54 protein-coding genes are annotated in these 56179 nt (G+C 62.7%); 37 read left to right on the plus strand and 17 right to left on the minus strand.

Features of this window, described 5'->3' with window-relative positions:
• Window positions 1-131: 131 nt before the first annotated feature.
• On the minus strand, window positions 132-950 hold the full coding sequence (gene suhB, locus J4P02_RS29285) for an inositol-phosphate phosphatase (RefSeq protein WP_046820399.1): 819 nt from the start codon (window positions 948-950) through the stop codon (window positions 132-134).
• A gap of 223 nt (window positions 951-1173) precedes the next feature.
• Between suhB and trmJ the strand changes: the two genes are divergently transcribed.
• From trmJ to J4P02_RS29395, 22 genes are all read left to right on the plus strand, one after another.
• Window positions 1174-1935, plus strand: a complete 762-nt coding sequence (trmJ, locus tag J4P02_RS29290) for a tRNA (cytosine(32)/uridine(32)-2'-O)-methyltransferase TrmJ (RefSeq protein ID WP_426196994.1) — start codon at window positions 1174-1176, stop codon at window positions 1933-1935.
• Entirely contained in the window at window positions 1935-2711 is a 777-nt protein-coding gene (gene cysE / locus J4P02_RS29295) for a serine O-acetyltransferase (RefSeq protein WP_426196996.1), read from the plus strand. Before trmJ ends, cysE begins: the two co-directional genes overlap by 1 nt.
• 224 nt (window positions 2712-2935) lie before the next feature.
• Window positions 2936-3427, plus strand: coding sequence for a Fe-S cluster assembly transcriptional regulator IscR (iscR, locus tag J4P02_RS29300; protein WP_011063217.1), 492 nt, complete (start codon window positions 2936-2938; stop codon window positions 3425-3427).
• Between the two features lie 50 nt (window positions 3428-3477).
• Window positions 3478-4692: an IscS subfamily cysteine desulfurase gene (locus tag J4P02_RS29305; protein ID WP_426196998.1), complete on the plus strand. Its 1215-nt coding sequence runs from the start codon at window positions 3478-3480 to the stop codon at window positions 4690-4692.
• Window positions 4693-4786: 94 nt separating this feature from the next.
• Window positions 4787-5173 (plus strand): Fe-S cluster assembly scaffold IscU, encoded by a 387-nt coding sequence (gene iscU, locus J4P02_RS29310; protein ID WP_007929523.1) that lies wholly within the window; start codon window positions 4787-4789, stop codon window positions 5171-5173.
• A gap of 42 nt (window positions 5174-5215) precedes the next feature.
• Window positions 5216-5539, plus strand: coding sequence for an iron-sulfur cluster assembly protein IscA (gene iscA, locus J4P02_RS29315; protein WP_426197000.1), 324 nt, complete (start codon window positions 5216-5218; stop codon window positions 5537-5539).
• 8 nt (window positions 5540-5547) lie between these two features.
• The gene (hscB, locus tag J4P02_RS29320; RefSeq protein WP_426197002.1) at window positions 5548-6069 is read left to right on the plus strand and encodes a co-chaperone HscB; all 522 of its coding nucleotides are present in this window, start codon (window positions 5548-5550) and stop codon (window positions 6067-6069) included.
• Window positions 6070-6120: 51 nt separating this feature from the next.
• A complete protein-coding gene (hscA, locus tag J4P02_RS29325; RefSeq protein ID WP_426197004.1) occupies window positions 6121-7983 on the plus strand; it encodes a Fe-S protein assembly chaperone HscA in 1863 nt (620 codons plus the stop codon).
• A 3-nt stretch (window positions 7984-7986) separates the two neighbouring features.
• On the plus strand, window positions 7987-8328 hold the full coding sequence (fdx, locus tag J4P02_RS29330; protein WP_011063213.1) for an ISC system 2Fe-2S type ferredoxin: 342 nt from the start codon (window positions 7987-7989) through the stop codon (window positions 8326-8328).
• A 14-nt stretch (window positions 8329-8342) separates the two neighbouring features.
• On the plus strand, window positions 8343-8543 hold the full coding sequence (gene iscX / locus J4P02_RS29335; RefSeq protein ID WP_047289129.1) for a Fe-S cluster assembly protein IscX: 201 nt from the start codon (window positions 8343-8345) through the stop codon (window positions 8541-8543).
• 94 nt (window positions 8544-8637) lie between these two features.
• Window positions 8638-9063 carry a nucleoside-diphosphate kinase gene (gene ndk / locus J4P02_RS29340; protein WP_007916882.1) on the plus strand — a complete coding sequence of 142 codons (426 nt, stop codon included), beginning with the start codon at window positions 8638-8640 and terminating at the stop codon, window positions 9061-9063.
• Between the two features lie 28 nt (window positions 9064-9091).
• Window positions 9092-10240: a 23S rRNA (adenine(2503)-C(2))-methyltransferase RlmN gene (rlmN, locus tag J4P02_RS29345; RefSeq protein ID WP_426197008.1), complete on the plus strand. Its 1149-nt coding sequence runs from the start codon at window positions 9092-9094 to the stop codon at window positions 10238-10240.
• Window positions 10241-10252: 12 nt separating this feature from the next.
• Entirely contained in the window at window positions 10253-11011 is a 759-nt protein-coding gene (gene pilW / locus J4P02_RS29350) for a type IV pilus biogenesis/stability protein PilW (RefSeq protein ID WP_426197010.1), read from the plus strand.
• Window positions 11011-12036, plus strand: a complete 1026-nt coding sequence (locus J4P02_RS29355) for a helix-turn-helix domain-containing protein (RefSeq protein ID WP_426197012.1) — start codon at window positions 11011-11013, stop codon at window positions 12034-12036. Before pilW ends, J4P02_RS29355 begins: the two co-directional genes overlap by 1 nt.
• 3 nt (window positions 12037-12039) lie before the next feature.
• Window positions 12040-13149, plus strand: coding sequence for a flavodoxin-dependent (E)-4-hydroxy-3-methylbut-2-enyl-diphosphate synthase (gene ispG / locus J4P02_RS29360; protein ID WP_025129560.1), 1110 nt, complete (start codon window positions 12040-12042; stop codon window positions 13147-13149).
• A 23-nt stretch (window positions 13150-13172) separates the two neighbouring features.
• Entirely contained in the window at window positions 13173-14462 is a 1290-nt protein-coding gene (gene hisS / locus J4P02_RS29365) for a histidine--tRNA ligase (RefSeq protein ID WP_426197014.1), read from the plus strand.
• Between the two features lie 40 nt (window positions 14463-14502).
• Complete coding sequence (locus J4P02_RS29370; RefSeq protein WP_426197016.1) at window positions 14503-15144, plus strand: YfgM family protein; 642 nt, start codon at window positions 14503-14505, stop codon at window positions 15142-15144.
• Entirely contained in the window at window positions 15137-16288 is a 1152-nt protein-coding gene (gene bamB, locus J4P02_RS29375; RefSeq protein WP_426197018.1) for an outer membrane protein assembly factor BamB, read from the plus strand. Before J4P02_RS29370 ends, bamB begins: the two co-directional genes overlap by 8 nt.
• A gap of 198 nt (window positions 16289-16486) precedes the next feature.
• Complete coding sequence (gene der / locus J4P02_RS29380; protein ID WP_426197021.1) at window positions 16487-17959, plus strand: ribosome biogenesis GTPase Der; 1473 nt, start codon at window positions 16487-16489, stop codon at window positions 17957-17959.
• Window positions 17960-18148: 189 nt separating this feature from the next.
• Entirely contained in the window at window positions 18149-19297 is a 1149-nt protein-coding gene (locus tag J4P02_RS29385) for a pyridoxal phosphate-dependent aminotransferase (RefSeq protein WP_426197023.1), read from the plus strand.
• Window positions 19285-20076 (plus strand): amidohydrolase, encoded by a 792-nt coding sequence (locus J4P02_RS29390; RefSeq protein WP_426197025.1) that lies wholly within the window; start codon window positions 19285-19287, stop codon window positions 20074-20076. The genes J4P02_RS29385 and J4P02_RS29390 overlap by 13 nt, the downstream gene beginning before the upstream one ends.
• A gap of 83 nt (window positions 20077-20159) precedes the next feature.
• On the plus strand, window positions 20160-20570 hold the full coding sequence (locus J4P02_RS29395; RefSeq protein ID WP_426197027.1) for a hypothetical protein: 411 nt from the start codon (window positions 20160-20162) through the stop codon (window positions 20568-20570).
• A gap of 133 nt (window positions 20571-20703) precedes the next feature.
• Here the strand turns inward: J4P02_RS29395 and leuA are convergent, their stop codons facing one another.
• The 4 genes from leuA to J4P02_RS29415 all read right to left on the minus strand — a co-directional run bounded on the left by leuA (window position 20704) and on the right by J4P02_RS29415 (window position 25890).
• Window positions 20704-22383 (minus strand): 2-isopropylmalate synthase, encoded by a 1680-nt coding sequence (leuA, locus tag J4P02_RS29400; RefSeq protein ID WP_426197029.1) that lies wholly within the window; start codon window positions 22381-22383, stop codon window positions 20704-20706.
• 355 nt (window positions 22384-22738) lie between these two features.
• The gene (locus J4P02_RS29405; RefSeq protein ID WP_426197031.1) at window positions 22739-23560 is read right to left on the minus strand and encodes a peptidoglycan DD-metalloendopeptidase family protein; all 822 of its coding nucleotides are present in this window, start codon (window positions 23558-23560) and stop codon (window positions 22739-22741) included.
• 3 nt (window positions 23561-23563) lie between these two features.
• Entirely contained in the window at window positions 23564-24943 is a 1380-nt protein-coding gene (gene xseA / locus J4P02_RS29410; protein ID WP_426197033.1) for an exodeoxyribonuclease VII large subunit, read from the minus strand.
• Window positions 24940-25890: a LysR family transcriptional regulator gene (locus J4P02_RS29415; protein WP_426197035.1), complete on the minus strand. Its 951-nt coding sequence runs from the start codon at window positions 25888-25890 to the stop codon at window positions 24940-24942. Before J4P02_RS29415 ends, xseA begins: the two co-directional genes overlap by 4 nt.
• 100 nt (window positions 25891-25990) lie before the next feature.
• On the opposite strand from J4P02_RS29415, the gene J4P02_RS29420 reads away from it, so the two are divergent.
• From J4P02_RS29420 to J4P02_RS29445, 6 genes are all read left to right on the plus strand, one after another.
• Entirely contained in the window at window positions 25991-26761 is a 771-nt protein-coding gene (locus J4P02_RS29420; RefSeq protein WP_426197037.1) for a sulfite exporter TauE/SafE family protein, read from the plus strand.
• 132 nt (window positions 26762-26893) lie between these two features.
• Window positions 26894-27442: a sugar ABC transporter ATPase gene (locus J4P02_RS29425; protein WP_426197039.1), complete on the plus strand. Its 549-nt coding sequence runs from the start codon at window positions 26894-26896 to the stop codon at window positions 27440-27442.
• 116 nt (window positions 27443-27558) lie between these two features.
• Entirely contained in the window at window positions 27559-29028 is a 1470-nt protein-coding gene (gene guaB / locus J4P02_RS29430) for an IMP dehydrogenase (RefSeq protein WP_426197042.1), read from the plus strand.
• 104 nt (window positions 29029-29132) lie between these two features.
• Window positions 29133-30710, plus strand: coding sequence for a glutamine-hydrolyzing GMP synthase (gene guaA / locus J4P02_RS29435; RefSeq protein WP_426197044.1), 1578 nt, complete (start codon window positions 29133-29135; stop codon window positions 30708-30710).
• Between the two features lie 323 nt (window positions 30711-31033).
• On the plus strand, window positions 31034-31312 hold the full coding sequence (locus J4P02_RS29440; RefSeq protein ID WP_426197046.1) for a hypothetical protein: 279 nt from the start codon (window positions 31034-31036) through the stop codon (window positions 31310-31312).
• A gap of 5 nt (window positions 31313-31317) precedes the next feature.
• Complete coding sequence (locus tag J4P02_RS29445) at window positions 31318-31839, plus strand: DNA-binding protein (protein WP_426197048.1); 522 nt, start codon at window positions 31318-31320, stop codon at window positions 31837-31839.
• Window positions 31840-31851: 12 nt separating this feature from the next.
• On the opposite strand, the gene treR is transcribed toward J4P02_RS29445, so the two are convergent.
• On the minus strand, window positions 31852-32556 hold the full coding sequence (gene treR / locus J4P02_RS29450) for a trehalose operon repressor (protein ID WP_426197050.1): 705 nt from the start codon (window positions 32554-32556) through the stop codon (window positions 31852-31854).
• Window positions 32557-32785: 229 nt separating this feature from the next.
• On the opposite strand from treR, the gene treP reads away from it, so the two are divergent.
• The 7 genes from treP (at window position 32786) to tadA (ending at window position 42147) form a co-directional block, all read left to right on the plus strand.
• The gene (gene treP / locus J4P02_RS29455; RefSeq protein ID WP_426197052.1) at window positions 32786-34228 is read left to right on the plus strand and encodes a PTS system trehalose-specific EIIBC component; all 1443 of its coding nucleotides are present in this window, start codon (window positions 32786-32788) and stop codon (window positions 34226-34228) included.
• Between the two features lie 115 nt (window positions 34229-34343).
• Complete coding sequence (treC, locus tag J4P02_RS29460; protein WP_426197054.1) at window positions 34344-35999, plus strand: alpha,alpha-phosphotrehalase; 1656 nt, start codon at window positions 34344-34346, stop codon at window positions 35997-35999.
• 58 nt (window positions 36000-36057) lie between these two features.
• The gene (locus J4P02_RS29465) at window positions 36058-37281 is read left to right on the plus strand and encodes a maltoporin (RefSeq protein WP_426197056.1); all 1224 of its coding nucleotides are present in this window, start codon (window positions 36058-36060) and stop codon (window positions 37279-37281) included.
• 60 nt (window positions 37282-37341) lie between these two features.
• On the plus strand, window positions 37342-39873 hold the full coding sequence (gene ptsP / locus J4P02_RS29470; protein ID WP_426197058.1) for a phosphoenolpyruvate--protein phosphotransferase: 2532 nt from the start codon (window positions 37342-37344) through the stop codon (window positions 39871-39873).
• Between the two features lie 2 nt (window positions 39874-39875).
• A complete protein-coding gene (locus tag J4P02_RS29475) occupies window positions 39876-40166 on the plus strand; it encodes a PTS transporter subunit EIIB (RefSeq protein WP_426197060.1) in 291 nt (96 codons plus the stop codon).
• Between the two features lie 119 nt (window positions 40167-40285).
• Window positions 40286-41662: a multicopper oxidase family protein gene (locus tag J4P02_RS29480; RefSeq protein ID WP_426197062.1), complete on the plus strand. Its 1377-nt coding sequence runs from the start codon at window positions 40286-40288 to the stop codon at window positions 41660-41662.
• Complete coding sequence (tadA, locus tag J4P02_RS29485; protein WP_426197064.1) at window positions 41662-42147, plus strand: tRNA adenosine(34) deaminase TadA; 486 nt, start codon at window positions 41662-41664, stop codon at window positions 42145-42147. Before J4P02_RS29480 ends, tadA begins: the two co-directional genes overlap by 1 nt.
• 148 nt (window positions 42148-42295) lie before the next feature.
• On the opposite strand, the gene cmoB is transcribed toward tadA, so the two are convergent.
• The 5 genes from cmoB to lon form a co-directional block, all read right to left on the minus strand.
• Window positions 42296-43252, minus strand: a complete 957-nt coding sequence (cmoB, locus tag J4P02_RS29490; RefSeq protein WP_426197066.1) for a tRNA 5-methoxyuridine(34)/uridine 5-oxyacetic acid(34) synthase CmoB — start codon at window positions 43250-43252, stop codon at window positions 42296-42298.
• Window positions 43249-43992 (minus strand): carboxy-S-adenosyl-L-methionine synthase CmoA, encoded by a 744-nt coding sequence (cmoA, locus tag J4P02_RS29495; protein ID WP_426197068.1) that lies wholly within the window; start codon window positions 43990-43992, stop codon window positions 43249-43251. Before cmoA ends, cmoB begins: the two co-directional genes overlap by 4 nt.
• A 123-nt stretch (window positions 43993-44115) precedes the next feature.
• Complete coding sequence (locus J4P02_RS29500; RefSeq protein WP_426197070.1) at window positions 44116-44751, minus strand: lysoplasmalogenase; 636 nt, start codon at window positions 44749-44751, stop codon at window positions 44116-44118.
• A 1-nt stretch (window position 44752) separates the two neighbouring features.
• The gene (locus J4P02_RS29505; protein WP_426197072.1) at window positions 44753-45145 is read right to left on the minus strand and encodes a protease inhibitor I42 family protein; all 393 of its coding nucleotides are present in this window, start codon (window positions 45143-45145) and stop codon (window positions 44753-44755) included.
• Between the two features lie 160 nt (window positions 45146-45305).
• Entirely contained in the window at window positions 45306-47726 is a 2421-nt protein-coding gene (gene lon, locus J4P02_RS29510; RefSeq protein WP_426197074.1) for an endopeptidase La, read from the minus strand.
• A gap of 448 nt (window positions 47727-48174) precedes the next feature.
• On the opposite strand from lon, the gene J4P02_RS29515 reads away from it, so the two are divergent.
• Window positions 48175-50517 carry a putative bifunctional diguanylate cyclase/phosphodiesterase gene (locus J4P02_RS29515; RefSeq protein ID WP_426197077.1) on the plus strand — a complete coding sequence of 781 codons (2343 nt, stop codon included), beginning with the start codon at window positions 48175-48177 and terminating at the stop codon, window positions 50515-50517.
• 48 nt (window positions 50518-50565) lie between these two features.
• Here the strand turns inward: J4P02_RS29515 and J4P02_RS29520 are convergent, their stop codons facing one another.
• Entirely contained in the window at window positions 50566-50997 is a 432-nt protein-coding gene (locus J4P02_RS29520) for a HEAT repeat domain-containing protein (RefSeq protein ID WP_426197079.1), read from the minus strand.
• A gap of 184 nt (window positions 50998-51181) precedes the next feature.
• Complete coding sequence (locus J4P02_RS29525) at window positions 51182-51799, minus strand: LuxR C-terminal-related transcriptional regulator (protein WP_426197081.1); 618 nt, start codon at window positions 51797-51799, stop codon at window positions 51182-51184.
• Between the two features lie 145 nt (window positions 51800-51944).
• Here J4P02_RS29525 and J4P02_RS29530 point away from each other — a divergent pair, with 145 nt between their 5' ends.
• Window positions 51945-53603: an ATP-binding response regulator gene (locus J4P02_RS29530; protein WP_426197083.1), complete on the plus strand. Its 1659-nt coding sequence runs from the start codon at window positions 51945-51947 to the stop codon at window positions 53601-53603.
• On the opposite strand, the gene J4P02_RS29535 is transcribed toward J4P02_RS29530, so the two are convergent.
• From J4P02_RS29535 to J4P02_RS29550, 4 genes are all read right to left on the minus strand, one after another.
• Window positions 53581-54228, minus strand: a complete 648-nt coding sequence (locus tag J4P02_RS29535) for a carboxypeptidase-like regulatory domain-containing protein (protein ID WP_426197085.1) — start codon at window positions 54226-54228, stop codon at window positions 53581-53583. The two genes, J4P02_RS29530 and J4P02_RS29535, sit on opposite strands and share 23 nt — an antisense overlap.
• A 104-nt stretch (window positions 54229-54332) precedes the next feature.
• Window positions 54333-54626 carry a hypothetical protein gene (locus J4P02_RS29540; protein WP_426197087.1) on the minus strand — a complete coding sequence of 98 codons (294 nt, stop codon included), beginning with the start codon at window positions 54624-54626 and terminating at the stop codon, window positions 54333-54335.
• 230 nt (window positions 54627-54856) lie between these two features.
• A complete protein-coding gene (locus J4P02_RS29545) occupies window positions 54857-55177 on the minus strand; it encodes a hypothetical protein (RefSeq protein ID WP_426197089.1) in 321 nt (106 codons plus the stop codon).
• Window positions 55178-55961: 784 nt separating this feature from the next.
• The coding region (locus tag J4P02_RS29550) for a hypothetical protein (protein WP_426197091.1) at window positions 55962-56179 on the minus strand (218 nt) is incomplete at its 5' end.

A 56179-nucleotide genomic window follows, 5' to 3' on the forward strand; every position in this document is an offset into this window, starting at 1 on the left:
GCAAATCTACAACACGGAGCGGCCTCACATGGCCCTGAAAAACAAAACGCCCGATGCGGTGCATCGGGCGTTTTGAGGCCTACTGGCCTACCTGTATAGGTGTAAACCTATTTCAGGACTAGACACTGGGCTTAGCGCTTCAGCGAGGCCGGCAGGTGCGGCTGGATGGCGGTCAGTACCGCCTTGAAGCATTTGGTGTTGCCGGCAACCACGTGGCCTTTTTCCAGGAAGTCGTGACCGCCGGTGAAGTCGCTCACCAGGCCGCCAGCTTCCTGGATCAGCAGGGCGCCTGCTGCCATGTCCCACTCGGACAGGCCCGACTCCCAGAAGGCATCGAAACGGCCGGCGGCAACGTAGGCCAGGTCCAGGCTCGCACTGCCAGCGCGACGGATGCCGGCAGTCTGGCCAACCAGGGCGCGGAACATGCCCAGGTAGTTGTCCAGATTGTCCATCTGGTCGTCACGGAACGGGAAGCCGGTGCCCAGCAGGGCGCCGTCCAGGCTGGTGCGACCGCTGACTCGCAGGCGGCGACCATTCAGCTGGGCGCCACGGCCACGGCTGGCGGTGAATTCTTCCTGGCGAACCGGGTCCAGGACTACGGCGTGCTCCAGGCGGCCGCGGTATTTGCAGGCGATGCTTACGGCAAAGTGCGGAATGCCACGCAGGAAGTTGGTAGTGCCGTCCAGTGGGTCGATGATCCACAGGTACTCTTCACCTTCGATGCCATTGCCGGCATGCAGGCCGGTTTCTTCACCGAGGATGGAATGGTTTGGGTAGGCTTTGCGCAGCGCATCGATGATCTTCTGCTCGGCGGCACGATCAACTTCGGATACGTAGTCTTTGGCGTCTTTTTCGTCGACCTTGATGGTATCCAGGCGCTCGATGGAGCGGAAAATCAATTCACTGGCGCTGCGGGCGGCGCGCAGCGCGATATTCAGCATTGGCTGCATGGATAGGTCACCTAAGGTTGTTAAAGAAAGCCGAGCATTCTAGCAGAAAACTTTTGCAGATGAAGGTCAGTGTTCGCTTTGATTGCATCGATCCGCCGTGCGGCCTTCTTCGAACACAGGAGGCGGGAAGGAGTCAGTTGCCACTTTTGGTTATTTTTAAGGCGAGGGTGCCGCCTGTTCTGTAAGATTTGTGCCCCTTCTTGTTTATCCGAGAGCGCATCCCTTGCTGCAGAACATTCGTGTCGTCCTGGTCAATACCAGTCATCCCGGCAATATCGGCGGGGCTGCGCGCGCCATGAAGAACATGGGTTTGTCACGGCTGGTGCTGGTTGAGCCGCGAGTGTTTCCATCTCCTGAGGCCGATGCGCGGGCTTCCGGTGCCACCGATATCCTGGAAAGTGCCCAGGTGGTCGCCACCCTCGAAGAGGCGCTGGTCGGTTGCACCCTGGTGTTCGGTACCAGTGCTCGTGAGCGGAGTATTCCCTGGCCTTTGCTCGATCCTCGTGAATCTGGGCTCAAGGTCGTGGAAGAGGCGGGGCAGGGGGCGCAAATTGCCCTGGTGTTTGGCCGTGAAGATTCCGGCCTGACCAATGACGAGCTGCAGCGATGTCATTTCCATGTGCATATCCCGTCGGATCCGGCGTTCAGCTCGCTGAACCTGGCGACGGCGGTGCAGGTTCTGAGCTACGAGGTGCGCATGTCCTGGCTGGCGTTGCAAGGCAAGGCGCAGCCGGATGAAGTGGTGGCGCGGGCTGAAGAGCTGGCAACCATGGATGAGCTGGAGCGGTTCTACGAGCATTTGCAGCAGACGCTGGTGGCCATCGACTTCCTCGATCCGCAGAAGCCGCGGCACTTGATGGCGCGTCTGCGCCGGTTGTACGGTCGTAGCTCGGTGAGCCGGGCGGAAATGAATATATTGCGTGGCATTCTTACGGAGACCCAGAAAGCGGCCCGTGGGGAGCTGCAGAAGCGGAAGGATCAGTGATGTTCGAGCGTCTGCGTGAAGATATCCAGAGCGTATTCCATCGTGACCCGGCGGCGCGCAACGCCTTCGAGGTGCTGACGTGCTACCCGGGCATGCATGCGATCTGGATTCATCGTCTATCCGGCGCGCTGTGGGGCATGGGCTGGAAATGGTTGGCGCGACTGGTGTCGAACTTCGGTCGCTGGTTGACTGGAATCGAGATTCATCCGGGGGCCAAGGTTGGGCGCCGCTTCTTTATCGATCACGGCATGGGCATCGTGATTGGCGAGACCGCCGAGATCGGCGATGACGTGACGCTTTACCAGGGGGTGACCCTGGGCGGTACCAGCTGGAACAAGGGCAAGCGTCACCCGACCCTGGAAGATGGCGTGGTGGTGGGGGCTGGCGCCAAGGTGCTGGGACCTTTCACTGTGGGGGCGGGGGCCAAGGTAGGTTCCAATGCCGTGGTGACCAAGGCAGTGCCGGCCGGTGCAACCGTGGTCGGTATTCCGGGGCGGATCATTATGAAGTCCAGCGACGAGCAACAAGCCAAGCGCAAGGCCATGGCGGAAAAGCTCGGTTTCGATGCCTATGGCGTCGGTGAGGACATGCCGGACCCGGTGGCTCGGGCCATTGGTCAACTGCTGGATCACCTGCAGGCAGTCGATGGACGTCTTGAGGATATGTGTGGTGCGCTTAAGGACCTGGGCAGTGACTATTGCGCCAAGGACCTGCCTGAACTGCGCGAGGAAGACTTTGCCGAAGTCAAGGGTAGGGACGATAGTCGGGTTGGCTGAGGCCTTGGTGCCGGCCTCCTTGGATGTCAGCTCGCCGGTAAGTGCCTAAATACGACCCGTGGGTCAGTTGTTGCCGTTCTGCTGTGCCATTACGTCGCAGACTTTGCTATGATTCGCGCGCTCTTTTGCGGGTAAATCCGACTAAAGTAGTTGGTCTTATAGTTGACCTGATTACTCGGGTATTGCATACTCGCCTCCATTCCGAAACTCCGTGGTACTTGTCCATGCGACTGACTACTAAAGGCCGATACGCGGTGACCGCCATGCTCGATCTGGCGTTGCACGCGCAACATGGCCCGGTCTCCCTGGCCGATATCTCCGAGCGTCAAGGCATCTCCCTGTCCTATCTCGAACAGCTGTTCGCCAAATTGCGCCGCAGCAATCTGGTGTCCAGTGTCCGGGGCCCCGGTGGCGGCTATCAGCTGTCTCGCGATATGCAGGGGATCCAGGTGGCTCAGGTGATCGATGCGGTGAACGAATCGGTCGATGCCACCAAATGCCAGGGTCTGGGCGATTGCCATGCCGGCGACACCTGCCTGACCCATCACCTGTGGTGCGACTTGAGCCTGCAGATCCACGAATTTCTAAGCGGTATCAGCTTGGCTGACCTTGTCACTCGCCGTGAGGTGCAAGAAGTAGCCCAGCGTCAGGACCAGCGCCGCTGTAATGGCAAGGCGCCGCGCCTGGACAAGATTGAAGCGTCCGCCGTCGAATGACAGCCAGAGAGCTAGCGGCACGCCAGCCAGCCTGATTTAGGAGAGAGTTCATGAAATTGCCGATTTACCTTGATTACTCCGCGACCACACCGGTCGATCCGCGTGTTGCGCAGAAGATGAGTGAATGCCTGCTGGTTGACGGGAACTTCGGTAACCCGGCCTCCCGCTCCCACGTGTTCGGCTGGAAGGCCGAAGAGTCGGTGGAAAATGCCCGTCGCCAAGTGGCTGACCTTGTCAATGCCGACCCGCGTGAAATCGTCTGGACTTCCGGTGCCACCGAGTCCGACAACTTGGCAATCAAGGGTGTCGCGCATTTCTATCACACCAAGGGCAAGCACCTGATCACCTCGAAGATCGAGCACAAGGCGGTGCTGGATACCATGCGCCAACTCGAGCGCGAAGGCTTCGAAGTGACTTATATCGAGCCAGGTGAAGACGGCCTGATCACGCCGGCCATGGTCGAAGCCGCCCTGCGCGACGACACCATCCTGGTGTCGATCATGCACGTGAACAACGAGATCGGTACTGTCAACGATATCGCCGCCATCGGTGAACTGACCCGTTCCAAGGGCATCTTGTTCCACGTTGACGCGGCTCAGTCCACCGGCAAGGTCGAAGTCGACCTGCAGGCCCTGAAAGTCGATCTGATGTCCTTCTCCGCCCACAAGACCTATGGCCCTAAAGGCATCGGCGCGCTGTATGTCAGCCGCAAGCCGCGGGTACGCCTGGAAGCCACCATGCACGGCGGCGGTCACGAGCGCGGCATGCGTTCGGGCACCCTGGCCACTCACCAGATCGTCGGCATGGGCGAGGCTTTCCGTGTGGCCAAGGAAGACATGGCTGCTGAAAACCTGCGCATCAAGGCCCTGAGCGATCGCTTCTACAAGCAGGTCGAGCACCTGGAAGAGCTGTACATCAACGGCAGCATGACCGCTCGTGTACCGCACAACCTGAACCTGAGCTTCAACTACGTTGAAGGCGAGTCGCTGATCATGGCCCTCAAGGACCTGGCAGTGTCTTCCGGTTCGGCTTGTACTTCGGCCTCCCTCGAGCCTTCCTACGTGCTGCGCGCCCTGGGTCGCAACGACGAGCTGGCCCACAGCTCGATCCGCTTCACCTTCGGTCGTTTCACCACTGAAGAAGAAATCGATTACGCGGCGCAGAAAGTCTGCGAAGCCGTCACCAAGCTGCGCGCTCTTTCGCCGCTGTGGGACATGTACAAAGATGGCGTCGATATCTCGAAGATCGAGTGGGCGGCACACTGAATTTAAGTCGCCGCACAGGGTTCTGCAGAACGCAGCGATAACGGCGATGTGCAGAACCCAAGAGCGACTCTCTGATGAGTGAGGATTAAGAATCATGGCTTACAGCGAAAAGGTCATCGACCACTACGAGAACCCGCGTAACGTCGGCAAGATGAACGCGGAAGATCCGGATGTCGGCACTGGCATGGTCGGCGCTCCGGCGTGCGGCGACGTGATGCGTCTGCAGATCAAGGTCAACGAGCAGGGCATCATCGAAGACGCCAAGTTCAAGACCTATGGCTGCGGTTCCGCCATTGCTTCCAGCTCCCTGGCCACTGAGTGGATGAAGGGCAAGACCCTGGACGAAGCCGAAACCATCAAGAACACCCAGCTGGCTGAAGAGCTGGCTCTGCCTCCAGTGAAGATTCACTGCTCGGTACTCGCCGAAGACGCCATCAAGGCTGCTGTTCGCGACTACAAGCAGAAGAAAGGCCTGATCTGATCGATCGGCTTTCACCGAATGGGCGACAAGTAAGGAGTCACGATGGCTATCAGCATGACAGAAGCGGCTGCTCAACACGTGCGACGCTCCCTCAACGGGCGCGGCAAGGGTGATGGGATTCGCCTGGGTGTTCGCACCACGGGCTGTTCCGGCCTTGCCTATGTGCTGGAGTTCGTCGATGAGATCGGCGCGGACGATCAGGTGTTCGAGAGTCACGGCGAGAAGGTGATCATCGACCCGAAAAGTCTGTCCTATCTGGACGGCACCGAGCTTGATTTCGTCAAGGAAGGGTTGAACGAAGGCTTCAAGTTCAACAATCCCAACGTGCGCGGTGAATGTGGCTGCGGCGAAAGCTTCAACGTCTGAGGCGGCTCGTGGGTACTCCTTGTCATTTCGCTTTATTCGAGCTGCAACCGAGTTTTCGCCTGGATCTCGAGCAGTTGGCCGTGCGCTACCGCGAGCTGGCGCGCGGGGTTCATCCCGATCGCTTTGCCGATGCCAGCGAGCGTGAGCAGCGTCTGGCGCTCGAGCGTTCGGCAAGCCTCAACGAGGCTTACCAGACCCTCAAGAGCCCGCCCCGACGCGCCCGTTACCTGCTGGCCCTGAACGGCGGCGAGCTGCCGCTGGAAGTCACGGTGCACGATCCGCAGTTTCTTCTGCAGCAGATGCAGTGGCGCGAAGAGCTCGAGGACTTGCAGGACAGCGCCGACCTGGCTGGAGTAGCGGCGTTCAAGCGTAGGCTCAAAGTGGCCCAGGACGAGCTCAACGAAAGCTTCGCAGCCTGTTGGGATGATGCCGCGCAGCGCGAGCAGGCCGAGCGCCTGATGCGACGCATGCAATTCCTCGACAAGCTCACCTACGAAGTGCGCCAGTTAGAAGAGCGCCTCGACGATTAACCCAGTGCCGCTCCGGTCGCACGCCTGATATACAGATAAGTCCAGATAAGCATGGCCCTACTGCAGATCGCCGAACCCGGCCAAAGTCCTCAACCGCACCAGCGTCGCCTGGCTGTGGGGATCGACTTGGGCACTACCAATTCGCTGGTCGCTGCCTTGCGCAGTGGCCTTTCCGAACCTTTGGCCGATGCGCAGGGGCAGGTGATTCTACCGTCCGCCGTGCGTTATCACGCCGATCGCGTCGAGGTGGGCGAGTCTGCTCGCCAGGCCGCGTCCGCCGACCCTCTGAACACTGTGCTTTCGGTCAAGCGCCTGATGGGGCGGGGCCTGGCTGACGTCAAGCAGTTGGGCGAGCAGTTGCCCTATCGCTTTGTCGGTGGCGAGTCGCACATGCCGTTCATCGACACCGTCCAGGGGCCGAAAAGCCCGGTAGAAGTGTCCGCCGAAGTGCTCAAGGTGCTGCGTCAGCGCGCTGAAGCGACGCTGGGCGGCGAGCTGGTCGGTGCCGTCATTACTGTTCCCGCCTATTTCGATGATGCCCAGCGTCAAGCCACCAAGGATGCGGCCAAGCTGGCCGGCCTGAATGTGCTGCGCCTGCTTAACGAACCTACCGCGGCGGCCGTGGCCTATGGCCTGGACCAGCACGCCGAGGGCGTGGTGGCCATCTATGACCTGGGTGGCGGTACGTTCGATATTTCCATCCTGCGCCTGACCGGCGGTGTCTTTGAAGTACTGGCCACCGGCGGCGACACCGCCCTGGGGGGCGACGACTTCGACCATGCCATTGCCGGCTGGATCATCGAGGGCGCAGGCTTGTCCGCCGACCTGGATCCCGGTGTCCAGCGCAATCTGTTGCAAACCGCCTGCGCGGCCAAGGAAGCCCTGACCAGTGCCGCTTCGGTAGAAGTGGTGTATGGCGACTGGCGCGCAGTGCTGACCCGCGAAGCCTTCGACACACTGATCGAGCCTATGGTGGCGCGCAGCCTCAAGGCCTGCCGCCGCGCAGTGCGCGACTCCAATGTCGAGTTGGAAGAAGTGCAGGCGGTGGTGATGGTGGGCGGTTCGACCCGCGTGCCGCGAGTGCGCGAGGCGGTGGCCGAGATGTTCGGTCGCCAGCCCCTGACCGAAATCGACCCGGATCAGGTGGTGGCCATCGGTGCCGCGATCCAGGCCGATACCCTGGCCGGCAACAAGCGCGAAGGCGGCGAGTTGCTGTTGCTGGACGTGATTCCGCTGTCCCTGGGGCTGGAAACCATGGGCGGGCTGATGGAAAAGGTGATTCCGCGCAACACCACCATTCCCGTTGCTCGAGCCCAGGATTTCACCACCTACAAGGATGGCCAGACGGCCATGATGATTCATGTGCTGCAGGGCGAGCGCGAGCTGATCAGCGACTGCCGCTCCCTGGCACGCTTCGAATTACGCGGCATTCCGCCGATGGTCGCTGGTGCGGCGAAGATTCGCGTGACCTTCCAGGTCGATGCCGACGGCTTGCTCAGTGTTTCCGCTCGGGAACTGGGCTCGGGTGTCGAAGCCAGTATCCAGGTCAAGCCGTCCTACGGCCTGACCGACGGCGAAATCGCCCGGATGCTCAAGGATTCCTTCCAGTACGCCGGCGACGACAAGGTGGCCCGTGTACTGCGTGAACAGCAGGTTGATGCCCAGCGCCTGATCGAGGCCGTGCAGGGTGCCCTGGACGCCGACGGCGAGCGTCTGCTGGATGCCGAAGAACGCATGGTCATCGAACTGCAGATGCAGGAACTGAGTGAATTGATGCGTGGCACCGATGGTCATGCCATCGAGCAGCAGACCAAGCGTCTGTCGCAAGTGACCGATGCCTTTGCTGCCCGCCGCCTGGATTCGACGGTGAAAGCCGCGCTGGCGGGGCGCAACCTGAATGAAATCGAGGAATAACTGATGCCGCAGATCATTTTTCTGCCACACGCCGTGTTCTGCCCGGACGGCCTGGTTGTAGAAGTCGAGCCCGGGGTCTCGGTGCTCGAGGTTGCCCATGACAACCACATCGAGATCGAGAGCGCCTGTGGCGGTGTCTGCGCTTGCACCACCTGTCACTGCATCATTCGCGAAGGCTTCGATTCGCTGAATGAAGCCGACGAGCTGGAAGAGGACCTGCTGGACAAGGCTTGGGGCCTGGAAGCGCAGTCGCGCCTGTCGTGCCAGGCGATCGTCGGCGATGAAGACCTGACCGTGGAAATTCCCAAGTATTCGCTCAACCATGCTGCCGAAGCGCCGCACTGATTCAAGGATCTGTCATGAGCCTCAAGTGGGTTGATGTGCTGGAAATCGCGATCCAACTGGCTGAGTCGAAGCCGGATGTCGATCCGCGTTATGTAAACTTTGTCGATCTGCACCAATGGGTTCTGGCACTGCCGGAGTTCAGCGACGATCCGGCTCGCGGAGGCGAGAAGGTTCTTGAAGCAATTCAGGCCGCCTGGATCGACGAAACTGACTGAATCCGCGGGCTACGCAGTTAGGCAATCCCTATAAACCCGCGTATAATTCGCGGGTTTAATTTTTCGCTTTAATCACTGTTTCTGGAGTTACACCATGGCTGTTCAACGTACTTTCTCCATCATCAAGCCTGACGCTGTTGCAAAAAACGTTATCGGCGAGATCACCACTCGTTTCGAAAAAGCTGGCCTGCGCGTTGTAGCTTCGAAGCTCAAGCAACTGTCCAAAGCCGAAGCTGAAGGCTTCTACGCTGAGCACAGCGCTCGTGGTTTCTTCGGCGACCTGGTTGCTTTCATGATCTCCGGTCCAGTTGTGGTTCAGGTTCTGGAAGGCGAAAACGCTATCGCTCTGAACCGCGAGCTGATGGGCGCTACCAACCCTAAAGAAGCTGCTGCCGGCACCATCCGTGCTGACTTCGCTGACTCCATCGACGCCAACGCTGTACACGGTTCGGACTCCGAAGCCGCTGCTGCTCGCGAAATCTCGTACTTCTTCGCCGCTACTGAAGTAACCACTCGCTAAGCATTGGCTTGTGAGTGAAGGTGAATCCATGACTACATCGACTGCAAAAACTAACCTGTTGGGTCTGACTCAACCGGAAATGGAGAAATTCTTCGACTCAATCGGGGAGAAGCGTTTCCGTGCCGGTCAGGTAATGAAATGGATTCACCACTTTGGCGTCGATGATTTCGACGCCATGACGAATGTCGGCAAGGCCTTGCGCGAAAAGCTCAAGGCCGTTGCCGAGATTCGCGGTCCGGAAGTGGTCAGCGAGGACATCTCCAGCGACGGCACCCGTAAATGGGTGGTGCGCGTGGCGTCCGGCAGCTGCGTCGAGACCGTGTACATTCCCCAGGGCAAACGCGGCACTCTGTGCGTTTCGTCCCAGGCAGGCTGTGCCCTGGATTGCAGTTTCTGCTCCACCGGCAAGCAAGGCTTCAACAGCAACCTCACCGCCGCCGAAGTCATCGGCCAGGTGTGGATTGCCAACAAATCCTTTGGCAGCGTCCCGGCGACCGTCGACCGTGCCATCACCAACGTGGTGATGATGGGCATGGGTGAGCCGCTGCTGAACTTCGACAACGTCATCGCTGCCATGCACCTGATGATGGACGACCTGGGCTACGGCATTTCCAAGCGCCGGGTGACCCTGTCGACCTCCGGCGTGGTGCCGATGATCGATGAGCTGGCCAAGCACATCGACGTTTCCCTGGCGTTGTCGCTGCACGCACCCAACGATGCGCTGCGCAACCAGCTGGTGCCGATCAACAAGAAGTACCCGCTGAAGATGCTTCTCGAGTCGTGCCAGCGCTACATGTCGTCCCTGGGCGAGAAGCGTGTGCTGACCATCGAGTACACCTTGCTCAAGGACGTCAACGACAAGCTCGAGCACGCCGTCGAGATGATCGAGCTGCTCAAGGACGTGCCGTGCAAGATCAACCTGATCCCATTCAACCCGTTCCCCCATTCCGGGTACGAGCGTCCGAGCAACAACGCCATCCGGCGTTTCCAGGATCAACTGCACCATGCCGGCTTCAATGTCACCGTGCGCACCACTCGCGGCGAAGACATCGATGCCGCCTGCGGTCAGTTGGTCGGCCAGGTGCTGGACCGCACCCGGCGCAGCGAACGCTATATCGCCGTGCGTGAGTTGAGCGCCGACGCCGATATGCCGCAAAGCGCTGCGACCCGCACCTGAGAGAGGATCTCCATGGCCCTGCGCTTTGCGCTGCTCCTGCTGCTTGCCAGTCTTTGCGCTGGCTGTGTTGTGTCGGGTGAGACCAGCCCGCTGAACACCGGCAAGGGCCGTGATGAAGCGCGCGAGGCCTATGTGCAGCTGGGCCTGGGCTACCTGCAGCAGGGCATGTACGAGCAGGCCAAGGTGCCGCTGAAGAAGGCCCTGGAGCTGGTTCCGGCCGATGCCGATGGCAACGCTGCCCTGGCGTTGGTGTTCCAGGCCGAGAAAGAGTCTGCGCTGGCTGAACAGCACTTTCGCCAGGCCCTGGCGGCCCGTCCGGACAGTGCGCGAATCCTCAACAACTACGGCAGCTTCCTGTTCGCAGAAAAACGTTACCAGGAGGCCTATCAGCGCTTCGAGCAAGCTGCGGCTGATACCCTGTACCCGGAACGTTCCCGGGTTTTCGAGAATCTGGGGGTGACCGCTTCCAAGCTGGGCCAGCGCGAGCTGGCCCAGTTGCAACTGGAAAAAGCCCTGCGCCTGAATCACCAACAGCCTCGTGCGTTGCTGGAAATGGCTGAGTTGTCTTACGAAGACAGGCATTATGTGCCCGCGCGTGACTATTACGAGCGTTTTAGCCTGCTCGGCGAGCAAAATGCACGTAGTCTATTGCTCGGCGTTCGCCTGGCAACGGTGTTCGAAGATCGCGACAAGGCCGCCAGTTACGGTCTGCAATTAAAACGACTTTATCCCGGTACGCCGGAATATCAGCAATACCTGTCGGAGCAATGATGAAAGCGGCGCATCCCGAAGTTCAAGCAGCGACTCGCACAAACCCCGGTGAGACCCTGCGTCAGGCCCGCGAAAGCAATGGTTGGTCGCAGGCCGAAGTGGCCCACAAGCTCAATCTCACCGTGAGCTCCCTGAGCAATCTGGAAGCCGGCGCCTTCGACAAGCTGCCGGGGCACACCTTTGCCCGGGGCTACATCCGCGCTTATGCCAAGCTCTTGGGCATGGATCAGGCCGTTCTGGTCCAGGAATTCGATCAATACACCGGTACCGACTCCCAAGGCAGCAACGTTCACGCCCTGGGTCGCATCGAAGAGCCGGTGCGGGTGTCCCATACCATTCTGCGTATCGTCAGCCTGCTGTTGCTGGTGGCGGTGGTCGGTGGCGGTTTCATCTGGTGGCAGGACCAGTCCTCCCTGCGTGGCAAGGAGCCAGTGTCCCTGACGCCCGAGCATGTCGAGGTCGAAGGTGCCGACGGCACCACGCAGATCCACCCGATCGACGAGCCGGAAGATCAAGCAGTCGCCGAGGGTCAATCCGAGGCTGAGGCCAATGCAACCGAGAATCAGGTCGTCGCTGAGGCGCCAGCCACTGCAGTAGCGCCCATCGTAGCGGCTCCGGCTGTGGCGCCGGTTGCGCCTGCTACCGCACTCGCCCCTGTGCACAGCGCTCCGGCCGCGGCTCCAGTCGCCGCCGCGCCAGTGGTTCAGGCACCTGCCCCGGTAATCGCTCCCGCTACCCCAGCCAGCGCCGCCAGCGTACCGGCGTCTGCCGCTCCGGTTGCCGGTGCCGGTCAGGTACAGATCCACTACCTGGCGGATTGCTGGACCCAGGTCTCGGACGGTAACGGCAAGATTCTGCTCAGCGCCCTGAAGCGCAAGGGTGAAACCGTCGATGTCAGCGGCAAGCCGCCTTTTGCCGTGCGTCTGGGGTATGCCCGCGGCGCACAAATCACTTTCAACGGTCAGGCGGTGGATATCGCCCCGTTCACCAGTGGCGAGACTGCTCGCCTGAAGCTAGGTCAATAAGTCATGCACGGCGAATCTCCAATCAAACGTCGCGAGTCCCGCAAAATCTGGGTCGGCTCGGTCCCCGTCGGTGGCGATGCCCCGATCGCGGTGCAGAGCATGACCAACAGCGACACCAATGACGTGGCTGCCACCGTCGCCCAGATCAATCGCCTGGAAGCCGCCGGTGTCGACATCGTGCGGGTTTCGGTGCCGGACATGGACGCCGCCGAGGCGTTCGGCCGGATCAAGCAGCAGGTCAAGGTGCCGCTGGTTGCCGATATCCACTTCGACTACAAGATCGCCCTGCGGGTGGCCGAGCTGGGCGTCGATTGCCTGCGTATCAACCCGGGCAATATCGGTCGCGAAGACCGGGTTCGTGCGGTCGTGGACGCGGCCCGTGATCGCGGCATTCCGATCCGCATCGGGGTCAATGCCGGCTCCCTGGAAAAGGACCTGCAGAAAAAATACGGCGAACCGACCCCGGCCGCGCTGGTAGAGTCGGCGCTGCGTCACGTCGAGCACCTGGAACGCCTGAACTTCAAGGACTTCAAAGTCAGCGTGAAGGCTTCCGACGTGTTCATGGCGGTCGAGGCCTACCGTTTGCTGGCCAAGGAAATCATCCAGCCGCTGCACCTGGGCATCACCGAAGCCGGTGGATTGCGCTCAGGCACGGTGAAATCCGCCGTCGGCCTCGGTATGCTGCTGGCCGAAGGGATTGGCGATACCATTCGCATCTCGTTGGCGGCCGACCCGGTCGAGGAAGTGAAGGTCGGTTACGACATTCTCAAGTCCCTGCACCTGCGTTCCCGTGGCATCAACTTCATCGCCTGCCCGAGCTGCTCGCGGCAGAATTTCGATGTGGTGAAAACCATGAACGAGCTGGAAGGGCGCCTTGAAGACCTGCTGGTGCCGATGGATGTGGCAGTGATCGGTTGCGTGGTCAACGGCCCGGGTGAAGCCAAAGAGGCGCACATCGGCCTGACTGGCGGTACACCGAACCTGATCTACATCGATGGCAAACCAGCGCAGAAACTGACCAATGACAACCTGGTGGAAGAGCTCGAAAGGCTGATCCGGCAGAAGGCGGCCGAAAAGGTCGAGGCCGATGCAGCGCTGATCGCTCGCGGCTAACCGAACCAATTTAAGGATTTTTTGTGAGCAAGTCTCTGCAAGCCATTCGTGGCATGAATGACATCCTGCCCGAGCAGACGCCCCTGTGGCGCTATTTCGAGGGCACCGTGGCGCGCCTGCTGGATAACTACGGTTACAAGCAGATCCGCATGCCGATCGTCGAATTCACCGAGCTGTTCAAACGCTCCATCGGTGAAGTGACCGACATCGTCGAAAAAGAGATGTACACCTTCGAAGACCGCAACGGCGACTCCCTGACCCTGCGTCCGGAAGGCACAGCGGCTTGTGTGCGTGCAGCCCTGGAACATGGCCTGACCGGTGGCGGCCAGGTGCAGAAACTGTGGTACATCGGCCCGATGTTCCGTCACGAGCGTCCGCAGAAGGGCCGCTATCGCCAGTTCCACCAGATTGGCCTGGAAGTCTTCAACCTCGACGGCCCGGATATCGACGCCGAGCTGATCGTGTTGACCTGGCGCCTGTGGGGCGAGCTGGGCATCCGTGATGCGGTCAAGCTCGAACTCAACAGCCTGGGCACCTCCGAAGCCCGCGCGCGCTATCGCGATGCCCTGGTGGAATTCCTCTCGGCTCGCCACGAGCAGTTGGACGAAGACAGCCAGCGTCGCTTGAAGACCAACCCGCTGCGGGTGCTGGACACCAAGGACGCGGCCACCCAGGCCGTACTGGTGGACGCTCCGAAGCTGGCCGACTACCTGGACGAAGAGTCCCGGGTGCACTTCGAAGGCCTCAAGGCCCGTCTGGATGCCGCTGGCATTCCCTACGTGATCAATCCGAAGCTGGTCCGTGGCCTGGACTACTACAGCAAGACCGTTTTCGAATGGGTCACCGACAAGCTCGGCGCCCAGGGCACCGTCTGTGCCGGCGGCCGCTACGACGGCCTGGTGGAGCAGATGGGTGGCAAGCCGACCCCGGGCGTGGGCTTTGCCATGGGCATCGAGCGTCTGGTGCTGATGCTGGAGACCCTGGAGCAGGTGCCGGAAGAAATTTCCCGTCAGGTCGACGTTTACCTCTGCGCTTTTGGCGAGGCCGCCGAACTGGCTGGCCTGGCCCTGAGCGAGCGGGTTCGCGACCAGTTGCCCAACCTGCGCCTGCAGATCAATGCCGGCGGCGGCAGCTTCAAGAGCCAATTCAAGAAGGCCGACAAGAGCGGCGCGCTGTACGCGCTGATCCTGGGTGACGACGAACTGGCCCAGCAAGTGGTAGGTTTCAAACCCCTGCGTGGCCAGGGCGAACAACAAAGCATTGCCTGGGATGCACTCGCTGCGCACCTGGCCACCTGCGTCGTGCAGGGTTGAAGCTGTCAAACAGCCGATTTAGCGAATAAGGAGTATTGGGGTGTCGAGTACCGAAGATGAACAGCTGGCGGAATTGAAAGACTGGTGGCAGCGTAACGGCAAACCCCTGGTGACCGGCGGCCTGCTGGCCCTGGTCATAGTGTTCGGCTGGCAAGCCTGGCACAAATATCAGAACAACCAGTCGCAAGGTGCTTCGGTGCTCTATCAGCAACTGCTGGAAACCACCCTGACGCCTGATGGCAAACCGGACGCAGCGCGTGTTGCCGACCTGGCCGGCAAGCTCAACAGCGAGTTTGGCGGCAGCGCCTACGCCCAGTACGGCAGCCTGTTCGTGGCCAAGGTAGCGGTGGACACCGGCAAGCTGGACGACGCCGCGGCGCAGCTCAAGGCAATTACCGACAAGCCGGCGAATGCGACCCTGGGCGAAGTGGCGCGTCAGCGCCTGGCTCAGGTACTGGCGGCGCAGAACAAGGCCGATGAAGCCCTGAAACTGCTGGACGGCGATGCCGAGAAGGCGTTCCTGGCCACTCGCGAAGAACTCAAGGGTGATCTGCTGGTCCAGCTGGGCCGTGTCGATGAAGCCCATGCGGCATACCAAAAAGCCAAGGCGGCGCTCTCGGATGAAGCGGCGGTCGGTGGCTTACAAATCAAGCTCGACGACCTGGCCAAAGGGGATGCATGACGTGATCCGTTGGAAACATGCAGCATTGCTGGCCCTGGCCTTGTTGGCCGCGGGTTGCAGCAGCAACAGCAAGAAAGAACTGCCACCGGCCGAACTGGTCGACTTCAAGGAAGAAGTGGTCCTGCAGAAGCAGTGGAGTCGTTCGATCGGTGACGGTCAGGGCGAAACCTACAACATGCTGGTACCGGCCATTGATGGCGACACCATCTATGCTGCCGACGTGAACGGCGTGGTGGTTTCCATGGATCGCATGAACGGCGACGTGAAATGGAAGAAAGATCTCGAACTGCCTGTTTCCGGCGCCGTTGGCGTGGGTTACGGCCTGGTCATGATCGGCACCCTGAAAGGCGAAGTGGTTGCCCTGGATGCCTCCAGCGGTGAACAGAAATGGCGCGCCCGGGTGACCAGTGAAGTGCTGGCGCCGCCGGCCACCAACGGTGACGTGGTGGTGGTGCAGACCCAGGATGACCGAGTGATTGGCCTCGATGCCAGCACCGGCAACCAGCTCTGGCTCTATGACAGCACCCCGGCGGTACTGACCCTGCGTGGCACCAGTGCCCCGCTGGCAACCAACCGCCTGGCCCTGGCCGGCCTTTCCACCGGCAAGGTGGTGGCGCTGGATATCCGCAACGGCGTGCCGGTGTGGGAACAGCGCGTAGCGATTCCGCAAGGTCGTTCCGAGCTGGATCGGGTGGTGGATATCGACGGTGGCCTGCTGCTGTCCGGTGGCACCCTCTACGTGGCCAGCTACCAGGGGCGTGTCACTGCCCTGGACCTGGAGAGCGGTCGTCCGCTGTGGCAGCGTGATGCTTCCAGCTACGCCGGTGTCGCCCAGGGTTTCGGCAGCGTTTACGTCAGCCTGTCCTCGGGCACCGTGGAAGGCGTGGACGAGCGTTCGACCACCGCGTTGTGGAGCAACGACTCCCTGGCTCGCCGTCAGCTGTCGGCACCGGAAGTCTTCTCCAGCTACGTGGCAGTGGGCGACCTGGAAGGTTACCTGCACCTGCTGAGCCAGGTTGACGGTCGTTTCGTCGGCCGTGAGCGCATCGACAGCGACGGCCTGCGCGCCCGTCCGCTGGTGGTGGGCGACATGATTTATGTGTATGGCAACAGCGGCAAACTGGAAGCCCTGACCATCAAGTAATGGTTTGACTATGCTTGGGGCTGATGCCCCAAGCGGCCTTGCCTGTAGGCGCGAGCTTGCTCGCGATGGACGTCAACGCTGACGCGTGTGGTCTGACTAAACGCGGTGCTGTTACGTTGTCTACAGTGCTGCCCCGAGCACCAGCCGCTGCCTCGCAGCGGCTTTTGTATTTTCTGAAATAACGCAGTGGAGAGCCGCATGGTTCCCGTAATCGCCCTGGTGGGCCGACCCAACGTCGGCAAGTCCACCTTGTTCAACCGCCTGACTCGGACTCGCGACGCCATCGTCGGCGACCTGTCCGGTCTGACCCGTGATCGCCAGTACGGTGAGGCCAAGTGGCAAGGGCGTACCTATATTCTGATCGACACCGGCGGTATCTCCGGTGACGAGCATGGCATGGATGAAAAGATGGCCGAGCAGTCGCTGCTGGCCATTGAAGAAGCCGATGTGGTGCTGTTCCTGGTAGACGCCAAGGCCGGTTTTACCGCCGCCGACCAAATGATTGGCGAGCACCTGCGCAAGCGCAACAAGACCTCCTTTGTGATCGCCAACAAGGTCGACAATATCGACCCGGACATGGCCCGCGCCGAGTTCGCGCCGCTGGGCATGGGTGACGCAATCCCGATCGCCGGTGCCCACGGTCGTGGCATCAGCCAGATGCTGGAAATCGCCCTGGGCGAGTTCCCCAAGGACGATGCCGACGAGCCGGAAGAGGACGAGGAAGAAATCGTTGCCGAAGGCGAGGAAGCCAAGCGCATTCCGGGCCCGAGCGAGAAGGATGGGATCAAGATCGCCATCATCGGTCGTCCCAACGTCGGCAAGTCGACCCTGGTCAACCGCATGCTCGGTGAAGACCGGGTCATCGTCTATGACCAGCCCGGCACCACCCGCGACAGCATCTACATTCCCTTCGAGCGTAACGACGAGAAGTACACGCTGATCGACACCGCCGGTGTGCGCAAGCGCGGCAAGATCCACGAGGAAGTGGAAAAGTTCTCGGTGGTCAAGACCCTGCAGGCGATCAAGGACGCCAACGTGGTGATCTTCGTCATGGACGCCCGCGAAGGCGTGGTGGACCACGACCTGAACTTGCTGGGCTTTGCCCTGGAAGCCGGCCGGGCCCTGGTGATCGCCCTGAACAAGTGGGACGGCATGCAGCCCAGCGAGCGCGACTATGTGAAGACCGAGCTGCAACGTCGGTTGTTCTTCGTCGACTTCGCCGATATCCACTTCATTTCGGCGCTGCATGGCACTGGCGTGGGCAACCTCTACCAGTCGGTGCAGAACTCCTTCAAGTCGGCGGTCACCCGCTGGCCCACCAGCCGCCTGACCCAGATCCTCGAAGACGCTGTCAGCGAGCACGCGCCACCCATGGTCAACAGCCGGCGGATCAAGCTGCGCTACGCTCACCTGGGCGGTGCCAACCCGCCGTTGATCGTGATCCACGGCAACCAGGTGGAGAAGGTGCCCAAGTCCTATGTGCGTTACCTGGAGAACACCTATCGTCGCGTGCTGAAGCTGGTGGGTACGCCGATCCGTATCGAGTTCAAGGGCAGCGACAACCCGTACGAAGGCAACAAGAACACCCTTACCGATCGCCAGGTCAACAAGAAGCGGCGCTTGATGTCGCACCACAAGAAAGCTGACAAGAAGCGCCGCGACAAGCGCTAGCAAAGCCGTGGTAAGCGGCAAGCGGTTAGCGCCAAGTGAAAGCCGCAGAGGCTTGCCATTGGTGACTTGCAGCGTGAAGCGGTGATTAAAGAGGGGGCCTTCGGGGCCCCTTTTTTAATCGCCGCGCTTTGGGCTATTCTCGGGGCCTCCCGCGCCGCCGTAGAGCCGGGTGTTCAGCAGGGAACCCCCATGATCACCAGTAAGCTGCCGCATGTCGGCACCACCATCTTCACTCAGATGTCCCAGCTCGCGGCTGAAACCGGAGCGCTCAACCTGTCCCAGGGTTTTCCCGATTTCGACGGTCCGCAAGCCTTGCGCGATGCCCTTGGCTGGCATGTCGCCAATGGCCATAACCAGTACGCGCCCATGACCGGCTTGCCGCTGCTGCGCCAGCAAGTGGCGGCGAAAATCGCCCGCAGCTATGGGGTGCAGGTGGATGCCGAGCGCGAAGTGACTATCACCCCCGGGGCGACCCAGGCGATCTTTTGCGCCATCCAGGCGGTGATCCAGCGCGGCGACGAGGTCATAGTCTTCGACCCCAGCTACGACAGTTATGAACCGGCAGTGGAGCTGGCGGGCGGTCGTTGCGTGCATGTGCAACTGGGTCTGGATGACTTTGCCATCGACTGGCCGAAACTCACTGCGGCCCTGAGCCCGCGCACGCGAATGATCATCCTCAATACCCCGCACAACCCCAGCGGTGCCCTGATCAGCCGCGCCGAACTGGATCAACTGGCCGCCCTGATTCGTGATCGGGATATCTACCTGATCAGCGACGAGGTCTATGAACACCTGGTGTTCGACGGCGTGCCCCATGTCAGCGTTCTGGCCCACGAAGAGCTCTTTCAACGAGCCTTCGTGGTCAGTTCGTTCGGCAAGACCTATCACGTCACCGGCTGGAAGACTGGCTATGTGGTGGCGCCGGCGGCCCTGAGCGCGGAACTGCGCAAGGTGCATCAATATGTCAGCTTCTGCGGCGTCACCCCTTTGCAGTACGCTCTGGCAGATTTCATGGCCGAACACCCGGAGCATGTCGAGGAACTGCCAGCCTTCTACCAGGCCAAGCGCGATCTGTTCTGCGACCTGCTGGGCCCTTCGCGGTTCAGCTTCACCCGAGTGGCCGGCACCTACTTTCAACTGGTGGACTATTCGCAGATTCGCCCGGACCTGAATGACGTCGAGATGGCCACCTGGATGACCCGCGAGCATGGCGTGGCGGCGATTCCGGTGTCGGTGTTCTATCAGCAACCGCCCCAGGGGCAGCGTCTGGTGCGTCTGTGTTTTGCCAAGCGCGAGGAGACGCTGCGACAGGCAGCGGAGAAACTATGCGTGATCTGAGTGCGTTACCCGATCTGCAACTGGCCCTGATCCAGACCACCCTGGCCTGGCACGATCGCCAGGCCAACCTCGAGCATTTCCAGCTGCTGCTGGAGCAGGCCCGGGGTGCCGACCTGATCATTCTTCCGGAGATGTTCACCACCGGCTTCTCCATGGAGTCGGCGACCCTGGCGGAAGCGGAGAACGGCCCCACCAGCAAATGGCTGCGCTGCCAGGCCAAGAAGCTCGATGCGGTGATCACCGGTAGCGTGATCATTCAGGCCGCGGATGGCAGCCACCGCAACCGCCTGCTCTGGGCCCGGCCCGATGGCGAAGTCTGGCACTACGACAAGCGCCATCTGTTTCGCATGGCCGGCGAGCACGATCACTACACGCCGGGCGAGCGCCAAGTGCAGTTCGAACTCAAGGGTTGGCGCATTCGTCCGCTGATCTGCTACGACCTGCGTTTCCCGGTGTGGAGCCGCGATGCCCAGGACACCGACCTGCTGCTGTACACCGCCAACTGGCCGGGGGCCCGGCGCCTGCACTGGAATCGCCTGCTGCCGGCCCGGGCCATCGAGAACCTCTGCTATGTCGCGGCGGTGAACCGGGTGGGCACCGACGGCAAGGGCTTCGCCTACACCGGAGACAGCCAGGTGCTGGATTTCCAGGGCGAGACCCTGCTCAGTGCCGGCGAGGCGGACGGAGTGTTCCAGGTCTGTTTGAACGCTGCCGAACTGGCGGCCTACCGCGCGCGTTTTCCGGCGAATCTCGACGCTGATACCTTCAAGTTCACCTAGGATCAGCACACTTTTTTACAGGTTGCAGATATCAAGCTTCAGGGAAGCAGGCCGATAGGACGTAGATCCAGGAGGAATCGTTTATGACCACCATCAACGCCAATACCGTCAATCCTTACCCGCCCACCACGCCGAAAGTGGTGATCGGCGAAGCCCAAGGCACTGCCACCAACCCGCTGGCGCCGGCCACTGAGGCTCAGGATGGCGATGACAAGGAGCTGCGGGTCAACTCCGCGGGTGCCGGCATCGATGCGGTGACAGGCGGGGGCGACCAGGTCAAGCAGCTGCAAAAGCAGATCGAGCAGACCCAGAAGGTGCTCGCCGAGCAGCAGGCGCAGTTGGCCAGTGTCGAGAAAGGGCAGCAGGCCAATGATCAACAGAAGGCCCAGCAAGCGATGGAGATCCAGACCCAGATCACGGTCACCAGCACCACCCTGCAAGTACTGCAAGCAGCGTTGGTGCAGGCCATGTTCAGCGTGGATGTGCATGCCTGAGGAGCAGCGACAAGTGGCAAGCGACAAGCTGCAAGTGGCTTACCGCTTGTAGCTAGCCACTTGCAGCTTGCAGCTGAAACTATGAGGCCCCGGGGAGTCGAGCTCCGCGGGGCCTTTTTTGTGCCTGTGCCTTTTAGGCGGCCTTGGCCTGCTGTTCGCTCAGGGAGCGGTTCAGCGCGCTGAACAGGGCCTTGAAGCTGGCAGTGGTGATGTTCTCATCGATGCCCACGCCATGCACCGCGCGTTCGCCGTTTACCCGCAGTTCGATGTAGGCCGCCGCCTTGGCGTTGGTACCCGCACCGATGGCGTGCTCGTTGTAGTCCATGATCTCCACCGGAATCGGCAGGCCGGCCACCAGGGCTTCCAGGGCGCCGTTGCCCTTGCCACGCCAGTGCAGGTTGGTTTCGCCCTGGCCCTTGCTGGACACTTCCACTTCCACGGCGCTGTGGCCGTTCTCTTCCTGCAGGCGATGGCTGACCAGCGCGTACGGGGTGTTGGCTTGCAGGTACTCGCTGTGCAACAGCGCGTGGATCTGCTGGGCTGTCATCTCCAGGCCCAGGCGGTCGGTTTCCCGCTGTACCACCTGGCTGAACTCGATCTGCATGCGACGCGGCAGGCTGATGCCGTATTCCTGTTCCAGGAGGTAGGCGATACCGCCCTTGCCCGACTGGCTGTTGACGCGGATCACCGCCTCGTAGCTGCGGCCGATATCGGCCGGGTCGATCGGCAAGTACGGCACTTCCCACAGCGCGTCGTCCTTCTGCTGGGCAAAGCCTTTGCGGATCGCATCCTGGTGGGAGCCGGAGAACGCGGTGTGGACCAGGTCACCGACATAAGGGTGACGCGGGTGCACGGCAATCTGGTTGCACTCTTCCACCACCTTGCGCACGCCGTCGATATCGGAGAAGTCCAGCTGCGGATTGATGCCCTGGGTGTAGAGGTTCAGGGCCACGGTCACCAGGTCGACGTTACCGGTGCGCTCGCCGTTGCCGAACAGGCAGCCTTCGACACGGTCGGCGCCGGCCATCAGCCCCAACTCGGTGGCGGCCACGCCGGTGCCACGGTCGTTGTGGGTGTGCAGGCTGATGATCACGCTGTCGCGGCGGTTGATATGGCGGCAGAACCACTCGATCTGGTCGGCATAGATGTTCGGCGTTGCCACTTCCACGGTGGCCGGCAAGTTGAGGATCACCTTGTGTTCCGGGGTGGCGTTCCAGACTTCCACCACGGCGTCGCAGACTTCCTTGGCGAACTCCAGTTCGGTGGCGCTGAAGGTCTCGGGCGAGTACTCGAACTGCCACTGGGTTTCCGGCTGTTGGGCCGCGTACTTGACGAACAGCTTGGCCGCGTTCACCGCAATTTCCTTGACCCCGGCCTTGTCCTGGTTGAAGACAATGCGGCGGAACGAAGGGCTGGTGGCGTTGTACAGGTGGACGATGGCTTTCTTCGCCCCACGCAAGGATTCGAAGGTGCGCGCGATCAAGTCTTCACGGGCCTGGGTCAGCACCTGGATGGTGGTGTCGTCCGGGATGTGGCCGTCTTCGATCAGGGTGCGCACGAAGTCGAAGTCGGTCTGCGAAGCGGACGGGAACGAGGCTTCGATTTCCTTCACGCCGACCGCCACCAGGGTTTTCCAGAAACGCAGCTTCTTCGCCGCATCCATTGGCTCGATCAGCGACTGGTTGCCATCACGCAAGTCCGAGCTGCACCAGATCGGCGCGCTGGTGATGGTTTTCGACGGCCAGGTGCGGTCCGGTATGTTGATAGTCGCAAACGCGCGGTACTTGGAGGACGGGTCTTTGAGCATGGTCATGGCGAGATCCTTAGTGTCCGGGCCGAAAAGAGGCGGCCAGCCGGTGAGTCAAGAGTGAGGTGTTGACGCAGGGGATGAGGCACCGCGATTCAGCCAGGCAGTCGTGCGCTGACGAGGCACAGGCTCCGGTGTTGACGACGCTGAATGAGGGTGTGAGAGGTTTTCATGGGCTCAACCCTAACCACTGGGGTTAAAGATGGCAAGCAGTCGAAAAAAATTGAGAGGAATACTCGAAATAGAAGCTATATCGAGATTTTATGCTGGGCATTCCTTTAAAGAATAACAGGGATTGCGCAGACCTGATGGCTTGCGCAATCCCTGCCTGAGTCGGCTTTCCTGCAAATCGGGCCTGGGATCAGGGTTGGAAGGCGCCGATAAAGATTGCCGGATCGACCCGCGCGTCGTTCAGGCTGACGTTCCAATGCATATGCGGGCCGGTGGCGCGTCCGGTCGATCCGACCTTGCCCACCACCGCGCCACGGGCCAGGCTCTGGCCGACTTTCACATCGATCTTCGACATGTGGCAGAACATGCTGATAAAGCCCTGGCCGTGATCGACGAATACCGTATTGCCATTGAAGAAGTAGTTGCCGGTGAGTACCACCTTGCCCGCGGCCGGGGTCTTGATCGGGGTGCCAGCCGGTACGGCGAAGTCCAGTCCTGAATGAGGATTGCGTTCCTCGCCATTGAAGAAGCGGCGTACGCCGAACTTGCTCGACAGCGGGCCGTTCACCGGCTTGTCCAGCAGCAGGTTGCTCGGTGTGTTGGGGCTGAAACCGCGGTAGGCGCGGATCTGCTCCGCCAACTCGGCGTCGATGCGCTTGAGGTCGGCCGGGTTCGGGTTGACCTGGCGCTGGTTCTTCAGGGTGATGTGCTGCTCGGGGTATTTCTTGCTGCCGACCACAAAGTTCAGGTCGCGGCCGCCGGCATTCACCTGCTGGGTTCCGGGCTTGACCGTCAGCGGTATGCCGACGATGGCCAACCAGTTGTTCTGCTCCTTGACCACCAGCACCGGCTTGCCCTGGTAGCTGGCCTTGGGCGCCTGGGCGGCATTGCCCAGGTCGAGCACGGCCACGCCGCCGGGCACCGGCTTGTTCAGCAGGCGAGTGATGTAGCTGTCGGCGTTGGCGTTGCAGGCCAGGCAGAGCAATAACAGGGAGCAGAGAAAACGCGGCATCGATCAGTCCAGTAGTGAAAGGGTGACAGGTGTCAGGTGGTTGTCCTCGACCCGCACCTGCAGTTGGCCTTCACCCAGGCGGGCGGTCAGGCGCTGGCCGTTCTGGGTTTGCGCAGCGTTGCGGATGGCCTGGCCGCGCTCGTCCAGAAGAATGCTATAGCCCCGGCCCAGAGTGGCCAGCGGGCTGACCACATGCAGGGTCTGCATTTGGCTGTGCAACTGCAGGCGCCGGGCCTTCAGGCCTTCACGCATGGCCCGGGGCAGACGTTCGGCAAGGCTGTCCAAGCGTTGGCGCAACAGCGCCAGCTGGCGCCCCGGGTGCTGGGCGCCAAGGCGGGTCTCCAGGCGTATCAGGCGCTCGCGCCGGGTATTGAGGCTGCGTTCGAAAGCCCGGCGCAGGCGCATGTCCAGGTCGTCCAGGCGCTGTGCCTGCTGGCGCAGGCGTTCACCCGGGTGGCGCAGGCGCCGGGCCAGGCCATCCAGGCGCAGGCGTTCGCGCATCAGCCGGTCGCGCATGCGCAGCACCAGGCGGCGCTGCAGGCTGTCGACCCGGCGTTGCAGGTCGCTGGAGTCCGGTGCCAGCAATTCAGCGGCGGCGGAGGGCGTGGGAGCGCGTACGTCGGCGACGAAATCGCTGATGGAAACATCGGTTTCATGGCCGACGGCACTGACGATCGGCGTTACGCAGGCGGCCACCGCCCGCGCCACGGGTTCTTCATTGAAGCACCAGAGGTCTTCCAGAGAGCCGCCGCCGCGTGCCAGGATCAGCGCGTCGAAACCCCGGGCATCAGCCAGCTGCAAGGCCCGGACAATCTGCGCCGTGGCCTCGCGACCCTGTACCGCCGTGGGAATCAGGGTCAGGGCTACCTGGGGCGCGCGACGGCGAAACACGCTGATGATGTCGCGAATCACCGCGCCGGTAGGCGAGCTGATGATGCCGATGCGTTGTGGATGAGCCGGCAGCGGCACTTTGCGCTCGGCGCTGAACAAGCCTTCGGCGCTGAGCTTGTCTTTCAGTGCATCGAAGGCCAGGCGCAGGGCGCCATCGCCGGCCGGCTCCACGGTATCGAGGATCAGCTGGTAGTCACCGCGGCCCTCGAACAGCGAGACCTTGCCCCGCACCTTGACCGCCAGGCCGTCCTTCAGGGCCTGGCGTACCCGCGCGGCATTTTGCCGAAACAGCGCGCAGCGTACCTGGGCACCGCTGTCCTTGAGGGTGAAGTAGACGTGGCCGGAAGCCGGGCGGGCGAGGTTGGAGATCTCGCCTTCGACCCAGATATTGCTGAACACGTCCTCGAGCAGCACCCGGGCGCGGCCGTTGAGCTGGGTGACAGTGAGGACCTCGCGGTCCAGGCCGAGTCGTGCAAAGGGATCTTTAATCATGGGGCGCAGTTTAAAGGCCTGTCCGGCGCAGGAACAACGTCAATCGACAGATCCAGGCCCTGGCGGAAATGCTCGACGAACTGTGTCACCAGGGGCGTCGGCTGCTGGCGGCAGGCCAGTGCGACACAGCTCTGGCAGTCAGCGTCGGCCAGGGGCAGGAAGCGGATGCTGGCCGGGGCGATGTCCTGCATCGATTCGGGCAGCAGGGCAATGCCGAAGCCGGCCTGGATCAGTTGCAGCTGGGTGGTCTTGCGTGACATCACCCGCGCCGCCTTGGGAAAGAAGCCCTGGCGCATGCACAGCTCGGCCGACAGGTAACTCAGGCCACCGCGTTGTGGGTGAGGAATGGAAATAAACGCCTCATCCCTGAGCTGGGCCAGATCCACCCCGCCAGGAGGAGGGTTCAGCGCCAGTGGATGTTGCGGTGGCACGGCCAGCAGCAAGGGCTCGCTGAACAGCGGCATTATTTGCACCCCTTCGCGTTGGCGCAGCACCGGCAGGCGCAACAGCCCGACATCCAGCCGACCCTCGGCGATTTCTTCCAGCTGCGCTTCGGAAGACAGTTTGACGATGTCCATCGAGGCCCCAGGGCAGCGCTGCAAGTAGCCACTGATACCTCGCAGCAAGCGGCCGCTCATGGGCACGGTGCTGGAGTGGCTCAGGCGCAGAGTGCCCAACTGCCCCTGGCCAATCTGGGTCGCCAGCTCGCCGGCCTTGTGCAGTTCGGTCAGCAGGTTGCGCGCCTTGGGAAAGAAGGCTTCGCCGGCGGCGGTCAGCCTGGGCAGGCGCGCGGTGCGTTCGAACAGCGGGGTTTGCAGCTGGTTTTCCAGCTCCTTGATCTGCCGGCTCAGGGCCGATTGGGCAATGAACAGGCGCTCTGCGGCGGCGCTGAAACTGCCGCATTCGGCGATTTCCACGAAGTAGCGCAGTTGACGGGTCGAAATCACCAGGTATGCCTTTTTGCGATGGGTGGAGGGCTTTGACGATATTAGTCGCAAGTCTCGCCGCTGGCTAAAGTCACAACCTACTGTTTGAGGAAGTGCTGCGATGAGTCTGTTGTTCGAGGGTTTGAACCAGTGGTCCTTTGGCCCGGGAGCTTGGCTGGCGATCGGCCTGGGTATCGCGCTGGCCTACATAGTGTTCGGCATCGCCGGGTTCGGCACGGCCCTGGTGGCGGGGCCGATCCTGATCCTGTTCATGCCACTGTCGAAGATAGTGCCGCTGTTGGTGTTGCTGGATTTCGTCGCCGCCTTCGGCAATCTGCTGCCGTCGCGCAAGGATGTGGCCAAGCCCGAACTGCTGCGCCTGCTGCCGTGCATGGCCCTGGGCTGCACCCTGGGGGTGATCTTCCTGCTGAATCTCAAATCCGATGTGCTGCTTCTGCTGATGGGGCTGTTTATCAGTGCTTATGCGGTCTACAGCTTGTGGGTGAAGGCCCGTCCGACCCAACTGGCTGCCGGCTGGTCGGTGCCGATGGGCGTAGTGGGCGGCCTGTTCGGTGCGCTGTTCGGTAGCGGCGGCTTTCTCTATGCGATCTACCTCAATAGTCGCTTGCCCAAGGACCCGGCGCGGGCCACCCAGAGTGCCCTGATCAGTTGCAGCACCGTGGTGCGCCTGAGTCTGTTCGCGCTGGCCGGGGTGTATGCTGAGTTGCCATTGCTGCTGTTGGCCGGGTGCTTGTTGCCGTCGATGGCGTTGGGCTTGTGGGTGGGGCGGCGCTTGACCCTGAAGTTGTCTCGGGAGGCGTTTGTGCGTCTGGTGACCTGGCTGGTGCTGGCCAGTGGGGTTGCCTTGATCGGGCGTTATCTGAGCACTTGACCTGCGGGGTTCAGGGATTAAGCTGCGGGCCTTCACGTCCATTCGCCGGCAAGCCGGCTTCTACAATCAACGGTAGGAGCCGGCTTGCCGGCGAACGCGTTCGTACTGTCCCAGCACGTTTCAGGCTCATCCATGAACTCGCAAAGCATCCTCGTCCCGAAAATTTCCACCCTGCCGGTGCACGAGCCTCGGGCCCGGGCGATCTTGCGCTGGCTGGTGCGCAAGAACATCGTCGAGGAAAACCTCAGCACCTGCGGGCGCAGCGGCAATCGCATGGCCCATGCCATTGCCCCGGGCGCCCGCGACGTGGTGCTCAACCCTGACGCGCTGCCCTTCGGCGAGGCGATCAATGGCCTGGAGATCGTCACCAAGCGCTGCATCTATACCCCGGCCAAGGGCTTTCTCGAGGAAGCCGGCTGCGCCGAGTGCCGCCAGGAAATCGGCGAGGCACTGTTCGAAAGCCTGGAGGACTGGATGCCCGGGCGTACCGACAACTTCATCTGCCCGGAATGCGGCCATGAAGATGACATCAATGGTTTCCTGTTCCTGCAGGCGTGCGGTTTTTCCAACCTGGGGTTTATCTTCAACAACTGGGCCGAGGCGGGGTTCAAGCAGAGTTTTATCGACGAGTTCGCCGACTGGCTGGACCAGCCGGTGAGCTGGGTGAAGGTGGAGTGCTAGAGGGGTGATCTCTCCATCTATCACTCCAGCGATATTAGCCAGAGTTTTACATTGAGCCCGGGTAGGTGTCTGAGTATAATGGCGCGCTTCCATTTTCCCGCCCGGGAGCCCCCGCGATGCTGCGTATCAGCCAAGAAGCCCTCACCTTCGACGACATCCTCTTAGTGCCCGGTTATTCCGAAGTACTGCCTAATGAAGTCAGTCTAAAGACCCGTTTGACCCGTGGCATCGAGCTGAATATTCCACTGGTTTCCGCCGCTATGGACACCGTCACTGAAGCCCGTCTGGCAATCGCCATGGCTCAGGAAGGCGGCATCGGCATCATCCACAAGAACATGACCATCGAGCAGCAAGCTGCCGAAGTGCGCAAGGTCAAGCGTTTCGAAGCCGGTGTGGTCAAAGACCCCATCACCATCGAAGCCGACGCCAGCGTGCGTGATCTGCTCGAACTGACCCGCATGCACAACATCTCCGGCGTGCCAGTGCTGCACAACGGCGACCTGGTGGGCATCGTCACCTCCCGTGACGTGCGTTTCGAAAGCCGCCTGGACGTCAGCGTGCGCGAAGTGATGACGCCCAAAGAGCGTCTGGTCACCGTCAAGGAGGGCGCCGACAAGAGCGCCGTCCGCGAGCTGCTGCACAAGCACCGCATCGAGCGCGTGCTGATCGTCGATGACGCCTTCGCCCTCAAGGGCATGATGACCGTCAACGACATCGAGAAAGCCAAGGCTTACCCACTGGCCAGCAAGGACGACCAGGGTCGCCTGCGGGTGGGTGCTGCGGTTGGCACCGGCAAGGACACCGGTGAGCGCGTTGCCGCCCTGGTCAATGCCGGCGTCGACGTGGTGGTGGTGGACACCGCTCACGGTCACTCCAAAGGCGTGATCGACCGCGTCCGCTGGGTCAAGGAAAACTTCCCGCAAGTGCAGGTGATCGGCGGCAACATCGCCACCGGCGCTGCCGCCAAGGCCCTGGCTGAAGCGGGCGCCGACGCCGTCAAGGTGGGCATCGGCCCAGGCTCGATCTGCACCACCCGTATCGTTGCCGGTGTCGGCGTGCCGCAAATCAGCGCCATTGCCAATGTGGCTGCGGCCCTGGCCGGTACTGGCGTGCCGCTGATCGCCGACGGCGGTATCCGCTTCTCCGGTGACCTGTCCAAGGCCATCGTTGCCGGTGCTTCCTGCGTGATGATGGGTTCGATGTTCGCCGGTACCGAAGAGGCTCCAGGCGAAGTCGAGCTGTTCCAGGGTCGTTCCTACAAGGCTTACCGTGGCATGGGCTCGCTGGGCGCCATGGCACAGGCCCAGGGCTCCTCGGATCGCTACTTCCAGGACTCCTCCGCCGGTGCCGAGAAGCTGGTGCCGGAAGGTATCGAAGGCCGTGTGCCGTACAAGGGCGCCCTGGCTGCGATCATCCACCAGCTGATGGGCGGCCTGCGTTCGTCCATGGGCTACACCGGCAGCGCCACCATCGAAGAGATGCGCACCAAGCCGGAGTTTGTCCGCATCACCGGCGCCGGCATGGCTGAATCCCACGTCCACGACGTGCAGATCACCAAGGAAGCGCCCAACTATCGCGTAGGTTGATAGTGATCGCCTTCAGGCCCAGGCCTGCAGGCGATCGACGAATTTAGTAACCGGGGCTGTGTTTTTCAGCCCCGTGTCGTTTCTGAAATTAGACGAGACTGACCATGGCCCTCGACATTCACGCTCACCGTATCCTGATCCTCGACTTCGGTTCCCAGTACACCCAGCTGATCGCCCGCCGCGTGCGCGAGATCGGTGTCTACTGCGAACTGCATCCGTTCGACATGGACGACGAAGCGATCCGCGAATTCGCTCCCAAAGGCGTGATCCTCGCCGGCGGTCCCGAGTCCGTGCACGAAGCCAACAGCCCGCGTTGCCCGCAAGCGGTGTTCGACCTGGGCGTCCCGGTCTTTGGCATCTGCTATGGCATGCAGACCATGGCCGAGCAGATGGGCGGCAAGGTCGAAGGTTCCGAGCTGCGTGAATTCGGTTACGCGCGGGTCGATGTGGTAGGCAAGAGCCGCCTGCTGGACGGCATCGAAGACCACGTCGACGCCGACGGCCTGTTCGGCCTCGACGTGTGGATGAGCCACGGTGACAAGGTCACCAAGATGCCGGCGGACTTCCATGTCCTGGCCAGCACCCCGAGCTGCCCGATTGCCGGCATGTTCAACGACGAACTGCGTTACTACGGCGTGCAATTCCACCCGGAAGTGACCCACACCAAGCAGGGCGGTCGCATCCTCTCGCGTTTCATCCTCGATATCTGCGAGTGCGAAGCACTGTGGACTCCGTCGAAGATCGCCGACGACGCCATTGCCCAGATCCGCGCCCAGGTTGGCAGCGACAACGTCCTGCTGGGCCTGTCCGGCGGTGTCGACTCTTCGGTGGTAGCGGCCCTGCTGCACAAGGCTATTGGCGACCAGTTGACCTGCGTGTTCGTCGACAACGGCCTGCTGCGTCTGCACGAAGGCGAGCAAGTGATGGCCATGTTCGCCGAGAACATGGGGGTCAAGGTGATCCGCGCCAATGCCGAGCAGCAGTTCCTCGATAACCTGGCCGGCGAAGCCGACCCGGAGAAGAAGCGCAAGATCATCGGCCGTACCTTCATCGATGTGTTCGATGCCGAATCCTGCAAGCTGGAAAACATCAAGTACCTGGCCCAGGGCACCATCTACCCGGACGTGATCGAGTCGGCTGGCGCGAAAAGCGGCAAGGCCCACGTGATCAAGTCGCACCACAACGTGGGCGGCCTGCCGGAAGAAATGAACCTCAAGCTGGTAGAGCCACTGCGCGAGCTGTTCAAGGACGAAGTCCGTCGTCTGGGCCTGGAACTGGGCCTGCCGTACGACATGGTCTACCGTCACCCGTTCCCGGGCCCGGGCCTGGGCGTGCGCATCCTCGGTGAAGTGAAGAAGGAATACGCCGACCTGCTGCGTCGCGCCGACCACATCTTCATCGAAGAACTGCGCAAGGCCGACTGGTACCACAAGGTCAGCCAGGCGTTCGTGGTGTTCCAGCCGGTGAAATCCGTGGGCGTGGTGGGCGACGGTCGTCGTTACGCCTGGGTCGTGGCCTTGCGTGCCGTGGAAACCATCGACTTCATGACCGCACGTTGGGCGCACCTGCCTTACGAGCTGCTGGAAACCGTCAGCGGCCGGATCATCAACGAGATCGAAGGCATCTCCCGCGTCACCTACGACGTGTCGAGCAAGCCGCCAGCCACCATCGAGTGGGAATGATCGGAGCCGAGTGATCGGCGTTTGATCCATTCGCGGTAAACAATGGCGATCGGAACCTTCGGGGGCCGATCGCCATTGTCGTTTCTGGGTGTTTGCATTCGGCGCCTGGGGCATTTGTGTTGCGGGATTTTTGCAAACCAGGCTTTTCAAGCGTCCGGCAATATCACGTAAGACATGTTCGGCGCTGTGCTCCGGGCTTCTCTCTACCCTTGAGTCTTCCCCCCGCTGTTGCTGTCGCGGCTGGTCCGCTGAGCGGGTTTGTTCGGGGTTATTTTGGTTGTCAGTTGACAACCAAATTTTGCTGGCGATACTGGAGGCTACGGATGGCTCGTGCAACACATCCCAAGAAGGACATTGAAATGGCTCTGCGCTACGCCGAATGGCAGGGCTGGCGGATCGAGGTGGGGGGTGGTCACGCCTGGGGACGGATCTACTGCCCGTACAACAACGAGGTATGTCGCTGTGGCGAGTTCTGCATCACCAGCGTGTGGCGCACGCCGAAGAATCCGACCCAGCATGCCCGAGCACTGTGCCGGGTAATCGACAACTGCACCGTGAACCAGCTGCGCGGGCCCAAGGCCCAGGCAGCCCGTCAGGAGTAAGCACCATGGAATACCTGTTCACCCTCAACTACCTGCTGCCGCTCCAGGGCTGCGATCCGCTGCAACTGGTGGAGCGCCTGGGCGCGGCGGGCTGCACCGATGTCCTGGTGGGCAGCGGGCTGGCCGGGCGCCTGGCCCTGGAATTCACCCGCGAGGCAGAGAGCGCCGAAGCCGCGCTGCTCAGCGCCCTGGGCGATATCAAGCGGATTATTCCCGAGGCGCGGCTGGTGGAAGCCAGCCCGGATTTCGTCGGCCTCAGCGAAATTGCCGAAATCGTCGGGGTGTCCCGGCAGAACATGCGCAAGTTGATGCTCGGCCATGTCGACAGCTTTCCCCTGGCGATCCATGAGGGCAGCACCTCGCTGTGGCACCTGGCGGAAGTCTTGAGCTGGCTCGACAGCAAGGGGGGCTATGCCCTCGAACACCCGGTGATCGAGGTGGCGCGGGTGGCGCAGCAGGTCAATGCGGCCAAGGAGTCACAGCGCACCGGCCCCTTGAACAGCGAATTTGCGGCCTTGCTCGGCTGAGGCTTGCGCCGCCTAGCGGCGCGCCACGTCAGAGAAGTAGAACTTGTCCAGGGTGTGCCGTGATTCGGTGTATTCGAACTGCCGGCCATCCTGGAGGAAGGTCTGGTTGCTCACCACGATCACATGGCTCTGGCCGTCCAGGTCCAGCAGTTGCTGGTCATCCTTGCTTCGCGGGCTGGCCTCGATGGTGCGCTGGGCATAGCTGATGTTCAGTTGCAGGGTCTGTTCGATGTAGGCGTAGATCGAATGCTCGGCGATCTGCCGGTCGAGCCCCGGAATCAGTTCGGCGACAAAGTGGTTGATGTCGAGAATCACCCGCTTGCCATCGATGCGCCGCACCCGCTTGATCCGTGTGATCAGGCTGCCTTCCTCGGCCTGCAAGTGGCTGCGCAGCGCTCCCTGCAAGGGGAACTGGCTGAACTCCACCACCTCGGTGCTCACGTCGTCCCCCAGGCGTGGATAGGTTTCCTGGAAGCTGACGATGCCGCCCAGCTGGAACTCGATGGGGTTGGGCGACAGCACAAAGGTGCCCTTGCCATGGAGCTTCTGCGCAAAACCGCGTTCCTGCAGCAGTTCGATGGCCTTGCGCACGGTGCCGCGGCTGGCCTGGTAGCTGTCCATCAGTTCGCTTTCCGAAGGCAGGCGGGCGCCGCGCTCCAGGCGTTCGGTGGTGATGCTGGCAAGCAGATCGCTGTAGATCTGGTTGTATTTGCTCATGGAATGGCTCGGTGCCGGACTGTGCTCAAGGCAGGCACCTTAAGGGCTGGGTGGGGTACTTGTCCATGTGGTCAGGCACTGGTTGCCCAGGCCTTGATACGGGGTACAGGTGATGGGTAGAAGAAATTTCCAGACTCGTCTGTACGAGTTATTGCTTTAACTCGTACAGACGAGTAACTTGCCCCTCGGCGTGCTGCCAATAACAAGAATCTCAGGTGGAAGAACAAGCATGAGCCACGACTATTCAACAATCGCCAGCGAGTTGCTGCACAGCCTCGGTGGCGCCGACAACCTCGAACAGGCCGCGCACTGCGTGACCCGCCTGCGCCTGGCCCTCAAGGACCCAAGCCGGGTCGACAGCGCCACCCTGAACCAGATCGAGCTGGTCAAGGGCTCGTTCTTCACCGGTGGCCTGTTCCAGGTGGTGATTGGCCCCGGCGAGGTGGAAAAGGTCTACGCGGCCTTGCGCCAGCAGACCGGCCTTGCGGCCTCCACCATTGCCGATGTGAAAGAAAAGGGCGCGCAGAAAACCCACGCCATGCAGCGCCTGGTACGGGTGTTCTCCGATGTGTTCATGCCCATTCTGCCGGCCCTGATCATTGCCGGCCTGCTGATGGGGGTGAACAACCTGCTGGGTGCCAAGGGCATGTTCATCCCGGGCCAGACCCTGCTCGAGGCCTATCCGGGGCTGGACGGGCTGTGGAGCCTGATCAACCTGATGGCCAACACCTCTTTCGTGTTCCTGCCGGCGCTGGTGGGCTGGTCGGCGGCCAAGCGCTTTGGCGGCAGCGAGATTCTCGGCATCGTCCTCGGCCTGATGCTGGTGCACCCGGACTTGCTCAACGCCTGGAACTACGGCAAGGCGGTGGCCGGGCTGGATGGCCAGAGCCTGCCGTACTTCGATATTTTCGGCCTGTTCCAGATCGAGAAGGTGGGCTACCAGGGGCAGATCTTGCCGATCCTGCTGGCCGCCTATGTCATGAGCGTGATCGAGAAATGGTTGCGGGCCCGGGTACCCAATGCCATCACCCTGCTGGTGGTGCCCATCACCACCATAGTGGTCACCGGTGTGCTGGCCCTGGCCATCATCGGCCCGGTCACCCGCCACCTGGGCATCCTTATCACCGAAGGCGTGGTCACCCTGTTCGACCTGGCCCCGGTGCTCGGCGGCGCCATCTTCGGCCTGCTCTACGCGCCGCTGGTGATCACCGGCATGCACCACATGTTCCTCGCCGTGGACCTGCAATTGATCGCCACCCAGGGCGGCACCTTCATCTGGCCGATGATCGTCATGTCCAACCTGGCCCAGGGCAGCGCGGCGCTGGCGGTGTTCGTCATGAGTCGTAACGCCCGGGACCGCAGCATGGCCTCGACCTCGGCGATTTCCGCCTACTTTGGCATCACTGAACCGGCGATGTTCGGCGTCAACCTGCGCTACAAGTTTCCCTTCTACGCCGCGCTGATCGGCTCGGCCCTGGGCAGCATCTTCCTCTCGCTGAACAAGGTCCAGGCCTCGGCCATCGGCGTTGGCGGGCTGCCGGGGTTCATCTCGATCATTCCGCAGTACATCCCGATGTTCGTCGTCGGCATGTTCATCGCCCTGTTGGTGCCCTTCGTGCTCACCTGCGGCCTCAGCCTGAAGATCATCCGTCCCGGCTACCGCGTGGCCTGATCAATCGCATCGCGAGCAAGCTCGCTCCTACATGGCCGCCCATTCCTCTGTAGGAGCGAGCTTGCTCGCGATAAGGCCCATTCGGCCCGCACCCACCCCATTGAAGGAACCCACCATGCAAGACTGGCAGCGTTCGGTGATCTACCAGATCTACCCGAAGAGTTTTCACAGCCACCAGGGCCAGGCCACCGGCGACTTGCTGGGCGTGGTGGACAAGCTCGACTACCTGCACTGGCTGGGGGTCGATTGCCTGTGGCTGACGCCGTTCCTGCGTTCGCCGCAGCGTGACAACGGCTATGACATCAGCGACTACTACGCCATCGATCCGAGCTACGGCAGCATGGCCGACTGCGAGTTGCTGATCGCCGAAGCCGGCAAGCGCGGCATCAAGCTGATGCTCGACATCGTGGTCAACCACACCTCCATCGAGCACACCTGGTTCCAGCAGGCCCGCAGCAGTCTCGACAACCCCTACCGCGACTTCTACATCTGGCGCGATGCACCCAACAACTGGGAATCCAAGTTCGGCGGTTCGGCCTGGGAATACGAAGCGCAGACCGGCCAGTACTACCTGCACCTGTTCGACCACACCCAGGCCGACCTCAACTGGGACAACCCCCAGGTGCGCGCCGAAGTGTTCAAGATGATGCGCTTCTGGCGCGACAAGGGCGTCGGTGGTTTCCGTCTCGACGTGATCAACCTGATCTCCAAGCCGGCGGATTTTCCCGAGGACCAGAGCGACGGCCGCCGCTTCTACACCGACGGCCCGAACGTCCACGAGTACCTGCAGGAAATGCACCACGAAGTGTTCGCCGGGCATGACCTGGTGAATGTCGGCGAGATGTCCTCGACCCGCCTAGACCACTGCATCCGCTACTCGAATCCAGAGTCGCGGGAGTTGTCCATGACCTTCAACTTCCATCACCTGAAGGTCGATTACCCCAATCAGCAAAAGTGGCTGCGGGCCGATTTCGACTTCCTCGAACTCAAGCGCATCCTCTCCGACTGGCAGACCGGCATGCAGGCGGGTGGCGGCTGGAACGCGCTGTTCTGGTGCAATCACGACCAACCCCGGGTGGTGTCGCGCTTTGGCGACGACGGCGAGCACCGGGTGGTGTCGGCGAAGATGCTGGCTACGGCCTTGCACCTGCTGCAGGGCACGCCCTTTGTCTACCAGGGCGAAGAGCTGGGCATGACCAATCCGCACTTCGAACGTATCGAGCAGTACCGCGATGTCGAGACCCTGAATATCCACCGCCTCAAGTGCGACGCCGGGGAACAGCCCGAGGCAATCATGGCGGCGATCCAGCAGAAGTCCCGGGACAACGGACGCACGCCCATGCAGTGGAATGCCGGGCTCAATGCCGGCTTCAGCCGCGCCGAGCCGTGGATCGGCATTCCGGCCAATGCCGCCCAGATCAATGTCGAGGCGCAGCTCGAGGATACCGATTCAGTGCTGCATCACTACCGCCAGCTGATTGCCCTGCGGCGTCACGAGGCACTGATCCAGCACGGCCGCTATCGCCAGCTGCTGCCCGAGCATGGCCAGGTCTGGGCCTATGTGCGTGAAGGCGAGGGCGAGCACCTGCTGGTGGTGAACAACTTCTACGGCACGCCGTGCGCGGTCGAGTTGCCGCAAGGCGTTATCGGCGAAGGCATGCAACAGCGCCTGCTGATCAGCAACTACCCGGGCCCTGGGCCTCGCAGCCGGCAATTGCAGCTGCGGCCTTACGAATCCTTCGTCCTGCACCTGACCCAACCCCTGTTGTAGGCGCCGCTTTGCCGGCTCCAACCAATCGAAACATCAGAATAAAAATAATCGGTGGCTTATGAAAACAATGATCAATCGCGGCCTGGCCGCCTCCTGCCTGTGCCTGGCATTGCCCTTTCCGGCCCAGGCCCTGGAGTTTGCCGGCTACCTGCGCAGCGGCCTGGGCACCTCGGTCAACAGCGGCTCGCAATCCTGTTTCCAGTTGCCCGGGGCGCAGTCCAAGTACCGCCTGGGCAACGAGTGTGAACAGTACGCCGAGCTGGAGTTGCGCCAGGACCTGTACACCCTGGAAGACGGCTCGGTGCTCAGCGTCGACGGCATGGCCTCGCTGTACAACCGCTACGATCGCAACCTGACGTTCCAGGGCGAGAACGGCTCGGCGCGCATGCCGCAGATGTATGCCCAGTGGTCGAACCTGCCGAGCCTCAATGGTGGGTCGTTGTGGGCCGGGCGGCGTTACTACAAGCGTAACGACATCCATATCTCCGACTTCTACTACTGGAACCAGAGCGCCACCGGTGGCGGTATCGAGGATGTGCGCATCGGCGACCTGAAATACAGCTACGCCTTTTCCCGCAAGGACAACCTCTACCAGAAGCAGGCCGTGAGCCGTCACGACTTCAACGTCGCCGGCTTCCAGGTCAACCCCGGCGGCGAGCTGGAGCTGGGCCTGAGCTACCTGGAGAAACCCGATCGGCGTGGCGCCCACAATGGCTGGGCGATCACCACCCAGCATGTGCAGAAGGACTTTCTCGGTGGCAAGAACAAGCTCGCCCTGCAATACGGCGAGGGCCCGGGTACTGGCCTGGGCTACACCGGCAACCCCTACCTGGACGACGGCAACAAGAGCTATCGCCTGGTGGAGTTCTTCGACTGGCAACTGACCCCGCGCTTCGGCGGCCAGGTGGAAGCGGTGTATCAGAAAGACATCCGCCCCGACGGCCAGGACCAGAACTGGATCTCCCTCGGCGTGCGCCCGGCCTATGCCATCAGCGAGCAGTTCAAGCTGGTGACCGAGTTCGGCCACGATCAAGTCGAGGCTCCTGGGGGCACCCGCAAGCTCAGCAAATTCACCTTTGCCCCTACGTGGTCGCCCAAGGGGCCGGAGTTCTGGGCCCGGCCCGAGGTGCGCCTGTACTACACCTATGCCAGTTGGAACGAAGCGGCCAAGCGCGCGGCCAATGAACTGGCCGCAGGTTCTGCATTGTCCGACAGCGGTGTGTTCGGCAATGCCCGGCACGGTGCGAACGTCGGTTTGCAGGTCGAGTACTGGTGGAAATAAGCGATGCTGTCGGGGCTCGCGCTCCATCGGCACTTCAAGGAATCAACCGCAGGTGACCTTATGGCCATAACCCAACCCATGCCATTGCTGGCGCCCCTGTCCGGGGTGCTGCTGCCCCTGGAGCAGGTTCCCGACCCGGTGTTTGCCAGCCGGGTGATCGGCGACGGGCTGTGCATCGACCCCACTTCCCAGACCCTGTGCGCGCCCTTGTCCGGGGTGGTCAGCAATCTGCAGCACAGCGGTCATGCCGTGAGCATCACAGGTGAACAGGGCCAGCAGATCCTGCTGCATATCGGCCTGGATACAGTGCAACTGGCGGGGAAGGGTTTCACCTGCCTGGTGCAGGAAGGCCAGCAGGTCAGCGCCGGCCAGCCCCTGATCGAGTTCGATGCCGACTACCTGGCCCTGCATGCCCGCAGCCTGCTGACCCTGATGCTGGTGGTCAGCGGCGAGGCGCTGACCACGCTGGTTAGCGGTACAGAGCTGGTGGAGCAGGGGCAGCCGCTGCTGCGCCTCGACTCCACTGCCGAATCGGTGGCCGAGCCGGACGTTGAAGTGGGTCAGGCGCTGTTCTCCAAGCCGCTGATCCTGGGCAATCCCCAGGGGCTGCATGCGCGCCCGGCGGCGGTGCTGGCCCAGGCGGCCAAGGGCTTTTCCTCGACCCTCTGCCTGCATCGGCGCCAGGACTCGGCCAACGCCAAGTCCCTGGTGTCGATCATGGCCTTGCAAACGGTGCAGGGCGATACCTTGCAAGTCAGCGCCGCGGGGGCGGATGCCGAGCAGGCGATCCAGGCACTGGTGGCGCTGCTGTCCAGCGGCTGTGGTGAAAAGATCAGCCCTGCACCTGCACCCGAGCCAGTGACGGTGCTTGAGGAACCGCTGGAAAAGATCCTCTGTGGCGTCTGTGCCTCACCGGGTTCGGCCAGCGGCCAGGTGTTCCAGGTGATCGAGCAGCAGCTGCATATCGATGAGTCGGCCAGCAATCCCCAGCAGGAAGGTGAAGTGCTGAAATGGGCCCTGGGCGATGCCCGCCGGGCCCTGCAGGCACTGGGCGCCAACGCCGGTAACCAGGCGCAGCAGGAGATCTTCCAGGCGCACCAGGAACTGCTGGACGACCCCGACCTGCTGCAGCAGGCCCGGGCCTTGATCCGCGACGGCAAGAGCGCGGCCTTTGCCTGGAACAGCGCCATCACCGCCACCGCCGAGCTGTTCAAGGGCCTGGGCAGCAGCCTGCTGGCGGAGCGCGCGGTGGATCTGGTGGATGTCGGGCAACGGGTGCTGAAGCTGTTGCTCGGGGTGCAGGAGCATGCCCTGGCCCTGCCGGAGCGGGCGATCCTGATCGCCGAGCAACTGACCCCATCGCAAACCGCCAGCCTGGATACCGCCAGGGTCATGGGCTTTGCCACTGTCGGCGGCGGCGCCACCAGCCATGTGGCGATCCTGGCCCGGGCCCTGGGCCTGCCGGCGATCTGTGGCCTGTCACCGCGGGTGCTGGGGCTGGCCAATGGCACCCAGGTGCTGCTGGAGGCCGAGCGTGGCCGGCTGCACCTCGACCCGGCGCCACAACTGCTGCAGCAGCTCGAGGCCCAGCGCCAGCAGCAACGCCAGCGTCAGCAGCAGGACCTGGCCCAGGCCAGCGAGCCCGCGGTGACCCGCGACGGTCATCACCTTGAGGTCACGGCCAATATCGCTTCCCTGGCGGAGGCCGAGCAGGCCGTGCGCCTGGGCGGCGAAGGGGTCGGCCTGCTGCGTTCGGAATTTCTCTACCAGGACCGCAGCCAGGCGCCGAGCGCCAAAGAACAGGCCGACACCTATCAGGCCATCGCCCAGGCCCTGGGGCCGACGCGCAACCTGGTGGTACGGACCCTGGACGTGGGCGGCGACAAGCCCCTGGCCTACGTGCCCATGGAGCACGAGGCCAACCCCTTTCTCGGCCTGCGCGGCATTCGCCTGTGCCTGGCCCGTCCTGAACTGTTGCAACAGCAGCTGCGGGCGATTCTCGCCAGTGCCGGGCACACACGCCTGCACATCATGTTGCCGATGGTCAGCCAGCTGTCGGAGTTGCGTCGTGCGCGCCAGTTGCTGGAGCAGGAAGTGCAGGCCCTGGGCCTGGCCCAGTGCCCCAAGCTGGGGATCATGATCGAAGTGCCGTCGGCGGCGCTGATGGCGGATCGCTTCGCCCCCGAGGTGGATTTCTTCTCCATCGGCACCAACGACCTGACCCAGTACACCCTGGCCATGGATCGCGATCATCCGCGCCTGGCCGGCCAGGCCGACAGCTTTCACCCGGCGGTGCTGCGCCTGATCGCCAGCACGGTCCAGGCCGCCCACGCCCATGGCAAGTGGGTCGGGGTGTGCGGGGCCCTGGCCTCCGAGACCCTGGCGGTGCCGCTGTTGCTGGGTCTGGGGGTGGACGAGTTGTCGGTGAGCGTGCCGCTGATTCCGGCGATCAAGGCGCGGGTGCGGGAGCTGGACCTGGCCGAGTGCCAGGCACTGGCCACGCGCATCATCCACCTGGAAGACGCCACGCAAGTACGTGAGTGTCTGCAACAGCAGCAGGTTAGCGCCGACTCACTGGTCCTGGAGAACTGAAGATGTTCGAGAAACTACAGCAGGCGTTCTGGAAAGCCCTGACCCCGGATCTGGTCCCCGATCAGCCGCAAGCCGGCAATCCCGGCACCCGTGTGCTGAATGAGCCAATGCTGGCGGCACTGGGGGGCAGCGCCAATATCAAGAGCCAGCAACCACTGGCCCTGACCCGGCTGCGCCTGGAACTGCATGATCCGCAGTTGCTGGATGCGGTTGCCCTGCGGCTGGCCGGGGTGCCAGCGGTGATGCCCCTGGGCGCAGGCGTGGTGCATCTGCTGCTGGGGTTGCAGGGCTGAAGCGTTGCCTGCCTGCGTCCCGTCGCCACGCCGGCCTTACCGTTTCGCAACTGCGGGTGTATCGTATTCGCCTTTTTGCGGGCCAGGGCCTGCGGCAGATACGTGAGGTAGTTGAGTCCATGTCCTTTACCCGTCGACAAATACTCGGTGGTCTGGCCGGTCTGGTAGTGGTGGGCGTGGGAGCGGGCGGCGCCTCGCGTTACTGGCTGGGAAAAATGGCCGATGCCGACGCCGGTCACGACTACGAGCTGATCGCCGCGCCCTTGGACGTGGAACTGGTGCCAGGACACAGGACCGAAGCCTGGGCCTTTGGCCCTTCGGCGCCGGGCACTGAACTGCGGGTACGCCAGGGCGAGTGGCTGCGGGTGCGTTTCATCAATCACCTACCGGTGGCCACCACCATCCACTGGCATGGTATCCGCCTGCCCCTGGAAATGGACGGCGTGCCCTACGTCTCGCAATTGCCGGTACTGCCCGGCGAATACTTCGACTACAAGTTCCGCGTGCCGGATGCCGGCAGCTACTGGTACCACCCTCACGTCAACAGCAGCGAGGAACTGGGCCGCGGCCTGGTGGGCCCGCTGATCGTCGAGGAGCGTGAACCCACCGGCTTCAAATACGAGCGCACCCTGAGCCTGAAGAGCTGGCATGTGGACGAAGAGGGCGCCTACCTGCCGTTCAGCATTCCCCGGGAAGCGGCACGCGGCGGCACCGCCGGGCGCTTGTCCACCATCAACGGCGTGTCCCAGGCGGTGATCGATCTGCCGGCCGGGCAGATCACCCGGGTGCGCCTGCTCAACCTGGACAACACCCTGACCTACCGCATCAACATTCCCGACGCCGAAGCGCAGATCTACGCCCTGGATGGCAACCCCATCGAGCCGCGACCGCTGGGCAAGGAATACTGGCTGGGCCCGGGCATGCGCATCTGCCTGGCGATCAAGGCCCCGGCGGCGGGCACCGAGCTGTCCCTGCGCAACGGCCCGGTGCGCCTGGGCACCTTGCGTTCGGTGGCCAACAGCGATGCCCCGACTCAGTGGCCGCCAGCCTTGCCGGCCAACCCGGTGGCGGAGCCGGACATCGACAATGCCGAGAAGCTCAACTTCAATTTCGAATGGGTGGGCTCGGTGTCGGTGAATGTCGACAACGGCAAGCCGCCAAGCCTGTGGCAGATCAACGGCAAGGCCTGGGACATCACCGACAAGACCTGCGCCGACCGCCCGATCGCCACCTTGAAAAAGGGCAAGAGCTACATTTTCGAATTGAAGAACATGACCCAGTACCAGCACCCGATCCACTTGCACGGCATGAGCTTCAAGGTCATCGCCTCGAACCGCAAGAAGATCACCCCCTACTTCACCGACACCTACCTGCTGGGCAAGAACGAGCGCGCCCGGGTGGCGCTGGTGGCGGATAACCCCGGAGTGTGGATGTTCCACTGCCACGTGATCGACCATATGGAAACCGGCCTGATGGCCGCCATCGAGGTGGTGTGATGCGCCAGATACGCCCGGCGATCATCGACCGCAGTCGTGATCAGGAATTTATGCGCGAAGCCCTGGCCCTGGCTGCCGAGGGCGCGGCCCTGGGGGAAGTGCCGGTGGGCGCGGTGCTGGTGGTGGACGGGCAGATCATCGGCCGTGGCTTCAACTGCCCCATCAGCGGCAACGACCCCAGCGCCCATGCCGAGATGGTGGCGATCCGCGCGGCGGCCCAGGTGCTGAGCAACTATCGGCTGCCGGGCAGCACCCTGTACGTGACCCTGGAACCCTGCAGCATGTGCGCCGGGCTGATCGTGCATTCGCGCATTGCCCGGGTGGTGTATGGCGCTCTGGAACCCAAGGCCGGCATCGTGCAGAGCCAGGGGCAGTTCTTTACCCAGGGCTTTCTCAATCACCGGGTGCTCTATGAAGGCGGGGTGCTGGCCGAGGAGTGCGGCACGGTACTCAGCGAATTCTTCAAGGCGCGCCGGGCGCGCTGATCCCAAACCGGTTCGCGGCCTACACAAAACTGTAGGAGCCGGCTTGCCGGCGAAGAGGCCCTTGAGCCTTGCAGCGCTTTGGCGGGCGCCTTCGCTGGCAAGCGGAGCGCCGCCCGGCCAGCTCCTACAAGTAGGCCGAGGGCTGTGCTTATTTCCTGGCGACAATCACCGCGCGCATCGGCGCCGGCAGGCCTTCGATGGTCTTGCTGTGATCCTCGGGGTCGAGGAAGTCGCTCAGCGACTGGTACTTCATCCACTCGGTGCTGCGTTGCTCCTCGACGCTGGTCAGGCTCACGTCCACGCAGCGCACGTCACTGAAGCCGGCACGTCGCAGCCACAGCTCCAGGGCCGGTACCGACGGCAGGAACCACACGTTGCGCATCTGCGCGTAACGGTCCTCGGGCACCAGCACCTGGTGCCGGTCGCCTTCCACCACCAGGGTTTCCAGCACCAGTTCGCCGCCCTTGACCAGGCAGTCCTTGAGCGCCAGCAGGTGCTCGATCGGCGAACGGCGGTGGTAGAACACCCCCATGGAAAACACCGTGTCGAAGCCTTCCAGGTTGGCCGGCAGGTCTTCGAAGGGGAACGGCAGGTGCCACACCGCAGGCTGCGACAGGTAGCGCTGCACCGCCTGGAACTGGCAGAAGAACAGCCAGTTGGGGTCGACGCCGATCACGCTGTGGGCGCCGGCGCCGAGCATGCGCCACATGTAGTAGCCGTTGCCGCAGCCGACATCGAGGATGCGCTTGCCTGCAAGGTTCAGGTGCGGGGCCACCCGCGACCATTTCCAGTCCGAACGCCATTCGGTGTCCACATGCACGCCGAACAGGTCGAAGGGCCCCTTGCGCCACGGCGACAAGCCCATCAGGGCGCTGTGCATCTGCGCGCGAGTGGCGTCGTCGCAGTCGGTGTCCAGGCGCAGGCCGTTGAGCAGGTCGACTTCGCTGGGCTGGATCTGCGGCAGTGCATCCAGCGCGCTTTGCCAGCGCTCCAGGTCGCCGTGGCCTTTCTCCAGCTTGGCGTCGAGCTGGGCTTGCAGGCCAGCGGCCCATTCGGCCAGGGGCGTACCCGCCATACGGCGAGCGAGGGGGGACAGATCAATCATGGCAAGGCAATCAACGAGGCAAAATTAAGACACTGGAACCACGGCACGACTTTCGAGAACCCGGCGGCCAGCAGGCGTTCGCGGTGTTCTTCGAGGCTGTCGGGCTTCATGACGTTTTCGATGGCGCTGCGCTTCTGGGCAATTTCCAGTTCGCTGTAGCCGTTGGCGCGCTTGAAGGCGATATGCAGGTCGGTGAGCAGCGTATGTTCCTGGCTGTCGTTGAAGCGCAGCTTCTCCGAGAGAATCAGCGCGCCACCGGGCAGCAACGACTGGCGAATACGCCCGAGCAGGGCCTGGCGCTGCTCCGGGGCGATGAACTGCAAGGTGAAGTTCAGCGCCACCACCGAGGCCGGCTGGAACTCCAGGGCGAGGATATCGCCTTCGACCACCTGTACCGGCAGCAGCTCCTGGAACATCGAGTCCTGGGCGTTGAGGTATTCCCGGCAGCGCTCGACCATGGCCGTGGAGTTGTCCACCGCGATCACCCGGCAACCTTCGCTGCGCACATGGCGGCGCAGCGACTGGGTCACCGCGCCCAGGGAGGCGCCCAGGTCGTAGAGCAGGCTATTGGGCTGGGCGAACTGCGCGGCCAGCACCCCGAGGTTCTCGACAATGGTCGGGTAACCCGGCACCGAGCGCTTGATCATGTCCGGGAACACCCGCACCACGTCCTCGTTGAAGGCGAAGTCGGGCACCTGGGCCAGGGGCTGGGCGAATAGGCGATCGGGTTCTTTGCTCACGGCGGTTCCGGCGATGGAGAAATAAACAGGGGCGGCATTGTAGCCGCTGACGCCGGCTGCGATAAGGCCCGCAAGGCCTTCAGGACGGCAAGGGCGACACAAGGTGCGGCCCTTGCCGCCGGCTCAGCGCGACTTCTGGCTGAACGCCGAGGCGGCGATGCCCCACTGGCCCAGCCAGTAGAAAATGATGATCAGGTAAGGCGCGGCGTCGAAGGCCAGCACGAAACGGCTGATGCCGATCAGGCTGTCGGAGAAGGCGAAGCTCAGGGCGCCAATGGCTGCCAGCGCTGCCGAGCGTGTGGGCACCGCTGTTCCGAGGCGTGCCAGGGCGCGCCAGAGCATGGCGCTGATGGTCAGGGCGTAGACGATTACCGGCACCAATAACGGCCCCAGGCCATGGGCGATGAGGATTGCCAGCAGCCCTGCGCCAATGGCCAGGGCCACCAGTAGCGGCAGCAGCGCCAGGCGCCGACAGTCACTGAGGTAGGCCTTGAGGTACGCCAGGTGCGCCACCAGGAACGCTCCGAGGCCGAACACGAACAGGTCCGTGGGCCAGGCCAGCAGCACATCGCCGAGCACCGAGAACAGCAGGCCGATGATGATCCAGCGGCGGTAATCCCCTGGCGGTGCATCGTGCAGCCAGCCCAGCAGGGCCAATACCGGCAACGGCTTGACCAGCAGGCAGAGCAACGTGGCATGCACGCTGACCCCGTAGATAAAGGTGGCGGCCCCCATCAGCGCAAGGATCAGCCAGCCCATGTCAGTTCACCTTGATCGAGCAGTCGAAGGCTTTCACCGGTGCTTCTTCCGGCGCCCAGGGTTGTTGGTAGGTCAGCAACAGCCGGCCCTGGCCGCTGGCAAAGGCCTGGAAACGCCAGGTCGACTGGCCGCCAGCGCCCACCAGGCCAGTGTCCTCGGGGTTGCTGTAGACCTCGGGGCTGACCTTGCGCAGGATGCCGCCGGCAGAATCCTGGATCGCCCAGCGATAGCCCGTGGTGGGATTGCTCGGCAGGGTCAGGGTCAGGGTTTGCCCAGTGTGCAATTGCAGCGGGCACTGGCTCTGGTTTTCCACGGTGACGTTGGGCTTGGGTTGGCTGGCGCAGGCGCCAAGCAGGGCGAGGCTGAGCAGGACAAGCAGGCGGGAAGCGGGCATGGGTCAGGAAGCTCCGATCATTCGTGACGAACGGCGAGCATACCCGAAGATGTCGGAGTGTATAGATGGCGGGATGGAGGTTGGCCGGTATGGCCTGTTCGCCGGCAAGCCGGCTCCTACGGGTTGGTCATTGTAGGAGCCGGCTGGCAGGTCTAGGGGCTTAGAACAGCACCTTGGCCACGTCGGTAAAGCGCTTGGCGAAATGCGCGGTGATGCCTTCCTTGAGGTAGTCGGGCAGTTCTTCGAAATGCCCGCGGTTGGCTTCCGGCAGGATCAGCTCGTAGATCTTCTGCCGCCGCGCGGCGATGACCTTCTCGCGCACCCCGCCAATCGGCAGCACGTGGCCGGTGAGGGTCAGTTCGCCGGTCATGGCCACGCCTTTCTTCGGCGGCTGGCTACGGGCCAGGGACAGCAGGGCGCTGGCCATGGTCACCCCGGCGCTGGGGCCGTCCTTGGGCGTGGCGCCCTCCGGTACATGCAGGTGGACGAAGGCTTCGTCGAAGAACTTGACGTCGCCGCCGAACTGCTTGAGGTGCGAGCTGACGTAGCTGTAGGCGATCTCCGCCGACTCCTTCATCACATCCCCCAGTTGTCCGGTGAGCTTGAAGCCGCGGTTGTGGGTGTGAATTCGCGTGGCTTCGATCGGCAGGGTGGCGCCGCCCATGCTGGTCCAGGCCAGGCCGGTGATCACCCCGACCCCGCTCAATACTTGCTCGTTGCGGAACACCGGCATGCCCAGGGAGGCTTCCAGGTCCTTGGGGCCGATCTTGATGCTGGCGTCCGGTTCTTCCAGCAGCCTGACCACCGCCTTGCGCACCAGCTTGCCCAGTTGTTTCTCCAACTGGCGCACCCCGGCTTCCCGGGCGTAGCCGTCGATCACCGCGCGCAGTGCACTGTCGCTGATGCTCAGGCTGTTTTTCGCCACCCCGGCTTTCTCCAGCTGCTTGGGCCACAGGTGGCGCTTGGCGATGGCGAGTTTTTCCTCGGTGATATAGCCCGACAGGCGAATCACTTCCATACGGTCGAGCAACGGCCCGGGGATCGAATCCAGGGTATTGGCGGTGCACACAAACAGGACCTTGGACAGGTCCATGCGCAGGTCCAGGTAGTGATCGAGGAAGTCGACGTTCTGCTCCGGGTCGAGGGTCTCCAGCAGCGCCGAGGCCGGGTCGCCCTGGTAGCTCTGGCCCATCTTGTCGATCTCGTCGAGCATGATCACCGGGTTCATCACCTCGACCTCTTTCAGCGCCTGCACCAGCTTGCCCGGCTGGGCGCCGATATAGGTGCGGCGGTGGCCCTTGATCTCGGCCTCGTCGCGCATGCCGCCCACGCTGAAGCGGTAGAAAGGCCGCCCCAGGGATTCGGCGATGGACTTGCCGACGCTGGTCTTGCCGACCCCGGGCGGGCCCACCAGCAGCACGATGGAACCGCTGATCTCGCCTTTATAGGCACCCACCGCGAGGAATTCTAGGATGCGGTTCTTGATGTCGTCGAGCCCGGCGTGGTGCTTGTCCAGCACCTTGCGTGCGTGCTTGAGGTCGAGCTTGTCTGCGCCATACACACCCCAGGGCAGCACGGTGGCCCACTCCAGGTAATTGCGGGTGACGGCGTATTCCGGCGAGCCGGTTTCAAGAATCGACAGCTTGTTCATTTCCTCGTCGATGCGTTTCTGCGCCTGGGGCGGCAGCACCTTGCCCACCAGGCGCTGTTCGAACTGCTCCAGGTCGGCACTGCGGTCGTCCTTGGTCAGCCCCAGCTCCTGCTGGATCACCTTGAGCTGCTCCTTGAGGAAGAACTCGCGCTGGTGCTCGCCGATCTTGCGATTGACCTCGGCGGAAATCTCTTTCTGCAGGCGCGCGACCTCGACCTCCTTGCGCAGCATCGGCAGGACCTTCTCCATGCGTTTGAGCATGGGCACGCAGTCCAGCACTTCCTGCAATTCGTTGCCGGTGGCGCTGGTCAGGGCCGCAGCGAAATCGGTGAGCGGCGAGGGGTCGTTGGGGCTGAAGCGGTTGAGGTAGTTCTTCAGCTCTTCGCTGTACAGCGGATTGAGCGGCAACAGCTCCTTGATCGCGTTGATCAGCGCCATGCCGTAGGCCTTGACCTCGTCGGTGGGCTCATTGGGCTGGTGCGGGTATTCGACTTCCACCAGGTAGGGCGGACGATGGTGCTTGAGCCAGGTGCGGATGCGCACCCGGGTCAGGCCCTGGGCGACGAATTGCAGTTTGCCATTCTCGCGGCTGGCGTGGTGGACCTTGACCAGGGTGCCGTACTGCGGCAACGCGGCGGTGTCGAAATGCCGGGGGTCTTCCTGGGGCGTGTCCATGAAAAACAGGGCCAGGGAGTGATGCTCGGATTTGCTCACCAGCTCCAGGGTTTCGGCCCAGGGTTCTTCGTTGACGATGACCGGCAGCACCTGCGCCGGGAAAAAAGGCCGGTTATGGATCGGGATGATGTAGACCTTGTCCGGCAGATTCTGCCCGGGCAGGGCCAGGTCGGTGCCATGGGCCGCTTGGTGTTCGGCGTTTTCCGGATCGACGTAGTCACGGGGGTCGTCGGGAAATTCTTGCTGATCGCTCATGAAGGCTCCTGCACGTTGGGCTATGTCGGTTAGATGGGGCAGGTCTTGACGGGTTTCAATGGCCAGCTGGTTTCAGGGTTTTTCAGGGGCCGCGGGCGGTGTTTCCAAGCAGCGCTTTTGCCCTTGAGCGTGCCCTTCCAAAGCCTGGCTGCGCGAGGCTTTTCTGGGCTTTGGCAGGTGAATCGGTCACCCGTTTGCAACCTTTGCTTGAACCGCCTTGTCAATAAAATGACTGCAAAATCACCTGTTTTATTGCGTGATCTTCTGTTATTTGAAGATTAATCTGAGTGCCCGGCATGTCGGTATGAAACTGGCATTTATTTGACGCACGCATTCAGCTTCTCAGAGGGATGGGTATGAAGAACGGATTTCTCAGCTCCCGGTGGCGCTCATTCACCTCGGCGTCGGCAGCGCCCGGCAGGCTCGTGGAGTTGTCGAGAGCCGCCCGATGAGGTGGCGCCGAACCTTTCAGGCAAGGATTGTCGGGGTGCTGGCGCTGTTGCTGTTGGTGCTGATCGGGACGGTGTATTTCGCGGTCAAGACTGCTACCACCCAGGCGGTGGAGCGTCAGGCGCAATTGCAGTTGAAGGTGGGTACCCGAGTGTTCGAACGGCTGCTGGACCTGCGTGGCCGCAACCTGCAATACGGCGTCGACTGGCTAGTGGGGGATTCCGAGTTTCGCCGCGCGGTGCTCAGTGGCAAGCCGGTGGAGATCCTTGGCGCTTTGGCGCAGCACAGCGGCGGTATCGGTTCCAGCGAGATGTTCGTGCTCAGCCCCGAGGGCCGGGTCATCGCCAGCACCTTGCCGGTGATCGCCCCCGAGCAGCATTTTCCCTATGACCAGGCCCTGCGTCGGGCCCAGCGGCACAACACCCATATGCTGTTCGTGGCGATCGAGGGCCGTCCCTACCTGCTGGTGCAGGGTGACGTGCTGGGGCCGCTGCCCATTGCCCGGGTGGTGATGGGCTTTCCCATGGACGAGTCCTTCGCCCGGGAACTGCGCTCCATGAGCAACCTGGAAGTGTCGTTTCTCACCGTCGAGGGCCAGCAACCCGGGGAGTTGATCAGCACTCAGCGCGAGTCTTTCTGGTCGCCCATCATCAAGGCCTTGGGTGATTCGCTGTGGCAGTCGCTGCCGCAACTGAGCGAGACCCGTGGCCAGCGTTTTCTCAACCAGGCGCTGCAACTGGCCAATACCGGCGATGCCGACGACCCGCGGGTCATGGCCCTGCTGCAAAGCCCGCTGGAGCAGGCGCTGCAGGCCTTCGCGCCGCTGGATCGGCAGTTCCTGTGGATCGCGCTGGTGGCGTTGCTGGTGTCCCTGGCCTGTGCCCTGCTGATGGCGCGCCGGGTGTCGCGGCCCCTCGAGGACCTGGCCCAGGCCGCCCGGCGGATCGGCGCCGGCAACTACCAGGCGCCGGTGACGGTCAAGCGCAGTGATGAACTCGGGGTGCTGGCCGATGCCTTCAATGCCATGCAAAGCGCCATCGCCACCCGCGAGCGGCAACTGGCGCACAACGCCCTGCATGATCCGCTGACCGGCTTGCCCAATCGCGCCCTGGCCATCGAACGCCTGAGCCAGGCCATTGCTGCCCGGCGAGGGGTGGTGCTGCTGTACCTGGGCATCGACAACTATCGGGCGATTCACGAAGGCTTCGGCGCTGATGGTCTGGAGCAGATGATGGGGGAGCTCAGCCAGCGTCTGCGGGATGTGCTGTCCCAGGGCGACACCGCCGCGCGGATTACTGCCAGCGAGTTTCTCCTGCTGCTGGAGAACATCGAGCTCGACGGCGCGCTGGTCATGGCCGATCGGCTGCATGGCCTGCTGAGCCGGCCGCAGTCGATTCAGGGCGACGAGGTACGACGGCAGATCTGCATCGGCATGGCGGTGTACCCGGCCGATGGTCAATCCGCCGAGGAACTGATCAGCCGTGCGGCCATCGCCCGCCACGATGCCTCGGCCCAGCCCGGCTACCTGCAGGTGTATCAGCAGGACCGCGACCTGGCCCATCAGCGGCAGATCAGCCTGATTCGCGACCTGCGACGGGCCGCCGCCGAGGGCGAACTGTTCCTGCTGTATCAGCCCAAGCTCGACTTGCGCCGTAACTACCTGCATCAGGCCGAAGCGCTGCTGCGCTGGCAGCACCCGGTGTTCGGCGTGGTCTCGCCGGCGGAATTCATTCCCCTGGCCGAGCGCACCGGCAGCATGTCCAGCCTCACGGCCTGGGTTATCGAGGCCTGCATCCGCCAGTTGGCGGAGTGGAATCGCCGGGCGCTGCCGGTGCGCCTGTCGTTGAATATTTCCGCCAGCGACCTGGAGGACGACGACCTGGAAGTGCGGGTCAGCCAGTGCCTGGAGCGCTATCAGGTGGCGGCCGAGCAATTGGTGTTCGAAATCACCGAGAGCGCCATCATGCGCCACCCGGAACAGGCCCTGGCGGTGCTGCAACGGCTGCGCGGCTGCGGCATCAGCTTGTCGGTGGATGATTTCGGCACCGGCTATTCGTCCCTGGCGCAACTGCAGCGCCTGCCGGTGCAGGAGTTGAAGATCGATCAGTCATTTATCCGCAACCTGGACGAGACCAGCGGCGACGCGGTGATCGTGCGTTCCACCATCGAGATGAGCCACAAGCTGGGGCTCAAGGTGGTGGCCGAAGGGGTGGAGTTCGAGCATTGCCTGAAGCTGCTGCAGGCCTGGCACTGCGACACGGTACAGGGCTACCTGATCAGCCGGCCGTTGCCCAGCGAGGCTTTCGAACGCTGGTTGTCGCGCTCGCGGGTCTCGAGTTGAAGGAATGAGGATGGCCGGTCGCGATCGACCGGCCATCCAGGGGGTATTTCACAGGGCAGCGGACTCGGCCTTGCTCAGCAGGCTGTGCAATTCCGGCTCCATGCCTTCTTCGCTGAGGTTGTCCATGATTTCCAGGATCAGCGGCGCAAAGTGCGGCTCGATCGCCGCTTCCGACCAGTCCAGCTCGTAGATGGCCATGACCCGTACATCCAGGTAGGGCGACTCCGCCAGCAGGCGTTTCAACAGATCGATGGCCGGAGCACTGCGCAACTCGCCCAGGGAGACCGCGCAGCGGTGCTGCCAGTACTCGGGGCGCGACAGCAGGGTTTCGCCAAGCCGCTGCCAGTGCGCAGGGGTAAAGGCGTGGAGCACGCCCTTGGCCACCTGCTCGGCGGTGTATTCGTTCCAGTTGGCGGCTTCCGAGTCACCGAACCAGTAGTGCAAACGTTCAAACAGCTCATCACGGTTATCCGTATTCATGATGTTTTTCTCCTGCGAGGGGCGGCTGCGCCAGCACGCTGTTCCTGACCTGCCGCCCAATGCCATGGCGCTTATACAGGCGTGCCAGGACCGATGCTGCCTGATTTGCGCCAGGCTTCCCAGCGTTAACCGCCGATGTTGTGGGGAACTGTCCCTGGGGAATTCGCCGGCGTGTTGTCCCGGTTTACCAGGTCCCGGCGAACTTCACCGCGGCCGCGGCGCGAGATGGCACCTTCAGGGCATGCAGCAGGGACGAAACATGGATGCGCACCGTATAGGGCGAGATATCCAGCTCGCGGGCGATTTCCTTGTTGGTCTTGCCCTGGGCGATCAGCCGCAGCACCTCTTGCTGGCGGTGGGTCAACTGGCTGACTTCGGCGCAGGCATCCAGGGGCCGCAGCAGGCCGGAAGGCGCGTACTTGACCACCACCTCGCCCAGGCGAATGGCCAGGATCGCCTGGCCGATCTCCTCGGGGCTGATGCTCTTGCCGATAAAACCGTCGACCCCGGCGGCCATCACCTCGCCGATCAGTTCCGGGTTGTCCACCATCGACACCACGATGATCGAGGTGCGTGGCAGTTGCCGGCGCAGGTCAGCCAGCATGCTGACCGAGGTCAGGCCGGGAAAGTGCAGGTCGAGAATCAGCGAATCCGGCTCCTCGCCGCCGTGGGCCAGGGCCTGCACGGCGGCGAGATCACCGGCCTCTTCGAGCAGCGCCTCGGGCAACAGACGCTGGATGGTGCGCAGCATGCCTTCGCGGAACAACGGGTGGTCGTCGGCGACGATAATCCGGCAGGTCATGTTTGAAACTCCTTGAAACATCCAGTCCTGTGAGCATGCTAACGTGGCCTGCGGCGCTGTAACTGGCCGCTGGTCGTGTGTGCCAGGCTGTCGGGCAGAACGGCAACAGACCATGGCAACGCATCTTGCACAAGGAGGCGAGTGCATGAAAGTTGAGAAGGACAGCGAGCTCGACCAGGCCACCCTGCGGATCATCGTCGCCGGTTGCGCCCTGCTCTGGTTCGGCGTGATCGGCTTTCTGCCGGGGCAGAGCATCGACCCCTATGTGCCGGTGATTATCTATATCTCGCTGTTCATGCTGGGTTCCATCCTGCTGCGCATGGCCATTGCCCGCTGGCCCGGGCACTACCCGGCGCGGCGCATCCTGGGCATGGTCTACGACTACAGCGGCACCTGCTACGGCCTGGTGGTGGGCGGGGAAGGTGCGTTGCCGATCTACGCGGTGATGGTCTGGGTCAACCTGGGCAATGGCATGCGCTTCGGCTCGCGTTACCTGGCCATCGCCACCGGGTTGGCGCTGTTCGCGCTGTTCATGGTCTACCTGCTGACTCCGTATTGGCGGGCCCAACCCTACATGGTGCTGATGCTGATGATCACCAGCACGGTGATTCCGGTGTACGCGCACATCCTGCTCAAGCGCACGCGGCTGGCCTCGGAACAGGCGATTGCCGCCAACCTGGAGAAGTCGCGCTTCCTGGCCCAGGCCAGCCACGACCTGCGCCAGCCGATCCACTCCATCGGCCTGTTCACCGCCTGCCTGCGCGAAGCCGACCTGGGCGTCGATGAGCGGCGCCTGGTGGACAATATCGACCGTTCGCTGCTCAACGTGTCGCAGCTGTTCCGCTCCATTCTCGACCTCTACACCCTGGACAACGGCCGGGTGCAACCCAAGTACGAAACCCTGCACCTGGGGCAGTTGCTGGCCGACCTGGTGCGCCAGAACACCGAAGCGGCGCGCTGGGCCGGGGTCGAATTGCGCTTGCGCCCCTGCAATCACTGGGTGGTGACCGACCCGGGGTTGCTGGCGACCATGGTGCAGAACGTGCTCTCCAACTGCTTCAAGTACGCCGCCCAGCGCCCGGTGCTGATTGGCGTGCGCCCGCGTGGCCAGGGCCTGGCCATCGTTATCTACGACCAGGGCCGGGGAATTGCCGAGGAGCATCTGCCGCGGATCTTCGAGGAGTTCTACCGGGTGCGCCAGCTGCGCGACAAGGACGTCGAAGGCGTGGGCCTGGGGCTGTCCATCGTCAAGCGCCTGGGGCAGTTGATCGATCTGCAGGTGATGCTTCGCTCACAGGTCGGCCGCGGCACCGCGGTGACCCTGCACGGCTTGCCACAGGCTGCGCCACAACGCCTGCGCAACCGCGACGAGGCACGGCAGAACGGCTTGCTCAGCGGTTTGCAGGTCTGCCTGGTGGAAGATGACCGCAACGTGCTGCTGGCCACCTCGGCGTTGCTGGAACGCTGGGGCTGCGTGGTGCAGGCCGAGTCGTCGGCCGAGGATCTGCGCAGTGACTGCGACATCATCGTCGCCGACTATGACCTGGGCACCCGCGCCTCGGGCATCGAATGCATCGACAGCATCCGCCAGCAGCGGGGTTGGGAGGTGCCGGCGCTGATCATCACCGGGCACGACATCGAGAAAATCCATGCGGCCCTGCACGACCGCAATATCGCCATCCTGTCCAAGCCGGTGCGCCCGGTGGAGTTGCGCGCCACCTTGCGCGCCCTGCGCGATATGCCAACGGCCGCCACTCACCGGGCTGCGGTGGCCGAGGCCACTACCAGGTCCGGCACGGGATAAGCAGCGGGTAGTTGGTCATGGTCAGCTTCTTGTCCTGGCCACCGGCCAGTTCGACAAAGTCGTCCAGCATGCCGCTGGAGGAGGAGATCGAACTGCGCTCGGTGTAGTAGTGGGTGGTCACTGGCCCGTAATTGGTGTTGCTCTGGCCGGTGCCCACGTACTCATTCCAGCGACTGGTGCCGTACACCATGTCGCTGCCCTGGACGAAATATCGGCCGGGTTGCAGGTTGCGGAACTGGAAGATGCCATTGCCGTCGGTCCTGGTTACCCGGTGCACCGCCACCGCCTCGGGCGCCATGCTCACCTGTGCGCCTTTGGGCTGGGACGCGCGCAAGTCATGCCAGGCCTGCAAGTGCGGAGTGACCGGGTACAGATAGATCTCGACATTGCGGCTGTCCTCGATGCCGTCGTTGCCGACGATGCAGAACTTGCCGGTAAGGGTTGCGGTGCCGGGTTGCAGGGCGGCGAGCGCGGCCTGAGTGTCGAAGGGCGTAGTGGGGTACTGCACCTCGGGGATTTTCACCGGCGGGTAGTCGGCCAGGGTTCGCCCAGGGCGCGGCGCACAGGCCACCAGGGTACAGGCGAGCAGGGCCATGCCTGCCACCTTGAATAGAGGGGATTTCATCAGCTCAGGACCTTTGCAGGGAATGGTCGTGTTCGCGCGACGCTGGCCTGTGGTTGCGCCAGGCCAGCCAGACGCCGCGAACTCCGATGATCAGGACCTTTCGCTTACTGCTTGGTGCACTCGGCGGGCAACGCGACCACGCCGCCCATGCTGGCGAAGGCGACCATGCCGCCGCTGGGCAGTATGCAGTTGTATTCGCCGTTGCTGGTGCTGGCGGTGAAGTAGGTCTGGGAGGCGTCGCTGCGAACATTACTGACGGTGGTCACGGGCTTGCCGAGGGTGGTCTGGGCGCGGTTCTTGAGGTCGTCGTTGCTCGGTTTGGCAATGGCGCAACCGCCCAGGGCCAGAGCCAGGATGCTGAGCAGGGTGAGGGGGCGGAGGCTGGAGTGGCGCTTCATGATGTTTCTTCCTTGCTGTTGTTGTGTTTTCTACGGCGCAGCCGCTCCCCACGCCGCTGGGCGGCGGTGTTGAGAAGAGCGAGTGGTTGGCGGGCACTATAGCGCCGGGGTGGAAGAGGGTCGATTAGCACAAATGGGCTAATGTCCCTTTGCAATCATGGGGTTGGGCAAGGAGGCGCGGGGCCGTTCCAGCAAGGCTGATGGCCCTGCTGGATGCTGTTGTGTCGGGCTCAGGGCAGCAGTTGTTGCTGCAGGCGGCGGCCGAGTACGTCCAGCAGGTCGCAGCCGTCGCGCAGGGGGATGACGCACAGTTGGGCGAAGTCCTGGAGCAGGGCGGGGTTGCTTTTGAGGTTGTCGTGGCTGGCGATGTTTTCCAGCAGTTGGGTGGCCGCGCGGATGCGGTGGGCGGCGGCTTCGTGGAGGGCGTCCAGGGGGGCTTGGGTGTCTACCAGCAGGGTGGGGATGTTGTAGTCGTTGCTGGTGAGGGGCATCAGCTGAGCATCATCCGGTGTTGCAAGGGTTTCAGGTTTCTTGGCTTTGACCTTTTTCATTTGATTGAGCTCCGGGTAGGCATGAGAGCTGCCAACGGCCTTCCTACGGGCTTGGGTGGCAGCCGCGCGCGGGGTAGGAATACCGAATACCCTTGGACTCGGCCACGCCTAAGCGTGCCCGCGCACAGCCGCCGCGAATGATCTTACGGATGCGACAAATGCTCCGCAATCAGACGGGACGTTTATGCGCCAAGGGTTATCGAAGGGTTCCTACGCCCTGTCATTGAGTTTGCAATGACAAGCCAGACCATAGAGGCAGAGCACTTTAGCGACAAGGTGATGCAATTCGACGCGTGTTGTAGGACTTTTCGGTGGGCCCTATTTGTGGCGAGGGAGCTTGCTCCCGCTCGACCGCGCAGCGGGCGTAAAGCTGGGGTTGCGGCTTTTTGGGGGGATATATCCATTGCTGCGGGTGTGGCGGCTATTGGTTTCGCTCTTACAGCGAGTCACTTTGGAAAAGCCCCAAAGTAACCAAAGGGCTCCTGCCCCCGCATCCGGCCCCTCGCCTAGGCTCGGCGTTCCCTCGTTCCGGCATTGCTCCGGGGGCACGCCGCCACAGGCCATCCATGGCCTGGGGCGGCTAGCTCGGCATCCATGCCGAGCTGCCCCCTACGCAATGCCTGCACTCGGCCTCCTGAAGGGGCAGGAAGATCAAAAGCAAGATCAAGATCAAGATCAAAAGCCAAGCGCGTTTTACGCGCTTTTTGTAGGAGCCGGCTTGCCGGCGAAGAGGCCCGCAAGACATGCATTGATCCGGCTGACGCCTTCGCTGGCAAGCCAGCTCCTACGGAAGGAGGACGAGGCCGCCAGGCCAAAGTTTGCTCTGGCTCTGGCTCTGGCTCTGGCTCTGGCTCTGGCTCTGGCTCTGGCTCTGGCTCTGGCTCTGGCTCTGGCTCTGGCTCTGGATTTTGATTTTGATTTTGATCTTACAGGCCCCTTTAACCACGATGGCCGCACGCAGGCATTGATCCGTGGGTAACCCGGCAGGACGCCGGGTTAGCC

Source organism: Pseudomonas sp. NFXW11 (assembly GCF_049887815.1).
GTDB lineage: Bacteria > Pseudomonadota > Gammaproteobacteria > Pseudomonadales > Pseudomonadaceae > Aquipseudomonas.

Excerpts from the sequence above, each read along its gene's own strand:
- suhB (WP_046820399.1), bottom strand. The coding sequence starts at position 950 with ATGCAGCCAATGCTGAATATCGCGCTGCGCGCCGCCCGCAGCGCCAGT.
- cysE (WP_426196996.1), top strand. The coding sequence starts at position 1,935 with ATGTTCGAGCGTCTGCGTGAAGATATCCAGAGCGTATTCCATCGTGAC.
- iscR (WP_011063217.1), top strand. The coding sequence starts at position 2,936 with ATGCGACTGACTACTAAAGGCCGATACGCGGTGACCGCCATGCTCGAT.
- J4P02_RS29305 (WP_426196998.1), top strand. The coding sequence starts at position 3,478 with ATGAAATTGCCGATTTACCTTGATTACTCCGCGACCACACCGGTCGAT.
- iscU (WP_007929523.1), top strand. The coding sequence starts at position 4,787 with ATGGCTTACAGCGAAAAGGTCATCGACCACTACGAGAACCCGCGTAAC.
- iscA (WP_426197000.1), top strand. The coding sequence starts at position 5,216 with ATGGCTATCAGCATGACAGAAGCGGCTGCTCAACACGTGCGACGCTCC.
- hscA (WP_426197004.1), top strand. The coding sequence starts at position 6,121 with ATGGCCCTACTGCAGATCGCCGAACCCGGCCAAAGTCCTCAACCGCAC.
- fdx (WP_011063213.1), top strand. The coding sequence starts at position 7,987 with ATGCCGCAGATCATTTTTCTGCCACACGCCGTGTTCTGCCCGGACGGC.
- iscX (WP_047289129.1), top strand. The coding sequence starts at position 8,343 with ATGAGCCTCAAGTGGGTTGATGTGCTGGAAATCGCGATCCAACTGGCT.
- ndk (WP_007916882.1), top strand. The coding sequence starts at position 8,638 with ATGGCTGTTCAACGTACTTTCTCCATCATCAAGCCTGACGCTGTTGCA.
- rlmN (WP_426197008.1), top strand. The coding sequence starts at position 9,092 with ATGACTACATCGACTGCAAAAACTAACCTGTTGGGTCTGACTCAACCG.
- pilW (WP_426197010.1), top strand. The coding sequence starts at position 10,253 with ATGGCCCTGCGCTTTGCGCTGCTCCTGCTGCTTGCCAGTCTTTGCGCT.
- J4P02_RS29355 (WP_426197012.1), top strand. The coding sequence starts at position 11,011 with ATGAAAGCGGCGCATCCCGAAGTTCAAGCAGCGACTCGCACAAACCCC.
- ispG (WP_025129560.1), top strand. The coding sequence starts at position 12,040 with ATGCACGGCGAATCTCCAATCAAACGTCGCGAGTCCCGCAAAATCTGG.
- bamB (WP_426197018.1), top strand. The coding sequence starts at position 15,137 with ATGCATGACGTGATCCGTTGGAAACATGCAGCATTGCTGGCCCTGGCC.
- der (WP_426197021.1), top strand. The coding sequence starts at position 16,487 with ATGGTTCCCGTAATCGCCCTGGTGGGCCGACCCAACGTCGGCAAGTCC.
- J4P02_RS29385 (WP_426197023.1), top strand. The coding sequence starts at position 18,149 with ATGATCACCAGTAAGCTGCCGCATGTCGGCACCACCATCTTCACTCAG.
- J4P02_RS29390 (WP_426197025.1), top strand. The coding sequence starts at position 19,285 with ATGCGTGATCTGAGTGCGTTACCCGATCTGCAACTGGCCCTGATCCAG.
- J4P02_RS29395 (WP_426197027.1), top strand. The coding sequence starts at position 20,160 with ATGACCACCATCAACGCCAATACCGTCAATCCTTACCCGCCCACCACG.
- leuA (WP_426197029.1), bottom strand. The coding sequence starts at position 22,383 with ATGACCATGCTCAAAGACCCGTCCTCCAAGTACCGCGCGTTTGCGACT.
- J4P02_RS29405 (WP_426197031.1), bottom strand. The coding sequence starts at position 23,560 with ATGCCGCGTTTTCTCTGCTCCCTGTTATTGCTCTGCCTGGCCTGCAAC.
- xseA (WP_426197033.1), bottom strand. The coding sequence starts at position 24,943 with ATGATTAAAGATCCCTTTGCACGACTCGGCCTGGACCGCGAGGTCCTC.
- J4P02_RS29420 (WP_426197037.1), top strand. The coding sequence starts at position 25,991 with ATGAGTCTGTTGTTCGAGGGTTTGAACCAGTGGTCCTTTGGCCCGGGA.
- J4P02_RS29425 (WP_426197039.1), top strand. The coding sequence starts at position 26,894 with ATGAACTCGCAAAGCATCCTCGTCCCGAAAATTTCCACCCTGCCGGTG.
- guaB (WP_426197042.1), top strand. The coding sequence starts at position 27,559 with ATGCTGCGTATCAGCCAAGAAGCCCTCACCTTCGACGACATCCTCTTA.
- guaA (WP_426197044.1), top strand. The coding sequence starts at position 29,133 with ATGGCCCTCGACATTCACGCTCACCGTATCCTGATCCTCGACTTCGGT.
- J4P02_RS29440 (WP_426197046.1), top strand. The coding sequence starts at position 31,034 with ATGGCTCGTGCAACACATCCCAAGAAGGACATTGAAATGGCTCTGCGC.
- J4P02_RS29445 (WP_426197048.1), top strand. The coding sequence starts at position 31,318 with ATGGAATACCTGTTCACCCTCAACTACCTGCTGCCGCTCCAGGGCTGC.
- treR (WP_426197050.1), bottom strand. The coding sequence starts at position 32,556 with ATGAGCAAATACAACCAGATCTACAGCGATCTGCTTGCCAGCATCACC.
- treP (WP_426197052.1), top strand. The coding sequence starts at position 32,786 with ATGAGCCACGACTATTCAACAATCGCCAGCGAGTTGCTGCACAGCCTC.
- treC (WP_426197054.1), top strand. The coding sequence starts at position 34,344 with ATGCAAGACTGGCAGCGTTCGGTGATCTACCAGATCTACCCGAAGAGT.
- J4P02_RS29465 (WP_426197056.1), top strand. The coding sequence starts at position 36,058 with ATGAAAACAATGATCAATCGCGGCCTGGCCGCCTCCTGCCTGTGCCTG.
- ptsP (WP_426197058.1), top strand. The coding sequence starts at position 37,342 with ATGGCCATAACCCAACCCATGCCATTGCTGGCGCCCCTGTCCGGGGTG.
- J4P02_RS29475 (WP_426197060.1), top strand. The coding sequence starts at position 39,876 with ATGTTCGAGAAACTACAGCAGGCGTTCTGGAAAGCCCTGACCCCGGAT.
- J4P02_RS29480 (WP_426197062.1), top strand. The coding sequence starts at position 40,286 with ATGTCCTTTACCCGTCGACAAATACTCGGTGGTCTGGCCGGTCTGGTA.
- tadA (WP_426197064.1), top strand. The coding sequence starts at position 41,662 with ATGCGCCAGATACGCCCGGCGATCATCGACCGCAGTCGTGATCAGGAA.
- cmoB (WP_426197066.1), bottom strand. The coding sequence starts at position 43,252 with ATGATTGATCTGTCCCCCCTCGCTCGCCGTATGGCGGGTACGCCCCTG.
- J4P02_RS29500 (WP_426197070.1), bottom strand. The coding sequence starts at position 44,751 with ATGGGCTGGCTGATCCTTGCGCTGATGGGGGCCGCCACCTTTATCTAC.
- J4P02_RS29505 (WP_426197072.1), bottom strand. The coding sequence starts at position 45,145 with ATGCCCGCTTCCCGCCTGCTTGTCCTGCTCAGCCTCGCCCTGCTTGGC.
- lon (WP_426197074.1), bottom strand. The coding sequence starts at position 47,726 with ATGAGCGATCAGCAAGAATTTCCCGACGACCCCCGTGACTACGTCGAT.
- J4P02_RS29515 (WP_426197077.1), top strand. The coding sequence starts at position 48,175 with ATGAGGTGGCGCCGAACCTTTCAGGCAAGGATTGTCGGGGTGCTGGCG.
- J4P02_RS29520 (WP_426197079.1), bottom strand. The coding sequence starts at position 50,997 with ATGAATACGGATAACCGTGATGAGCTGTTTGAACGTTTGCACTACTGG.
- J4P02_RS29525 (WP_426197081.1), bottom strand. The coding sequence starts at position 51,799 with ATGACCTGCCGGATTATCGTCGCCGACGACCACCCGTTGTTCCGCGAA.
- J4P02_RS29530 (WP_426197083.1), top strand. The coding sequence starts at position 51,945 with ATGAAAGTTGAGAAGGACAGCGAGCTCGACCAGGCCACCCTGCGGATC.
- J4P02_RS29535 (WP_426197085.1), bottom strand. The coding sequence starts at position 54,228 with ATGAAATCCCCTCTATTCAAGGTGGCAGGCATGGCCCTGCTCGCCTGT.
- J4P02_RS29540 (WP_426197087.1), bottom strand. The coding sequence starts at position 54,626 with ATGAAGCGCCACTCCAGCCTCCGCCCCCTCACCCTGCTCAGCATCCTG.
- J4P02_RS29545 (WP_426197089.1), bottom strand. The coding sequence starts at position 55,177 with ATGAAAAAGGTCAAAGCCAAGAAACCTGAAACCCTTGCAACACCGGAT.